The sequence below is a fragment of the Bartonella sp. HY761 genome, assembly GCF_026743145.1.
In the GTDB taxonomy this organism is placed as follows: Bacteria; Pseudomonadota; Alphaproteobacteria; order Rhizobiales; family Rhizobiaceae; genus HY038.
Genome location: NZ_CP104887.1, coordinates 1,614,801 through 1,672,471, shown reverse-complemented (window position 1 = coordinate 1,672,471; position 57,671 = coordinate 1,614,801). Strand labels below are relative to the sequence as shown.

Here is a 57,671-nt window from a genome sequence, read left to right as displayed (position 1 = left end):
TGCGTGGTAAGCCAGAGCTTGGCGATATAAGATATACCGATGCAAATTCGGGTTGGTTTTGGGAAGTAACAGCTGTTTCTTCTAATTTGCGTGGCAGGTTGCAGTCCTATAGTAGTGGGGCTGGGCGTGTATTGTCACCTTCTGAAAGTGACGTGCCTTTTGATAGCCACTTTATGCGCTCTTATACTGCCAAAGGCTTTCAAGGGCAGGATGTATTGGTTGTAGAAGGCGATGTGCTACTTGATCAGGAAGATCGAGTGGCAAGGTTTCGGATCATTGGCAATCTTTATGAAGTTGAAAAACAATTTATAAAATTCCGCGATACAATGAGTGTTTATCTTGCTGGCCTTTGTATTGCCAGTATTATTATCAATGTTATTGTTATATTGCTTGGTCTTTCACCGCTCTTTAGGGTGCGTAAAACCTTAAAGGCTATTCGTACCGGTAAAGCAGATCGGCTTGATACAAATTTGCCGCTAGAAATTGCACCTCTTGCGCGTGAGATGAATGCGCTCATCGATAATAATCAACGTATTGTAGAGCGTTTTCGCACCCAAGTTGGTAATCTTGCTCATTCACTTAAGACCCCATTAGCTGTTTTAAGTAATGAATCAGAAAAAATTGGCGGTCAACAGGGTAAGATAATTCGGGAGCAAAGCTTGGCAATGCAAACACAGATTAGACATTATCTTGAACGAGCAAGAATTGCTGCTCAACGTGATAGTGTTGTTTATCGCACCGCCATTGTGCCTACATTAGAGCCGATTATTCGAGTTATGCGTAAACTTAATCCCGATAAGAAAATTGAAAGTTATTTTCCAGAAGAGCAAATTATTTTTGCCGGTGAAAAAGAAGATATTGAAGAAATTATTGGTAATCTTTTGGAAAATGCTGCCAAATGGGCGATGAATTTTATAAAAATTGAAGTAGCTCCACTACATCGTGATGATAAATCCCAAAAGAGGTTTTTAATTTGCATTGAAGATGATGGACCAGGGCTAAAGGACGATGACGTCAATGAAGCTTTAAAGCGGGGTAGGCGGTTAGATGAAACTGTTCCGGGTACCGGATTGGGCCTGTCTATTGTCGTTGATACGGTGCGAGAATATGGTGGCGAACTTAAACTTGATCGCTCTCAATTGGGGGGCTTGCGTATTCGCATTTATTTACCCGTGGCCGAAGATTAATCTCTCTTTATTGAAGTATAAATTGCCAAATTTTATAGGGATGCCTTGAAAAGGCTCCAGTCAAATGACAGGGAAAATTACGTCTAGATAGTGAGCACAGTCTTTCTCAATAGAACGTAATATAAATATTGTCCTATTATGCAGCCCTTGTTAACTCATAGTCAGGCAGATTGTATCGTTGCCGCAAAGTTTCGCCTGCAATGGGTGGTGTACGTAATCGGCGTTTTTCAAGGATGGGAATTACGGTTTTGCCAAACAGGTCCAGTTCGTCGGGCAATGTTGGAAAAATAACGTTAAAGCCATCGGCTCCTTCTTCATCAAACCATTTTTGCATGTCGTCAGCAATTTTATCAGGCGTGCCGATTGAAAGAAAATGACCGCGTGAACATAAAAAGCGAGCTTTGAATTCACGTAGGCTATAATTTTTTTGTCGTGCTTCTTTTAGCAAAAGCCTTGCGCGGTGCGAATTTTCTGGTTCATCTGCCTGATCTAGTAGAAATGTTGGTAACGGATCGTCAAGTTTATAGGAGGAGAGATCAATACCCAATATCTTGAATAGTTCATGCCAACCAAAATTTGCAGGGGCAAGGTCATTGAGTTTTGCAATTTTTTGCTCTGCCGCTTCGTAACTATCGCCAATAACCGGTACGATTCCTGGAAATACCAAAATTTTTTCTTTGCTTCGCCCTAATTGCAGTGCGCGTTGCTTTATATCCTTATAAAAGGATTTTGCATCATTGAGATCGGATTGTACTGTGAAGCATATGTCAGCATATTGACTGGCAAAATGTCGACCATGATCGGATATGCCCCCTTGCGTAAGTACAGGATGCCCTTGTGGAGGCGGCGGTACATTAAGTGGTCCAGAACTTCTTATGTAATGACCGCGATAATTGGCTTTTTCAACTGCACCCTCACTAAAGTAAATACCATTTTCTTTGTCCCCTATACGCGCATTTGGTTTCCAACTCGTCCATAGGTGTGATGTGGCCTCAACCACGTCACGTGCTCTTGCGTAGCGCTCTTCATGGGGAGCAAGCACATCTCGTCCAAAATTTTTAGCCTCTAACAAAGTTGATGAAGTAACTATGTTCCAACCTGCTCGACCATTGCTAATATGATCAAGAGACGCAAATCTGCGGGCTATGTGATAAGGGTGATCATAGGTCGTGGACGAAGTACCGATAAGGCCGATTGACTGGGTGATAGAGGCAATAGCCGATAAGATAAGAATAGGATCGAGTGAACCGATAATTTCTGCCGGAGAATTATGATGAAGAGCCAGTACATCACCAAAAAACAAGGCATCAAAACCATAGGTTTCAGCGTTCTTGGCTAGATTTTCCCAATAATTTAGCTTGGTGACCGCGAGTGGGTCACTATTAGGTAGCCGCCATGCCGATATATGGCTGCCTAACCCATAGATCATTGTATTGATATGCAAACGTCTCATGGCTTTATCTATCTCGAATTATTAGTTTAAAAAATAATGAGGCAAATTGTAAAATAATTCTTTTAGCGTTGGGGGCTTAAACGACGTTGCTGCTAAAATACTAATGTTTTACTGTTACAAATTGCATCTATAATTGTTAATAATGGTTAGTGACAAGTTTGTCGGGGCATTCTCAATTCTATCAACATGCTAAAATGGCCGAATTATAAATGATTACCAGTAAAATTATTGGGAGCGGCAAATTAGCATTGCATAAAATGAATGTTAATTGTCAAAACTTTACTTAGTAAAAAATAAAATTTTTAATTAAGTTATAGTTGTTTAGAATTCAAATTATGATGCTTGATAAAGTCAATTGTTAATTTTTTAGATGTAGTTTAAGCGGTTAAGGTATTGATCTGGCGTGAAAATAGGCTTTCTACAATTGATGGAGCGTTGAAACAGCAATATTACCCTTAAATCACTTTATTGAAATGCATTATTTGATTGATTTATCATATTTTTCACTCAAATCGCTTCACAGATTTTCAAAAATGCTCTAGATATTAAGTGTTTATATTTTTATGTAGCTAAATTTTAGTTACAGTGATTCATGGTATTGAAAATGAAAAAATCGGCCGTCCTTATAACAATGTTGTGTATTCCGTCACTTGTTGCGGGTTGTATCAAGCAACCACAGACCACAACTACAGCAACAGAAAACCTTATATATTCTGCAATGGGGACAGGACTTCTTGGTGATTCTATTTCAAGAATTCCTGCGAAACAGCGCAGCCTTGCTTTAGAGGCTGAATATAAGGCACTAGAATATACACGTTCTGGCAATACCATTAATTGGGCGACCAATGATGGAGTTGCATCAGGTACAGTAACGCCGGGTCAGCCTTATCGTGTAGGATCACAAAATTGCCGTCAATATAGCCATAGTTTTGTGATTCGCGGTGTGCCGCAAACTAATCGTGGTAGTGCATGCCGAAATGATGATGGTAGCTGGTCGCCATTGACCTAATTTTTTAAAACAAGTGTTGTGTTGCTATTAAAGTGTTTTAGCGCTTTTTTACAGAAGCTTCATTCATTTGAAATATGCGTCTTTATGTCAAGAATTTTATTCTTGACATTTTATCACCATAAAATAGTAGCAAAATTTCAGCAAATGCGGCAGGCTTAATAATTATTAGCCTGTTTAGGTTATTTTAAGGCTATCCACTTATAAATGTGGTAGCTTTATTACATGGATGTCGAGAAATGAAAAAACAGGTAAATCGCCGGATGGTGTTGGGTTCAGCTTTAGGGTTGGGGCTTTTCGGTTTGGTAGGTAGTGCAACAGCTCAAAGGGCGTCTTCTTGGGGAGACCAATTTGACACGCAAGCAGCTGGTGGGCAGCAGGTTGCCTCTAATATTCCTGTTCTAAGTGGTGCAACTGTAAGTTATACACAAGTTGCCATTTCTCAGTATGAGGCCATCGTTGCGCAAGGTGGTTGGCCTCACGTTCCAGCCGAACAGGGCAAATTACAGCTGGGCATGAATCATCCTGCTGTAGAAATTATGCGTCAACGTTTGTTTATTTCTGGTGATTTAGCGCGTGAAGCTGGTTTATCCGTAGCTTTTGATACTTATGTTGATGCCGCTGTACGTCGTTTTCAAGCGCGTCATGGTTTACCTGCAGACGGTGTTGTCGGAGATATAACCTACCGCGCCATGAATGTTAGTGCTGATGCACGCTTGCAGCAATTACGCGTTAATCTTGATCGCTTGCAAAAAGAAGCAGAAAAAACAGCACGTGAACAGCGCTTTGTTATGGTGAATATCCCTGCAGCGCAAATTGAAGCTGTTGAAGATGGTTCTGTTGCTCAGCGTTACACGGCAGTTGTTGGTAAGATAGATCGCCAAACGCCACTTCTTGATTCTAAAATTCATGAAGTGATTTTAAATCCAACTTGGACAGTTCCTGCATCAATCATTAAAAAGGATATTATTCCTTTGATGCGTAAAAGTCCAAATTATCTAACCGATAATAATATCCATTTATTTAATGGTCAGGGGCAAGAGGTTTCCCCTCAATCGGTTAACTGGAATACCGATGAAGCAACGAGGTTGCGTTTCCGTCAGGATCCTGGCAAAATCAATGCGATGTCATCAACCAAAATTAATTTCCATAATACTCATTCGGTATATATGCATGATACACCGCAGCAAACCCTTTTCAATAATTTGATGCGCTTTGACTCTTCTGGTTGTATTCGTATTCATAATATTAGAGATTTTAACGTCTGGGTTTTGAAAAATACACCAGATTGGGATAGAACGCGCATGGAGCAGGTTATTGGCCAGCGTGTTAATACGCCTATTGCCGTTAAAGATCCAATTCCTTTGCACTTTGTATATATTTCAGCCTGGTCAACAGGTAATGGGGTAGTGCAGTTCCGCGGTGATATTTATCACATGGATGGCGCTAGTGAATTAGCATTTACTGAATCTTGAATCTAAAAACGTTTTATAAGGAGCCGCCATTGTTTGACAAGGGCGGCTTTTTTTTATTATTCAGTTATGTGTGATAAATGATTTTAAGTCTTTATTAGCGTGAATATTGTGCATCACTGACTGGTTCTAACCATTCAACGGTTTTGCCATTTTCAAGCTCTTGCACAGCAAAATGTGACATGGCTGTGTTTGGGGAGGCTCCATGCCAATGTCTTTCTCCAGGTTCAAACCACACAACATCACCGGGGCGCACTTCTTCAATCGGTCCACCGTCTTTTTGTACAAGGCCAAGACCAAATGTAATAATAATCGCTTGACCTTTTGGGTGGGTGTGCCAATTAGTACGGGCAGATGGTTCAAAAGTAACATGACCACATGTGACGTTGGCATCTTGATGCTCATCAATGACTGCATCAAGACGGGCGGTCCCAGTAAAATAATCAGGCGATAATTTAACCGATGATCGGGTGCCAGAGCGAATTATTTCCATGATATTAATCCCTTATAAAAAAGTAAAAAGCATATTTTTTAAATTAAAAAAATGCTCATTTATAGCAATAAATGAGAGTGCATCTAGCAGCCTAGGCTTGCGACATATCAATAACAAAACGATATTTCACGTCGCTTTTTAACATGCGCGCATAAGCGTTTTCTATTTGACTTGGTGCTATGAGTTCGATATCTGCGGTAATGTTATGCTTACCGCAAAAGTCTAACATTTTTTGTGTTTCTGCAATGCCACCAATGGCCGATCCGGCGAAAGAGCGGCGATAGGGAATAAGGTTGAATACCTGTACGGGGAGGGGCTCAACCGGTGCTCCGACTTGTACCAATGTACCATCGACTTTAAGCAGATTAAAATATTGGTTGATATCATGCTGCGCTGCAACGGTATCAATGATCAGATCAAGGCTTTTATCAGCTTTTGCCAAAGCTGTTGCGTCTCTGGTCAATACAATCTTATCAGCGCCAAGACGATGTGCATCATCAACTTTATTGACGGACGTCGTGAGCATGGTGACTTCAGCTCCCATGGCATGTGCGAGTTTAACCGCCATGTGACCAAGGCCACCAAGACCCGCTACCCCTACTTTTGTTCCCTTGGTAACCTTCCAATGATGAAGGGGAGAAAAAGTGGTAATACCTGCGCAAAGAAGTGGTGCTGCCGCAGCAAGATCAAGGTTATCAGGGATCGATAAAACAAAATTTTCATTTACGACAATGCGCTTGGAATAACCACCAAAAGTATGGCGATCAGGACCAGTTTCCGGATCTTGGCTGTTATAGGTTAATGTATTACCATTTTCACAATATTGCTCCAATCCTTGGTTGCAATAATCACAGTTTTGGCAAGAATTGACCATGCAACCAACACCAACACGTTGGCCGACTTTAAATTTGGTTACTTTACTGCCAATGCGGCGAACGGTACCAACGATTTCATGGCCAGGAACACAAGGATATTGGGTGCCAGCCCATTCACCACGCGCGGTATGCAAGTCTGAATGGCAAACACCGCAAAAAGCAATATCAATGTCAACGTCGAAAGCAAGGGGATCGCGACGTTCAAAACTAAAGGGCTGAAACGTGTCGTTAGCTGAGGATACGGCAAAGCCGTCACAAATAAACATTTAAAAGCTCCAATTTAGATATTAAAATTATTGTTTAAGATCATTCCAGTTAGATTGGGTTTACATAAAAAATTGCAAGTCTTTGTATTTAGGTTCATTTTTATATATGGATAATTACATCGGCCTTTTTTAGCTGCTTTGTGCCGCATCACATATGACGTGTTAAAGGTTACGGTAAATTTATGAGGGATGGTTATACTATAAATACAAATATCTTTATGGCTTAATTTTAAGGTATAAAATTCCTTTCGATAATAGTTTATTTTCACTAATAGTTATGAGTGAAATTCATTAATGTGATGGCAAATTAAAAACGATATTAAATGATTTTTGTGTAATTCATGAGGCTACTTTTTTAAATAGATGGAAAGCAAAAAGCCATTTCCGGCGGTTGGAAATGGCTTTAAATTTGGCGTTTTTGCCGGAAAATATATGGTATCGGCTTATCGGCTAATTAAAATTTTGCGCCTATATTAATAACAAAGCTGCGCCCTGATGTTGGAATAGCCCGCGACCCGCCCATATAGGATGTATAATTGGTTCTATCGGTAAGGTTATAAGCATTAGCACTAAAACGCCATTTTTCAGTTTCATAAGATGCCATTGCGTCAAGAGTAAAACTATGGGGAATGCGGCTTAGGCCATTGCTAGAAACTGGAACTGCATCGCGATAGGTCATTCCGCCACCGATCAGCAATTTGCCATTCAAACTATTAAAATGCGGAGCAAGATCATAGGTTGTCCAAAGGGATGCGGCATTTTTTGCAGCACCAGGAACGCTGTTGCCGATCACTGAACTTGTTGCGGAGTCGAGAATTTTACTCTGCAGATAGGTATAAGAAGTATAAATATCCCACTGTTCTGTAATTTTTCCTGTAAGACCTGCTTCAAAACCGCGTACCCGCTGTTTTTCGCCAGATCTTGTAACAGAACCATCAGGATTATTATAAAGCGCGTTATTTTTCTCTACCTGAAATAATGCGCCAGTTAAACCAATGCGGCCATCGAGTAAGTCAATTTTACCGCCAAGTTCGAATAATTCACTTTTTTCCGGATCCCAATCAATGCGTGCAGCCGTAACTGGATTGAAATCAGAAGTGATATATTGTCCAAAAGGTAAGTTATTAGATACAGACCATGAAAAATAGTAAGTTTGTGCTTTTGTTGGTTCCCAAATAACGCTTGCTTTAGGGCTAATATAATCTGCTTTTGCCATGAGCGAATTTATTCCCGCCGCTGTGGTTACATCATAATTAATTTTTTGATAATCCCAGCGTAAGCCTGCCATAATCGAGAATTGATCATTAAGCCACATGCGGTCGCTTAAAAAAAGTGCCACAGAACGTGAGTTTGAGTCCTTGTAATTGTCAGGATTTGGCACAAGGCTATAATAGCTTGAATCCATATTTTCTGTCCAAAGCCTTGGTGCGCCTAAGCTTTTGGGAGATGTGTATCTATAACCTTGGCGTTGATCATCTTGATACATCATATCAAGACCAAGTACGGCTTGGTGGCGGAATGCGCCAGTTTCAAATTTTGCAACGGCAGTTGAAATATTTTGCAAGCCCCAGCTTTTTTGATCATAAGTGACACCGCCGCCACCGCCATAGGCCATAAGCGGATTTCCACCACCGCCAAATAGGGCATTGGTACATTGAGCAGCAACGGCACAGCGAATAGGGGTTGCGCTAAAATAGCGTTTGAAATGAGTATAGCGTGTGTCATTTGTAAAGGTCAGCCACTCATTGATCTCATTGCGATAATTTGAAGTGACCATGTGAATCTCGGATTTATCACGATCGCTATTTTTTCCGTAAAAAATGTTTCTTGGCACACCATATTCAGTCACTGGGCGTGAAATGCCATTTGGATCAGCAACAAATGGAATGCCATAATCGGGAAGGCGATCAGTTTTTTGGTAAAAGTAACCTAAATGCCATGTTTGATTTGTACCAAGTCCAAAACCTGCAGATGTCGCTAAGCCCCAACGGTTAGATGTAACATGATTGCGGTCAACAACATCTTGCCAATTGCCCATTACATTAAATCGGACAGCCGTTGTATCATTGATTTGCTGATTGTAATCAATTGTGGGACGATAAAGCGGACCGTTACCTGTTGAAAAATTTACCGCGCCAAAAGTACCTAAACGAGCGCGCTTTGAAGTTGAATTAACAGCTCCGCCTGTAGTTCCAACGCCAAAATTTTCACCATTGGGGCCTTTAAAGACCTGAACTTGTTCCATGTTGAAACTGTCGCGAACGTAAACGCCGATATCGCGTAATCCATCACTATACGTATCGCCCGTTGCGTCAAAGCCTCTGATTCTAAAGCGGTCGCCATTCATACCGCCACCGCCTTCACCAATCGTTGTGGTGATACCGGGCACATTTTGCAACGCTTGTTCTAGTGTCATGACGTTTTGCTCAATCATGACATGCTCTGGTACAACATTAACAACTTGTGGAATGTCACGAATTGTTCCTGGTAAACGCGAGGAGCCAGATTGTGCTGTGTTAATATTAGAAATACTTGTATTGCCACTGATGGTTACTGTTTCCAAAGTGGAATTGTCGCCATCATTACTCGCAACATTTGTTGTATTGCTATTCGTTGAATTCTGAACTTGAGCGCTTACTGCATTTGGAAGGGTTGCTAAAGATGCAACAAGTCCAGCTTTGATTGCCATATTGCTAATGATGCGGCTGTTGTTAATAGCCCTCTTATTATTAGAAAACTCCATAAAAATACCCTCATTTTAAATTTTTATCTCTTATTGTTGACTTTATTATTCATGTTTTATCAAGATCGTTTGTATTCAAATGGTGCTAATTATTAAAAAAAATTTAGATTGTGTTATTTAAGTAACGCATTAAAATTATTATAATTATACTTTAATTTATTTAAAACATATTTTTAATTATTAATATTATAAAGTATTGTTAGAATTGTAATAGATTTACTTTTTTGTATGATTAGTAATCAACTGGGGTTTGTTGATCTAAAAAAGTTGCTTGTTATCAATAGCGAGCAAGTCCTTTTTACGTATTTTTTTAAAGCGTGTTAGAAAATTAGAAATAAAAGGTGAAAAAAGTAAAAATTAAAAGCATTGTGATTGGACATTTGATGACAATTGGTTTTTATAGGCTATGTTCTTTTGGTTTATTCTAATTCTAATTACTATTGGTGTCGTTTTTTTGCTGGTGTATGCACTTGGCCGCGATGCTATTTTATCAAAAAGCAAATCTGAAGATAATGCTCAAAGCGATATAGCTGTTTATAAGAGTCAACTCATCGAAATCGATGAAGAAGAAGCTGATGGGCAAATTTCTCATGAAAATGCTAAAGAGGCGCGGCTAGAGCTTGCACGGCGTATTCTTTCTAGCGAAAAAACGCCGATTATAAATGGGCTAAATACGACCAATGGTTCAAAAGATCATGGTATGAAAACAATAGTTTTTATTGGTATTTTGTTTATTATAGCCGGAAGTTGGGGGATTTATTCGCTTATGGGAAGCCCCGATATGTCTCAGCGACCTTTTGAAATCTTGATGTCTAAGGATGATTCAACCCTTGATCTTGCTGAAAAAATTGTAAAGAGCGAAGCTCTGTTAGCTCGTGATCCAGATCAAGGTGACCTACTTGATAAACTTGGTGATCTTTATTTAGAGACAGGGCGTTTTCGCGATGCTGCGAATATGTTTAATCGATCTCTCGGCGTGAATGGCGAAAGCTCAAAAAGGTTTTTAAGTTATGGCATTGCTCTCATGGGATTGGAAAACGGTGTTGTCAATAAGGATGCAGAAATTGCTTTACAGCAGGCCGCCAAATTAGATCCAGAAAATCCGCAGACTCAAATTTTTTTAGCACGTGGTCTCATTCAAAATGGTGAACAGCAACAAGCTATTGAATTGTTAGAAAAATTTGTAAATGATCATGGTAAGGGGCAGGCTTGGGTGGCTGATATGCAGCTGGTTATCGATCAGCTAAAGGGAATAGAGCCACAAGCTCCTACTAAATTGACAAAAGAGCAGCATGATTTTATTGCCAATAATGTTGGCAAACTCGAAGATAAACTACAAGAAAGCCCGCAGGATTTACAAGGTTGGTTGATGTTGATCAATGCTTATTTTCTTTTGGAGCAACCTGAAAAAGTTCGTTCTACTTATGAAAAAGCTCTACGTCTCTTATCTCCTGAAAATAGAGAAAAATTGATTAATACTCTACAAGATAAAGGCTTTTCTCCCTCGCATGCAAAAGAGGCACACTGACATGTCAATGAGTGCAAAATCCAATAGTTTTCAAATGCATTTAAAAAAAGCGCGCCGAAAACGCTATATGTTATTGTTTTTAGCGCTTTTTGTCATGGCTGCAGCAGTTGGTCTTGTGGTTTTTGCTTTAGGGGACACGGCGAGTTATTTTCGTATGCCATCAGAGATCACTGAAGAGGATATAGCCTCGCAAAGGCCATTACGACTTGGCGGTTTTGTTGAGAAGGGTAGCGTTGTTCGCGGTGAAGGTACGGAGGTATCTTTTAACGTAACTGATTTTGGCAAAGTAGAATATGTTAAGTTCAATGGTATTTTGCCTGATCTTTTTAGGGAAGATCAAGGTGTTATCGTTGAAGGTAACTTTAATGGTGATAAGGTATTTATAGCTAGCCGTGTTTTAGCCAAGCATGACGAAAAATATGTTCCCAAAGATGTAGCTGATCGGTTGAAGGCCCAAGGCCTTTGGGAGGAATATCAAAAACATGATAAATGAAATTGGTTTATTCCTTACAATTCTTGCCTTTTGTCTTAGCTTTTTTCAAACCTTCATTGTACCTATTGCGGTTTATCGCAATAATGTTGGACTTATGCTTGCCAACCGTTCGATTAGTATTATCGTATTCATTTTAATTGGCTTTGCTTTTTTATCACTAACTTATTCTTATGTAATTTCAGATTTTTCTGTTCTCAATGTTGTACAAAATTCTCATTCAGAAAAACCCTTATTATATAAAATTACCGGTGTTTGGGGAAATCATGAAGGATCAATGTTTCTTTGGGTGCTTATTCTTGCCTTTTTTAGTGCTTTGGTTGCAATTTTTGGCAAAAACTTACCGTTAAATCTTTCGACATTGACGTTATGCTGCCAAAGTGCCATTGCGAGTGCATTTTTAGCATTTATTCTGTTTACATCTAATCCATTCGCAAGAATTGATCCTCCTGCATTACAGGGTAATGACCTTAATCCTATTTTGCAGGATATTGGCTTGGCCTTGCATCCTCCAATGCTCTATCTTGGCTATGTTGGTTTTTCAGTCTGTTTTTCATTTGCGATTGCTGCACTTATAACCGGCCGAGTTGATGCGGCTTTTGGCCGTTGGGTGCGCCCTTGGGCACTTATTTCGTGGGTGTTTTTAACTGGTGGTATTACCATGGGGTCTTATTGGGCTTATTATGAGCTTGGTTGGGGCGGTTATTGGTTTTGGGATCCGGTGGAGAACGCATCTTTGATGCCATGGCTTGCGGGAACTGCCTTGCTACATTCGGCTATTGTGCTTGAAAAACGCGCAGCATTAAAAGTTTGGACTATTCTTCTGGCAATTATTGCATTTTCCTTATCTTTGCTTGGCACATTTTTAGTACGTTCAGGCATATTGACTTCTGTACATAGTTTTGCCGTCGATCCGAAACGCGGTATTGCTATTTTAGCCATTTTAGGTTTTTTCATTGGTGTTGCTTTATTATTATTTGCAATACGTGCACCAAATATCAAAAATAGTGGTCTTTTTCAGCCAATATCCCGCGAAGGTGCTTTGGTTTTTAATAATGTTTTTTTAACCACTGCTAGCGCTACGGTGTTGGTTGGCACACTTTATCCTTTAATCGCTGAAATGCTATGGGACCAAAAGATTTCAGTTGGCGCACCATTTTTCAATATGACCTTTGGGCCACTATTCATTCCCTTGTTGGTAGGCGTTCCATTTGGAACATTGCTTGCTTGGAAGCGTGGTGATCTTATGCTCGCAGCTAGCCGCCTTTCTATGTGTTTTATTTTGGCGCTTATTGCGATGATTGTTAGCTTTTACCTAAGTGGTTATAAAGAAATCTTATCATGTGTAGGGATAGGGCTTGGAGTTTTTGTCATCTTTGGTTCATTTGCTGAAGTTGTTCTGAAAAGTGGCAAATGGGGTACATCATTCAAAACGCGCATTGCGCGCCTTAAGGGCTTGCCTCGTGCGGATTGGGGTGCGGCATTCGCCCATATGGGATTAGGCGTAACCCTTTTCGGCATTGTTGCAGTTGCAACTTTTGGCCAAGAGCGTATCTTAACTATGAAGCCGGGTCAAAGTGTAGAAATTGCAGGTAAAACTATTCGTTTTGATGGATATCAGTCTTTAAATGGCGCGAATTATCAAGAAAATCGCATGCATTTTACCATGTTTAATGGCAATGCAGATAAATATATTGGTGAAGTAACCGCATCTAAAAGAACTTTTCCATCACAAACCATGCAAACGACTGAAGCTGGTCTTTTATGGCGAGGATTATCACAATATTATATTGCACCAGGTAATTATGTCGAAGATAATGCCATGATTGTGCATATTTGGTCGAAGCCTAATGTGTTAATGATTTGGGGTGGTGGATTTTTAATGATGTTAGGGGGACTTCTGTCTCTTTCAGATCGACGACTACGCATTGGTGCGCCTAAAGGGGCTAAAACTCGCCAAAAGCTTTCGACCGCTTTGCTTTTGGATGAAAAATAGGCATAGAGATGAAAAATACTATCCGATTGGTGATATTTATCTTGTTTGTTGGCTTTATGAGTGTTGCTCAAGCTGTTCAGCCTGATGAAATATTACCTGATGCTAATCTAGAAGCAAGAGCACGCGAGATTTCTTCGCATTTGCGTTGTCTTGTGTGCCAAAACGAGTCCATTGATGATTCTAATGCGCCACTTGCTCGTGATTTGCGAATGTTGGTGCGAGAACGCCTAAGTGAAGGTGATAGTAATCAAAAAGCAATAGACTATATTGTTGCCCGCTATGGTGAATATGTCTTGTTAAAGCCACGTTTTGAAGGTTCTACTATACTATTATGGCTTTCTCCAATTTTAATTCTTTTAGCAGCTTTTGCTTATATTCTTTATAATTTTAGGCAAAAAAAGCCTTCCCAGCAAGTTGAACTTACAGTCGAAGAAAAACGGCGCTTGCAAAGGATACTGGACGAGTAATCTTGCTATAGAGGGATAGATGATAGATTTAAAGCGGATATCTCAAGCTTGATAATTTTAATAAGTATGCGTTTTTTTTAGATTAAAAAACAAAAAATTTAGAGCACTTAATTGAAAATACTCTAAATTTTACGTTTCTTAGTCAATCAAGATAAGTTGGTTACCTCTAATAGAGGTACTTGAAAGTGTATTAATAAAATTCATACCAAGCAAATTATCTGACAAAGCACCTGATGGTGCAATTAAAGCATTTAATTTTTTACGGGTAATTGAACCGATGCTTATACTATCTAATCTTACACGCGCTGTGTTAAGACTGCCATTTGCTGTTGATACGGGTGTGGTATAATTTAACCCTTGAATGTCTATACCAATATCAATAGCTGTTTCATTGGTAAGGACTATCGATGTTGCGCCAGTATCTATTAGGAATTTTACCCTATGATCATCAACTTTACCGGTTATTTGGTAGTGTCCGTTGCTTCCACGATCAATGGTAACTGTATTCCTACTCGTTAGATCAACTGAAAGCACACTTGCTGGAACTAAGCCGCCACTGATATTATGGGCAATATCTTGCAGATGAAAGCGATTATTATAACCAATAAGTAGAACACCTATAATAGCTACCCAGATAAGTATATTTTTAAGAACATGGCTAAGGGTAATGCCAGACGACAGTAGTCCTGCCGCAAGAATTGTGGCAAATAAACCTCCAGTTGTTATTCTGGCTAGATCACTATTTGTTAGGGAGGATGAACTAATATTGTCATTGCCTAGATAAAAAATTAAAGCAATAACACCAACTGCAGTGAGACAAATCCATAATAACCGCATGTTAAAATCCCTATTATAATATTTTTTCGCAAATATATTGCTATAGATAATGTGCTGTTGGAGCAATCTATATTTTTTTTCAAATTATAAGCAAATAAAATTAAAAAATATTACTATTTATCCCAGTTATCAAAAGCTAAATATTGGTCTATTGGATTGAGTGGGGCAATATGGGTTAGTATTTCACGTGCTTCTTCTTCATCTTTTTTGATTTGCTCGATCATAGGCTCAAGTCCGTCGAACTTTAATTCTCCACGCAAATAGGAAAAGAATGAAACAAAACATGTTTGCCCATAAATATCTTCATTAAAATCAAAAATGAAGGTCTCTAATAATGGTTCCTTTAATTCATTAACTGTCGGCCTTAATCCATAGCTTGCAACACCATTAAAAATTTTGCCATTTTGCGTGCGAAAACGTACCGCATAAACGCCAAATTTTAAACCAGTATCACTATCTAACCGCATATTGGCGGTGGGGAACCCAATTTGTCGCCCTAGAGCTGCACCATGAACGACATTGGATTTAATGGTATAGCGGTAACCAAGAAGACCTGCTGCTTCTTCTACTGCGCCGCAACTTAAAGCTTGCCTAATGCGGCTAGAAGATACGAGTTCACGATTTTCATCAAGAAAGCCATCAACAATAACGACATCAAAACCGCAATTCTTACCTTCATTGATAAGAAATTCGGGGGTTCCAGAGCGCTTTGCTCCAAAGTGAAAATTATCCCCCGTAACAACGACACTTGCCTTTAAGCAGTCACGCAAGATCGTATCCGTAAATTCTTTTGCCTGATGGGATGAGAAATCCTTGGTGAAGCGTTGTTCAATGACTGCGTCAAATCCGAGTTTTTCTAAAATTTCAGCACGTTCATCGGCAGGAGTAAGGCGATATAAGGGCTTAGTTGGATTAAAAAAACTGCGCGGATGCGGTTCAAAGGTAAGAACAATAGCTGGTTTTCCAAGCAGACGCGCCTTTTCAAGCGCAGTTTCTAACACAGCTAGATGACCACGATGAACACCGTCAAAGTTACCAATGGCAATAACGCCGCCCTGTAACTGGCTTGGCAGTACACCAACGTCAGGCAGACGGATAATTTTTTTGGGTTGCACGCCTATTCAAGCTCCATCATATCAAAATTGGGCACTAAAGAATAAGGAGCAAAGAATTCCTCAAGCAGCTTTTGATTGATCTCACCATCAATACAATATTCATTGGCATGAATACCACGCGCAATATAAAGCGTATCAAAGCCATTATTAACACCGCCCTTAATGTCGGTTAAAACGCCATCTCCAATAACTAAGATTTTTTCTTTATTGGCTTCTTGGTTTAAAATAGCGCGCATTTTCTTTAAAGCTAATTCATATATTGGATGATGTGGCTTGCCGGCAATCATTGTGCGCCCACCCAATTGTGCATAGTCGCGAGCCAGTGCACCAGCGCACCAAACAAGTTTGTCGCCACGCTCTACCATAATATCAGGGTTGGCGCATATCATGGGTAAATTGCGCATACGCAAACGCTGTAATAGTTCTGCATAATCATCAGGTGTTTCAGTTTCGTCTTCATAAAGGCCAGTGACCACCACACCACTTGCTTCAAATTCTTCAACTAATTCACAGTCAAGCCCATCAAATAATGCTAGATCACGATCTGGTCCAATAAGAAATAGCTTTTTAGGACCTTCTGCGATTAAATCTCTTGTCACATCACCAGAGGTGACAATGTCATCATAACAATTGGCATCAACGCCCATATCCGCAAGTTGTTGTGCAACGCCATCGCGTGGTCTTGGTGAGTTGGTTATAAGAATAACATGTTTTCCTGCGTCCCGGGCTGCCTTTAGGGCTGCTTGCGGCTTTGGAAAAACATGTATTCCATTATGTAAAACACCCCATACATCACAAAAGAAAATGTCATATTGACCAAATATATTATCAAGGCGGTCGAGGTGTTTCATAAAGTGCTCCTAAAGTTAAAGGAATAATAGTCAATAAATGTTATGCTGCATTTCTATATAAATAACTGCTTTCCATTTGCCAACATGCAAAATCGAATAGCAAGATTGACTGCCATTGAAAACTTTACCCGTGAATGCAGCTGTAATTTTGTCATTTTAACATGACGACTTTATTATAAAGCTTGGTAAAAATTATCAAATATTGCCTTCATGCAATTTAATGGATCCGTAATTTCATTTGCATATCTTCAAATGGCATAAGTTTGCCAATTGGTCCAATTGCAGCCATTGTGGGTTTTGAATCTAAAAATAAACGACGCGCAAGATCGGTTAAGCGATCACTGTTGACTTGCGAAAGTCGCTCTAGCAGTTCAGAATTTGGAATAACGCGATTATAAAGCAATAATTGCCGCGCAATATGGTGTGCTTTACTCATCGAGCTTTCAGACGAAATCATTAGCCCAGCACGATATTGCGCTTTGGCGCGCCTAACCTCGGCTTCGGTAATATTTTCACTTGCCTTATAAAGTTCATCAAGAATAACGGGTACAAGTGGCTCTAAGCCATCATGCCCAGTTGCTGCATGAATACCAAATAAACCGGTATCAGAAAAGCCCCAATGAAATGAGTAAATAGAATAGCATAGGCCGCGATTTTCACGTATTTCTTGAAATAGACGTGAGGACATGCCGCCGCCAAGAACAATTGCTAAAAGTTGCGAAGCATAAAAATCGCGCATATGGTAGGCGCGGCCTTCAAAACCGAGTAGCAATTGCGCGTCTTTTAAATCGCGATATTCACGAAAATCGCCGCCAACATAATTGGCAAGATCAGGAATTGTACCAGATGAATGGCTTCTAAAGTCGCCAAGACGCATTTCAACTTCTTTAACGAAGCTTTCATGCTCAACAGCCCCAGCCGCAACAACAATCATATGGCTCGCACAATAATGATCTTGCATGAATTTGCGTAAATCATCAGCGCTAAAACTTAAAACTGTTTCTGCAGTGCCTAAAATGGGACGGCCTATAGTCTGGTGTCTAAATGCCGTTTCCGAAAAATGGTCGAAAACAACATCATCGGGCGTGTCGTGAGCTGCACCAATTTCTTGTAAAATAACGTTTTTTTCAAGCTCTAGCTCTTCCTCGTCAAAAAGAGGATTGGTAATAATATCGGACAGGATATCAATTGCCAGCGGAACATCATCAGCAAGAACGCGGGCAAAATAACCAGTGGTTTCAACGCTAGTTGCGGCATTTATTTCGCCGCCGACATCTTCAATTTCTGTAGCTATTTGTAAAGATGTGCGTTTTGCAGTACCTTTAAAAGCCATATGTTCTAACAGATGGGCTATGCCATGTTGGTTGCTCTTTTCGTTGCGTGAGCCAGCCTTTATCCAAATGCCAAGCGCAACAGTTTCAACCTGCCGCATGGTATGGGTTGCAATTGTTAATCCATTGCTTAAACGACTTATGTCAACACCCATTACGCTATATGCTCCCGATCTTATCATTTTGTGCTTATGTAAAATAAGCAGCTTAGAATTTTTCAATTATGTTGAAAAGCCTTTTAATAGCTTTTTTATTCACAATTATAGGAGAACCTATTTTGAACCACAATTGTGAACCTTCTAATATAAATTAAGTTTAATTGCGCTATGGGCAATGATCAAGAATCAAATTCCATTTTTGCTAATACATTGGCAACTAAGCTACGGTTTATGCGACTTTTTTCTTCAAGTGCCATGGCATCGGTAAGAGCAACAAACTTCGCCGCTGCAGCTAAAGATCGCTCAATGCGGCTAGCAATAAATGGGATCAAATTAGGGTCAATATTAAGCTGCCTATCGGCAAATAGCTTGGTAATGACCGCACTTAATAGCATTTCATCAGGAGGTGAGAGCTCTATTAATGAAACCGCATTTAATCGTGAGGCAAGATCAGGCAGGGCAACCTGCCAATCAATTGGTCGCAAATGCGATGTCATTAAAAGCGAACTTTGTGCATTTTCAATACGTGTTTGCCTTATCGTATTGATAAGATGAAAAAGCGCCGTTTCATCAAATTTATGTGGCGCCATATCCTCAATCAAGATCGGTGTACCAGATAATGCCGCCCTAATAGCTGCGTCTATCTTTTTATGATTAAATTCGTGCGCATAGCTCTGCGCAGCCCATACTGCTGATAGATGAGTTTTGCCTGAGCCTTTTGGGCCAACGAGTACCGTCACGGGTGAGGGCCAGTTTGGCCAACTTTCCAATAGGTTAAATGCGGTATGATTGGCAGGTGTTACAACAAAATCGTCAATACTATAGCGTGCCTCAGGCTCCAAAGCCAAAGGTAGTTGCCTTGGTGTTACATTCATTCACCACGCTCCGCGCCATCATTACCCTTATAAACGGGTGATTCTAAATATGTATGAAGAGCGAAACGTACAAGAACTCCAACCGCCGCTGCCGCCGGTACAGCAATCAGCATACCGGTAAACCCAAATATTGCACCAAAGGCAAAAAGGGCAAACATTAACCAAACAGGATGAAGTCCTACCGACGAACCAACTAGCTTTGGCTGCAAAATATAGCCTTCAACAAATTGTCCAACAAAGAAAAGGCAGGCAACGACAACAATCCAGCCCCAACTGTCTGGCCAATACTGAAATGCTGCCATACCAACGGCCAATAAAAGCCCAATAGCCGACCCTACATAAGGAATAAAGCTAATAAAACCAACAAAAAGACCGATCAATAGACCAAAGTTCAAGCCGGAAATGGTTAGCCCGATGGCATAATAGCAACCTAGAATCAAACATACTGAACCTTGACCACGGATAAAACCGGCAACAGCGCGATCCATCTGTGCAAAAATACTACGAATAGTTGAAAGGTGATCCCGTGGGATCCATGAATCGACCGTGTCAACCATTCTATCCCAATCGAGTAGCATGTAAAATGCCACGACTGGCGCCATGATCCATAAGATGAAGACGTTAACAATGGCGCGACCTGAATCCCAAAGTGATTGGAAAAGTCCTGTCACAATAGTTGAAAGCTTGTCAAGTAAGCTTTGTAGGCTACCTTGCAGAGTAGAGGTATCAATATTAAATTGATGTAACCAAGACAGATCTTGATTTTTCAAAAATTCGCGTAATGGCTTTATATAGCTTGGAATATTACTAGCAAAGCCGGCCAATTGCTGGGCAAGCAAAGGTACGAGTATGATAATTGCCAGAGCAAATATGACTACGACAAATATGACAATCGCAACAGTGGCCCACATTCGAGAAAAGCCAACTTTCTCCAAAAATTCTACTACAGGATTTAAAAAATAGGCAAGGGCAATACCGGCAACAAAAGGCAATAATACATCGCTGAAAACAATCAGAAACATAATGAAAAATAGTAGTGTTCCAAGCCAAAAAAAAGCTTGTTTACGCACATTACCCTGTAAAGGTACAAGAACAAAATTGGCTTTTGAGCGCAAGGCTCGCGCTTCTTGGCGCTCCTTCCGCTTTAATTGCCGCAATTGGCTGGCGGAAATCGTTACGACCTCATCGCTTTTTTTGTTGCCAGCATCTTGCGTTTCATCTTGCATATTGACCGCCTAATTTATCATAACTCATTTTTGCCTGAGCGTTTTAACATTGCTTCATGACCACATAGTGACCAAATCTTAGACGAATACTAAGGAGCACAAGACTATCAGATATGTGTTGAAGTATCATTGGTCAAGGCTGCTATCCATAAGTCTTTTGCTTAAAAGTGTGTTTTTTTAAAAATTATGCGATTTTTTCTTGCGGCTTTGGGCGTGGCATGGCAAATGCATAATTATTGCGCTATTTTAATGCAAGGAAACCTAAAAATGGTTAAAGATAGTAAAGACCAAACTGTCGGCCTCACTTATGCACAATCAGGTGTGGATATTGATGCGGGGAACCATATGGTTGACCTCATTAAGCCATTGGTGCGCTCAACAAGCCGGGCAGGGGCCGATACAGAAATTGGTGGTTTTGGTGGGCTGTTTGATTTAAAAGCCGCCGGTTTTAAAGATCCGATTCTCGTTGCTGCTAATGATGGTGTTGGTACAAAGCTTAAAATTGCGATTGACGCGGGCTATCATGATGACGTTGGCATTGATCTTGTTGCTATGTGTGTTAATGATCTTGTCGTGCAGGGAGCTGAGCCACTTTTCTTCCTTGATTATTTTGCAACTGGTAAACTTGACCCCAACCAAGGTGCCGCGATCGTATCGGGCATTGCAGAAGGTTGCCGTCAATCGGGGGCTGCATTAATTGGTGGTGAAACGGCTGAAATGCCGGGCATGTATCGCGATGGCGATTATGATCTTGCTGGCTTTGCTGTTGGTGCAGCAGAACGAGGTTCATTATTGCCGCATAAGGATATTGCTGAGGGTGATATTATTTTAGGTCTTTCCTCGTCAGGTATTCATTCCAACGGTTTTTCATTAGTGCGCAAGATTGTTGAACATTCGGGATTGTCATGGAACGATTCCGCACCGTTTAATTCAGCTTTGCCACTTGGCCGCGCATTATTAGCGCCAACCCGTATTTATGTGCGTTCAATATTATCGGCGATCAAAGCGACCCAATCGATTAAAGCTCTTGCCCATATTACAGGTGGTGGCTTTCCTGAAAATATTCCGCGCGTTTTGCCTAAAAATTTGAGTGCGGAAATTAATCTTAATAGCGTAACCGTGCCTTCAGTATTCAAGTGGTTAGCAAATACTGGCAATATTGAAATGCATGAAATGCTACGTACCTTTAATTGTGGTATTGGCATGATTGTTGTTGTTGCACCACAAAATGTTGATGCGGTTAAAAAAGCATTAGAAGATGGTGGCGAAACAGTCAGCGAGATTGGCCAACTTATAGCGCGACAAGATAAGGGTGTTGTCTATAAGGGGCAATTAGCATTATGAGTCGTAAACGGGTTGTCGTTTTTATATCGGGCGGCGGCTCGAATATGGAAAAACTCATTGAAGCAAGCAAAGCTGCAGATTATCCGGCAGAAATTATTGCTGTTTTTTCAGATAAAGCCAATGCAGATGGTTTGGATAAAGCAAAATTACAGGGTGTTGAGACCTTTGTTTTTGAACGCGCGTCTTTTGCCTCTAAACAAGCTCATGAAGATGCAATTTTGCAGCAATTAGATGCGTTGGCTCCTGATATTATTTGTCTTGCGGGCTATATGCGTATTATTTCTGCAAATTTCATCAAGCCTTATGAAGGAAAGATTTTAAATATTCATCCCTCCTTATTGCCACTTTTTCCAGGCCTCCATACCCATCAGCGAGCAATTGATGCGGGGGTAAAAATTGCCGGCTGCACTGTGCATATCGTTACGGAAGGTATGGATGAGGGGCCTATTTTGGCCCAAGCAGTAGTGCCTGTTTTAGCCTCAGATAATGCTGATAGTTTAAGTGCGCGTGTTTTAAAGCAAGAGCATCGACTTTATCCACAAACTTTGCGTAATTTTATAGATAAAAAGTGCAATATTACTAGCGATCAGCAATCATTGATTTCCTTTGGGTAATAAGCTGTTAGTTCTATGATGTTTAATAAAAAGCCGCTTAATATTTAAGATATTAAGCGGCTTTTAAAATGTCTTACATCGCAAAAAGAATTAAATTGGTTTTACCAATATGTGTTTTTTCTTACCAAATGATAGCTTAATCACATTCTCAGTGCCTAAATCGCTGTTATTGATTATGCGGCTTTCATCACTTACTGCAATGTCATTAACACGGATCGCGCCGCCTTGAATATTGCGACGAGCGTCACCGTTTGATTTTACAAGACCAGCTTTTACCAATAGAGATAAGATTCCGACACCATCTGAAAGTTCAGAACTTGCAATTTCCATCACTGGCAAATCTTGACCTAGCTTTCCCTCTTCAAAGGTTTGACGAGCCGTTTCAGCTGCAAGCTCGGCAGCTTCGCGGCCATGTAGCATTGCAGTGATTTCTGTTGCCAAGATTTTTTTGACATCATTAATTTCTGCGCCTTGTAATTGGGCTAGGCGCGCAATTTCGTCCATTGGCAGAGTTGTATAAAGCTTCATGAAGCGAATAACGTCTGCATCTTCGGTATTGCGCCAATATTGCCAAAATTCATATGGGCTAACAAGGTCGGCATTCAGCCAAACCGCACCGTTTAAAGACTTACCCATTTTTACGCCGGAAGCGGTGGTTAAAAGCGGGGTGGTTAGCGCATATAATTGGCTTGTTCCCATACGGTGGCCAAGTTCGATACCATTGACAATATTGCCCCATTGGTCCGAGCCGCCCATTTGTAGGGTCACGCCATGACGTTGATTAAGTACAACAAAGTCATAGGCCTGTAAAATCATATAGTTAAACTCAAGGAATGACAGTGAGTGCTCTCTATCAAGGCGCAATTTAACCGAGTCAAAAGACAACATGCGATTAACCGAAAAATGGCGGCCAACATCACGCAAAAATTCAAGATAGTTGAGGTTGCGCAACCAATCCGCATTATTTGCAATGACTGCGTCATTGGGGCCGTCGCCAAAAGTGATGTAATTTGAAAAGACGTGTTTAATGCCCTCAATATTGTCTGCAATCGTTTCAACAGTCATTAGTTTGCGAGCTTCATCCTTAAAGGATGGATCGCCAACCATACCCGTGCCGCCGCCCATAAGTGCAACGGGACGGTGTCCAGTTTTTTGCAGCCAATAAAGCATCATGATTTGCATCATATGGCCAACGTGAAGGCTGTTCGCTGTTGGATCAAAGCCGATATAGGCTGAAACGGTTTCTTTCGCAAAAAGGTCATCTAGACCTTGTTCATCTGAAACTTGATGAATGAAACCACGCTCTTGCATGACGCGAAGAAAATCTGATTTAAAGCCCGACATCGATCTTTCCTGAATTTATAAAATTGAAATTATGCACGCGATGAAACGCGCTATGCCTTGCTAGCATGAATCGGCTATAAATAACAAGGAATCAGTGTTGGGTGCAAAATGAAAAAACAAGATTTAAAAATGGCGATCGGATTAATGAGCGGTACATCAATGGATGGTATTGATGCAGCGCTTATTGAAAGCGATGGTTTAGGCCAATCGCGCGTTATATCGACTTTCAGCCACTCTTATTCAAACGATTTTCGTAACCGCCTTAAAAAAAGCCTTGATCTTGCACAGCAAATTACAGATCGCACTGCGCGCCCTAATGGGCTTGATGCGCTTGAGCGCGACTTAACCCTAGAACATGTAATGGTGGTTAAATCACTTTTAAAAAAGCTTGAACTAAAGTCAGAACTGATTGATGTTATCGGCTTTCATGGACAAACCATTTTGCACCGACCTGATGAGGGGGTCACCTTGCAATTGGGTGATGGCTCTTTACTTGCACGTGAAACTGGCATTGATGTGGTTTACGATATGCGTGCCAATGATATGCTCCATCAAGGGCAGGGTGCGCCGCTTGTGCCGATCTATCATGCGGCTCTTGCCGCTATGCAGCATGATTATTTAAAATTTCCGGTTGCTTTTATTAATATTGGCGGCATATCTAACCTAACATTGGTACAAACAGCAGATCTAGAAAGAGATGATAATATCATTGCTTTTGATTGTGGGCCTGGTAATGTGTTGATTGATCAATGGATGGCTTTTAATAATCAAGGACATTTTGATAAGGATGGTCAGGCGGGACTAGCAGGAAAAGTTAATCAGCAAGTCCTTGATAGTATTATGTTGGATAATATTTATCAACAAAATACCAAAAAATCCCTTGATTGGCGAAATTTCAAACCCCTTACCGATAAAACTATATCGCTAAACGATGGCGCAGCGACCTTGGCATTCTTAACTGCCAAACAGATTTTCTCTTCTTTTAAGTTTTTAAGTGAAAAGCCAAAGCAAATGGTTATTAGTGGTGGTGGCGTTAAAAATAAAGCGATCATCAAATATTTGCAACAACTTGCAGAACCTTGCGATATAAATATTATTGCAGCCGATGATATTGGTTTTAATTCAGCATTTATCGAGGCTGAAGCATGGGGTTATCTTGCTATACGTTCGATAAAATCTTTGCCGCTGACTTATCCAAAAACTACAGGGTGTATAACCGCTGTGAGTGGCGGCGTGTTTGTATCAGCCAAGCTATAAAAGCTTTTAAATCTAACATATCACATGAGTTTGTTTAATGGATTAGACATATTGTAAGATTTAGCGCATTGGCGACACAAAATAGATATTTTTTAGATTAGTATCAGTTTTAATAATATAGGTATGTCTATACATAAGTAAAAAACATGTCATAAAACTGAAATTAAAATAGTTTAAAAATAGGGCATAAAAAAAGCAAGGCTCGAAAGCCTTGCTTTGATAATTATACGCGATGGTTTTAATCCTTAAACTTAAGGGGGCAGCGGTATACGCGCCCTAAAACCTGATCCTCCCAAATACTCTCGCGCCATTTAGGTAGTTTAATCTACCTAAGTTTGTTATCACCAGTTTTCTATCATGTTTTATTATGGCTGTCATTAGAAAAAATATAAATGGCGTAATTTTGCCACAATATGACTGGAAGCCGTATTCTCGCCTTTTTTCGATAAAACTGCGCGCTTACGTTCTTATATTTCATTCTTTAATGATTGTCGTTATTGTAGAAAAAATAAAAATCGCGAATCGCGTGTTTACATTACAGGATTGGTATTACCTATGCGTCTTTCACAATATTTTCTCCCTATCCTTAAGGAAAATCCTAAAGAAGCGGAAATCGTTTCTCATCGGTTGATGCTTCGTACAGGCATGATACATCAGCAAACAGCAGGTATTTATTCTTGGCTGCCGATGGGTAAGAAAGTATTGGACAAGGTATGTAAAATCATTCGCGAGGAGCAAAATCGCTCAGGTGCACTGGAAATTTTGATGCCCACCATTCAACCTGCTGATCTTTGGCGTGAAAGTGGTCGTTATGATGATTATGGTAAGGAAATGTTGCGCATTAAGGATCGCCAAGATCGCGATATGCTGTTTGGCCCTACTAACGAAGAAATGGTGACCGAAGTTTTCCGGTCCTATGTGCGTTCTTACAAGGACTTGCCGCTTAATCTTTATCATATTCAGTGGAAGTTCCGCGATGAAATACGTCCACGCTTTGGCGTTATGCGTTCGCGTGAGTTCTTGATGAAAGATGCTTATTCTTTTGATCTTGATTATGATGGCGCCAAGGCTGCTTATAATCGCATGTTTGTTGCTTATCTTCGCACTTTTGCTCGCGCAGGCCTTCATGCTATACCTATGCGCGCCGATACCGGGCCAATTGGCGGCGATTTGAGCCATGAATTTATTATTCTTGCTGATACTGGTGAAAGCGCGGTTTTCTGCGACCAACAATACCTTGATATGCAAGTTCCTGGTGCCGACACTAATTTTAATGATAGCGAATCTCTAGCCAATATTGTTGCACAATGGACAGCGCCCTATGCCGCAACCGAAGAAATGCATGATGAATCCGCTTGGGCATCTGTTGCTGATGATAAGAAAGTTGCTGCTCGCGGTATTGAAGTCGGCCATATTTTCCATTTTGGCACTAAATATTCAGAGCCAATGGGGGCAAAAGTGACCGGTCCTGATGGTAAGGATCATCTGGTTTCGATGGGGTCTTATGGTATTGGGCCTTCGCGTTTGATTGCTGCAGCTATTGAAGCATCTCACGATGATAAGGGTATTATTTGGCCGAAAGCGCTTGCACCATTTGACATTGGCCTCATCAATATGAAGCCTGGCAATGAACAATGTGATGAAATGTCAAATATTCTTTATGAGCGTCTTAATAATGCCGGTTTTGACGTGTTGCTTGATGATACAGATGCAAGTGCTGGTTCAAAATTTGCGACTATGGATCTTATCGGTCTGCCAGAGCAAATTGTTGTTGGGCCACGCGGTGCAGCTAATGGAGAAGTTGAAGTTAAAAATCGCAAAAGCGGTGAAAAAATCACTCTATCTCTTGATGCAGCCTTAAACCGGATTATTGAAGCCCAATGAGTAAAGATACAAAGCCAATTCAACAAGGCAAACCATTCGCTTATTTTGAGTGGATGGTGGCCTTCCGCTATATGATACCACGCAAGAAACAAGCTTTTACTTCAATTATTTCCATCATATCCCTTATAGGTATCATGATTGGTGTCTGTGCATTGATTGTAGTGATGTCGGTTATGAATGGTTTTAGAGCTGATTTGCTTGATCGCATTTTAGGTTTTAATGGCCATCTGATTGTCCAGTCAGACACTGGATCATTTGACAACTATAATAATCTCATTCCGCAGCTTGAAAAGTTACACGGTGTTAAATTTATTCTACCTGTGCTTGAAGGGCAAGCCTTTGCTACATATGGCAAAAATGGTAGCGGAGCCATTGTACGCGGCATGCGCGAAGCTGATCTAAAAAAAATGTCAGCAGTTGCTGATAATATCAAGGTAGGCGGCATCAATAAGTTTGATGATGGTGAAACTATTTTGTTAGGTAGCGGACTTGCACAAAAGCTTGGCGTTAGCGTTGATGACTATGTCACCATTCTTGGTCCTGAAGGGGATGTTACCCCCTTTGGCGTTACCCGCCGCGAAAAAGCATATAAAGTAGGTGGTATTTTTGAAGTTGGTATGTTTGAGTTTGATTCAGCAGTGATATTTATGCCTTTATCGCAAGCTCAGCTATTCTTTAATCAAGAAAATAAAGTTCAGTCACTTGAGGTTTTTATTGAAAACCCTGATGAGGTTGATAATATTCGATTGGCAATTGATCAAGAAGTTCAGCCAATGATCGAAAATGGTACCATTCCAAATGTCTATATGATTGATTGGCGACAGCGCAATCAGACATTTTTTTCAGCATTGCAAGTTGAACGCAATGTTATGTTTATTATCTTATCACTGATTGTTGTTGTCGCCGCTCTTAATATTATTTCTGGACTCGTTATGTTGGTTAAAGATAAGGGGCATGATATCGCTATTTTGCGCACTATGGGTGCAAGGCGCGGTGCTATTATGCGTATTTTCATTATGACTGGCGCGGTCATTGGAGTGATAGGCACATTGTTGGGCAGTTTACTCGGTGTCGTTACTAGCCTTAACATCGAACATATTCAGAAATTCGTTACTTGGGTTTCTGGAGAGGAAGTCTTTAATCCGCAGATTTATATGCTAACGCAATTACCATCGCGTTTGGATGTCGGTCAAATTGGAATGGTCATTATTATGACCTTATCGCTGTCATTATTGGCAACCATCTTGCCTGCATGGCGTGCGTCTCGCCTCGATCCCGTTCAAGCATTAAGGTATGAATAATGGCTGAGCCTGTTTTAAAACTCATTAATGTTGATCGCACTTATAATGATAGCGATCAAGCTTTAACAATATTAGACAAAGCGAATTTTACCTTAAATAGCGGTGAAACAGTTGCCTTGGTTGCGCCTTCAGGTGCGGGTAAATCAACTTTATTGCACATTGCCGGCTTGTTAGAAAAGCCTAATGGTGGTGAAGTAGAATTATGTGGTAAGAGCTGTTCAAAATTATCCGATAATGAACGTACGGCCATTCGCCGTTCCGAAGTTGGGTTTGTCTATCAGTTCCATCATTTGTTGCCAGAATTTACTGCACTTGAAAATGTAATGATGCCGCAATTAATTAGTGGCTTAAAGAAGAAGGAGGCTGCAGCTCGCGCCGAAAAGCTCCTTGAATATATGCGGGTAGGGCATCGCATTAAGCATCGCCCATCGGAATTATCTGGTGGAGAGCAGCAGCGGGTGGCCATTGCACGCGCCGTTGCGAATGTACCGATGGTGTTGCTTGCTGATGAGCCAACAGGTAATCTTGATCCAGTTACATCCAATTATGTATTTCAGGCGTTACAAGCTTTGGTTAAGCAATCTGGGCTTGCCGCATTGATTGCAACTCATAATCATGCACTTGCCAAGCAAATGGATCGCCGAATTACTCTTGAAAATGGAAAAATAGTTGAGCTGCCGTAAAGTTTTTAGGTTCAATATGTTTGAGAATTTGCTAAGAATTATTTTGAACTAGCTTGACGTTCTATCTTATTTTAAAATTTTTTAATCAAGGAGGGCGAAATGCTCTCCTTTTTTGTATGAAATTTGTCCATAATTTAATTAAAAACACTATAAGAATGTTTAGAGAGTTTGGTACTAAACACCTATCTAGTGAAGCCAGTTTAATTCTTATTATTCGTTTACTATAGAAAATTGGATTATTAAGTCATTATTATTAAAGCACCATTCATATTCCTATAAAAATAAATGAAAATGGCGTTGCTAAGACTATGCAAAAAACTTGGCATAATTGAATTATTATTTGCATCTCCTCCGGTAAAATCGCGGCTAAAACTAGATATTTTATTCAATTAATGGACTATGAATGGAAGCTGGTAATGAGGAGTTGGGAAGTATTGAAAAAAAATAAATAAGCCGTTTTTGACAGAGATAAAAATATGTACTGTTTATATTTAGCGAATAATGACGTTAATATACATAATATAAGATAGGTTTTTGTTTAGATACATGTTAAATTTATTAAAGTTAGAGACACGTTAAGTTAGAAAATATTAAAGTGCTATCAGGAGAACTTTATAAGTTTTTCCCTATTTTAAATAGAGTGAATGAGTACGCCTCAAGATGCGTTTGGAGCATATAGTCATACTCCTGTTGAATTAGAATAGTTTGCATGTAGCGCTTTCATGAATAAAGTTGAAATTAAAATAATTTTCTATTTTTTGTTATTTTTTATCACTAATCCTCGTTGCTTCTTCTTTATTTTTGCCATTATACCATATTTGTAAATCTATTTTTTTGGCTTGTTTCAAAGGTGAAAACACGACATAAATGGTTCTTGGGAGTCGTTCTCATTGCCAAGTGTTTTGATGGACGAAGTGTTTTGACGGACGCAGTGTTTTGATATTATGGTTTCAATCGATATGTGCTAGGCACGAAGGAGAGGAATAAATGAAATTACGGACGAAAATAACAATCGCACTTTGTGCAGCCTTTATGTCTTTGACAAGTAATGTAATGGCTAAAGAATTGGTTTTTGCCACGGATACAGCTTTTGTTCCATTTAGCTTTAAAGATGGCGAAAAATATGTTGGATTTGACGTCGAATTGTGGGATGCAATTGCGAAAGAAATGGGCGTTGAATATAAATTACAGCCCATGGATTTTGCTGGTATTGTACCAGGCATTCAAGCCGGCCAAATTGATGTTGCAATGGCAGGTATGACAATTACCGATGTTCGAAAAAAGGTAATTGATTTTTCCGATCCTTATTACAATAGCGGCCTTTTGCTCCTTGTTCGTGAAGATAGCGATATTAAATCTTCGGACGATCTTAAGGGTAAAATTATCGCGCTTAAGACCGGAACTGGATCCGTTCCTTATGCGAGTGAGCATTTTAAAGGTGTCGAGCAACGTCAGTTTCCAAATATTGACAATGCCTATTTAGAATTGCAAACAGGTCGTGTTGATGCGGTTTTACATGATGCGCCGAACATTCTTTATTATACTACTACGGGCGGTAAAGGCAAAGTGAAAACTGTTGGCGAGGTATTGGAGGCTCAGCAATATGGTGCAGCATTTAAAAAAGGCAGTGATGATTTAGTTGCTAAATATAATACCGCTCTTGCTAAGCTGCACGAAAATGGAAAATATGCAGAAATTTATAAGAAATGGTTTGGAACAGAACCCAAATAAATGATGTAAATATTCTGTATTGAAGATAGTTTCAGGAAACTGTTTAAGTGTTTCCTGAAATTTTATTTTATATCCAAAAATAACGTAAACCTGCGTGGTGTTTTTATTATAAATTAGTGTAAGATAATCTCTAAAAATTATTTTTATTAATTATTGAGCCTTCGCTTTATGTATTGAAAATTGGCTCTATTTACCTGCATGTTTTTGGATATTCAGTTTTTATTGTTAGGAAATGAATATGGGTTTTGACTGGTCAGCAGTAGTTAACTCTTTGCCCACGCTTTTAGATGGCGTTAGGCTAACTTTAATTATTTCAATTATCGGTATTCCTGCAGGTTTTTTTCTTGGGCTAGGCCTTGGTATTGCAAGGGCTTATAAAATACCCGTTTTGAATAGCCTTGCGCTTATTTATATTGAGTTAATTCGCGGAACGCCAATGATCTTGCAGGTAATGTTTATCTATTTTGCTTTACCGCAGATTTCTTTTTTTGGGTTTAACATTCGTCTTGAACCATTAACTGCCGGTATCATTACAATCATGATCAATTCCGCCGCCTATATTGCTGAAATTGTTCGTGGTGCGTTATTATCGGTAAGTTCGGGGCTAAAAGAAGCCGGTCTTGCGCTTGGCTTACCTATGTGGAAGGTAGTTTTAAAAGTTATATTGCCAATAGCTTGGCGAAGAATGATACCGCCGCTTGGTAATCAATGTATTATTTCGTTGAAGGATACATCTTTATTGTCTGTTGTAAGTATTGCCGAGTTAATGCGCAGGGCAACGGAAATTGCTTCCACCAATTATACATATTTAGAAATTCTATCAACGGTTGCTGTCCTTTATCTTATAATGACTTTATCATTAACTATCATATTGAGAATTATTGAAAAGCGGATACATATATTATGAGTGAAACAATTGTCGAATTTAAACAAGTATCAAAGCGTTTCGACCAACTCATAGTGCTTGATAAGGTTGATTTAAAGATTAAAAAAGGCGAGGTGGTTGTATTGATTGGGCCATCTGGCTCGGGCAAATCCACACTGCTTAGATGTATAAATGCGCTTGAAAAAATTAATGGTGGTGATCTGGTTGTCGATAATATCAGTGTGCTTGGCGGGCGCCGTAAAGTACGCACCATCCGCCAAGAAGCTGGTATGGTTTTTCAACAATTTAATCTTTTCCCGCAAATGACGGCATTAGAAAATGTTGCATTTGGTCCTCGTGAAGTGCGAAAGCTGCCCAAACGTGAAGCTTATGCAATTGCACGCGAGTTGTTGAATAAGGTTGGCCTGTCACAGCGCGAAAATCATTATCCGTCACAATTATCGGGTGGACAGCAACAGCGCGTGGCTATTGCACGGGCGTTAGCAGTAAAGCCAAAGTTGATGTTGTTTGATGAGCCGACGTCGGCTCTTGATCCCGAGCTTAGACAAGAAGTTTTAAAAGTGATGCAGGGACTAGCATCAGAGGGTATGACAATGATAGTTGTAACCCATGAGGTTGGTTTTGCACGGGATGTGGGAACGCGATTAATTTTTATGGAAAATGGTAAAATCAGTGTTGATGGAAACCCAGTTGAAATGATTAATAATCCCCAAAATCCTCGTCTTCGTGATTTTCTTAAACATGTGAATTAATTTTGTTGAAAATTTTGGAACTGGGTGCCTATCTTACTTCCAGTTCCAAAATACATTTTATATGCTTATAGTTTGTTATTGTATTAGATGATTGCCATAGTTTTATCATAGGAATCATAGTTGAGGCCTGTTAGACCAAAAACGAGCCCAAAAAGGCGAAAATTTACGCAATTTGATTTTTTGTTTTTTGACTAACTTGCCTATCCCAGCTGCAGAACCTATTAATTTTGTGGATTCCTATTTTAGTTGATTAAGGATTATTGGGGGCTACGCAGGTAGCCAAAGATTGCTTTTTGTTTGCCGAGTGGATATCAGATGACGCGGATATCACCTTATTTTCCGCTATCCAATGGGCGCGCGCGTGTTGATGATAAGCGCATTGTTAGCGGGTTAATAAGCAGGGCTTGCGGACGAAAGACGCAGTTATTTGTATGCTTTGAATAAAACGCATTGTACTCTAGCAAGTTTATTGAAAAAGGCGATGTTTACCCCTTTATTGCATGCACAAAAGGTGACTTTAACTCAAAACTGCATATGGTGGTTGACCAAGATAGAAAGCCAATATGTCTATTCTTGTGAAAACAACAAATGAGTGACTATAAAGGCGTAGCCCTTCTGTTACTAATTCTACCTGATGCGCAAGAACTGATTGCTGACAAAGGTATTAACAGTGACTGATTCAGGCAAGTTTTGATTGCTAGAAAATCAAGCCCTGCATCCTTACCCGAAAAGGTAGAATAGCAACGATTTGCTTTGACGAAACAATATACAAATTGCGGCATAAGGTTTAAAACTTGTTTGCAAAATTCGAAAATTTGCAGCGTATTTAAACAAGACACGCCAAAGAAAGTTGCGCTCTCACTTTTTCTCAGCAATAGGCATCGGCTGTAGCCGTCATCTTTTATCTTGATTAATAAGTCCTAAGCTTTGTTTTTTGCTATATAAATAGTTAGTTAAGTGCAGCTCGTATTTTTTTTGCTTGCTCTTCCAGTTGTTCTGGATCAGCCATTTTACCAGTATGTGGTTTTAGAGCAATATTTTCAAAGCGTGGAATGATATGAAAGTGAAGATGAAAAACGCTTTGTCCACCGGCTGGTTCATTGAACTGCATAATTGTTACACCATCACTATTAAAAGCCTTTTTTACTGCATTGGCAATTTTTTGCACAGCAAGAACTGAGGCAATTAATGCTTCTGGTTCTGCATCAAGAATATTGCGCGAAGCTTTGCGTGGGATAACTAAAACATGGCCGTCCCCTTGGGGCATAACATCCATAAGCGCTACAACGTTACTATCTTCAAAAACACGGACAGAAGGAATTTCATCACGTAAAATTTTTGCAAAAATGTTGTTTCCATCGTAATTAGTTGGCATGTTATTCTCTCCAATTTAGAGCGCTACTAATTAAAAAACTATAAAAGCTTATTAATGGTAGGTAGATTACCGCGCAAAGTGCAACACGGTTTTATTTGATCTTAATTTATGTCTTTTCCAAGTTCTTTTTTGAAGGCTTGAAAGGATATTTGAAAGTTAAGGCACTTTCACTGTTGGGTATAGATGTTTCATGATATCCTTCTTGGATACAGCGTCAAGATCTATTTCTCATAGCAGCCATGGTGAGATGCATCCATTGGTATATTCTACGCCGTCTTTCTGCAGGGAGCATAGGCAGTGCAAAACCATGTTTACAGTTTTAGCCTTTGTATCAACTCGTAATGCTTAGAAAAGGTCATATCATTTCAAAGGTAATGGATTAGCGGGTTTGCGGTTTTAATCGTTCCATTATGGATAGCTTTGCCAAGAAAGGTTTTTTTTGCCGTCCTATTTATTATATGTATAATCAACATTATGTAGCTTTTTCATTCATGAATAACAAAAAATAGTAGGCTACGGAAGTAAGAATCTCTATGCCGTTTCATTTATTGCTAAAATGGAACCCTCTTAATAAGTGGCAATAAATTCTTAATTTACTGTTTTTATCATTAGTAGTCTTAAATGGTTTTCAATGATAGATACGTTAATATAGGGTTTATAGACGTCAATAATTCTATTAATCACAAGTTATTAAGTTTAACTATTGTTAATTATCCAACCCGCTATAAATTGCTTTGCATATATGGTTTAGCTTTAAACTAGTTGTTTCATAAAAAAGTGCCGAATAAACCGGCGCCTTAATTTTTAAACTTAAGAACTATTAATTAAACTTGCCAGATCGTGGAAAACCTTTGGGTACCATACGCCCCGCACCGGCTCGGTTACCAATCCATTCAATCAGTTCTTCCTTGCTGCGAACAAAACTTCTATCAGCTGAATCTTTCCAGGTTAGACCATCATCTAAATTAAAGGTGATAATATCGCTCATGCCACCATCGCGATAGCGTTGCAAACGAACACCTTTGCCACGCGACATTTCAGCAATTTGTTCAATCGGGAAAACTAGTAATTTACGATTTTCACCAACAATTGCAACGCTGTCACCATTTACTCTAATGCAACTTGCCGCTTCATCAGGAGCTTTCACATTCATCACTTGCTTGCCTTTGCGGGTTGTTGCAATGACATCATTTTCAGGCACAATAAAGCCGTGGCCCAGATGTGACGTGATGAGCAGTTTGGTATCTGCTTCATGCACAAAAGCAGTCAAAATGTCTTGGTCATTATCCAGGTCAACAAGAATACGGATTGGTTCGCCATGTCCTCGCCCACCAGGCAAGCTATTTGCCGCAATAGTGTAAAACTTACCACCAGTGCTTAATACTAAAATTTTGTCGGTTGTTTGTGCGGGGAAGGCAAGTTTTAGGCTATCACCTTCTTTGAATGATAGACTAGAATAATCCGAAATATGACCTTTTAAAGCGCGTAACCAACCTTTTTCGGAAACAACAATGGTGATTGGTTCTTTTTCAATCATCGCTTGTTGAATGTCATCAATGTCATGGTCTGGCGCTTTTTCAAAGCTAGTGCGACGTTTGCCAAGATCGGTATTTTGTGAGAAAATCCATTTTACTTTTGAAACTTCGGAAGAAATTGCCTTCCATTGTCGGACATTGGAGGCAATAAGTTCCTCAAGTTCTTGTTTTTCAACCGTTAGCTTGTCAAATTCAGTCCGAATTTCTACTTCTTCGAGTTTACGCAGTGAGCGTAAGCGCATATTTAAAATAGCTTCCGCCTGATTGTCGGTTAAATTAAAAGTGGCAATCAGTTGCTTTTTAGGCTCATCTTCTTCGCGGATAATACGAATAATCTCATCAAGATTAAGATAGGCAATGAGATAGCCACTCAAAAGCTCCAAGCGCTTTTCAATTTCTTTTAAGCGATATTGCGTACGGCGAATAAGAACTTCTTTTCGATGTTCAAGCCATTGTTTTAATGTTTGATCTAATGATAAGACATTTGGAATTTTGCCTAAGGTCAAAACATTTAAGTTAAGTGAAATCCGCGTTTCAAAATCCGTTAGTTTAAACAGCGATTCCATTAAAATCTCTGGGTCAACACTGCGGTTTTTAGGCTCTAAAACTATGCGAATATCTTCGGCAGATTCATCCCTAATATCTTCAAGTAATGGCAGTTTACGTTGAATTAAAAGCTCTGCTGTTTTTTCAATAAGACGGGCTTTTTGAACTTGATAGGGGATTTCTGTTACCACAATAACATATGAGCCGCGTGCGCCTTCTTCCTTGTGCCAACGCGAACGTAAGCGGAATGAGCCGCGTCCTGTGCGGTAAGATTCAGCAATGGATTCGCTAGTCTCCACCAAAATACCGCCAGTTGGAAAATCTGGCCCTGGAATAAACTTTATCAAATCATCCGATGTTGCTTCGGGATGGGCAATAATGTGTAAGGCCGCGTCACAAAGTTCGGCAACATTGTGCGGAGGAATGGATGTTGCCATACCAACGGCAATACCTGATGAACCATTAGCAAGGATATTGGGAAAAGCACCCGGCAATACGATTGGTTCTTCATCTTCCTCATTATAGGTTGGACGAAAATCAATCGCGTTTTCGGTGATACCCTCAAGCAATAATGTCGATACTTCAGTCATTCGGGCTTCGGTATAACGCATTGCTGCTGCACCATCACCGTCAATATTGCCAAAGTTACCTTGGCCATCAATTAACGGATAGCGAACGGCAAAATCTTGTGCTAGGCGCACAAGTGCATCATAAATTGATGCATCACCATGGGGGTGAAACTTACCCATGACATCACCAACAATACGAGCGCATTTGGCATAGCCTTGATCGGGAAATAAGCGAAGAAGCCGCATCGCGTGAATAATGCGCCTATGCACGGGTTTTAAACCATCACGTACATCGGGCAGGGCACGATGCATAATGGTTGATAATGCATAAGCAAGATAACGCTCTTCAAGCGCAGATTTCAAGCCGACTTTTTCGATATGCTCATCAAGAGCTGAAGGAATCATATTTTTTGCCATAAGATTGAATATCAATAGGTTTTTGTTGAAGCAAGAGTTTAAGCAATAGATATATTCTATCTATTGTTTTTTTATTAAATTGAAATAATCTGCAACCAATTTCCAAGCTAAAACGTTTAATTTTTAGTCAAATTATAATTTACATGATTTGGGACATAGTAAAATAATAGAGCTTTAACTTTAAGGCTTTTATAAATCGCGAAAAGTGGAAAAGAAAAATATGCGCAAATCATTATATGCAGTTTTGTTTATTGTTGCGATTTTTATTATTGGCGGCGCTATTGGATATAAATTTGCGCCAACTTCTTGGTATCAAGAATTAAACAAACCTTTTTTTACCCCTCCTAATTGGTTATTTGCTCCTGTTTGGTCAATTCTATATATAATCATTGGCTTTGTGGGCTGGCGGATATTTATTGATAGGCCAAATGATCTCTTAAAAACAATGTGGTCTGCGCAATTGGTGATCAACTTTGCATGGACACCGCTGTTTTTTGGTTTGCATCAAACAGTTATCGCGCTACTTGCGTGTTTAATCATGTTACTATTAGTCGTGATGATTATTTTAAAGGCATGGAATAGTGACAAATTGGTTTCCGTTTTATTTATTCCATATGCATTTTGGCTTGCTTTAGCAGCGGCATTGAATATTGGTGTCGTTGTATTAAACTAAATAGTCTTATCTATTATATTACAATAAATTACCCACCATATATCATCTATTTTATTAAGATATATGGTGGGGGTTTTATTTAAGTCGGGCGGCGTTCTAATAATTCTTTGAGGAAGTGCCCCGTATAAGATCTATCTTCCTTTATAATGTCTTCAGGTCTTCCAACTGCAACAATTTCGCCGCCGCCGTCTCCGCCTTCAGGTCCAAGATCAATTACCCAATCGGCGGTTTTGATGACTTCAAGATTATGCTCAATAACCGCAACGGTATTGCCTTGATCAACCAATTCATGCAGAACTTCCAATAATTTTGCAACGTCATGAAAATGCAAACCAGTTGTTGGTTCATCAAGAATATAAAGGGTCTTGCCTGTGGCTTTGCGTGATAATTCTTTGGCTAGTTTAACGCGCTGTGCTTCACCACCTGATAGTGTGGTTGCCTGCTGTCCTACCTTTATATAGCCAAGACCAACTTTCACCAATGTATCAAGCTTGTCACGCACAGCAGGCACGGCTGAGAAAAATGCTGCACCTTCCTCTACGGTCATATCAAGAACATCAGCAATGGATTTTTCTTTAAAGGTTACTTCTAAAGTTTCACGATTATAGCGTTTGCCTTGACATACATCGCAGGTGACGTAAACATCTGGCAGGAAGTGCATTTCAATTTTAATAACGCCATCACCTTGGCAAGCTTCACAGCGACCGCCTTTAACGTTAAAAGAAAAGCGTCCAGCTTGATAGCCGCGTGCTTTTGCTTCAGGTAAGCCAGCAAACCAATCGCGAATTGGTGTAAATGCCCCTGTATAGGTTGCCGGATTGGAACGTGGTGTACGGCCAATCGGTGACTGGTCGATATCAATCACTTTGTCAACAAATTCCAACCCATCAATACGTTGAAATTCTGATGGTATCTCCCTGCTACCCATGATGCGGCGTGATGCAGCTTTATACAAAGTTTCAATAAGGAAGGTAGACTTGCCGCCACCTGAAACACCGGTTACACAGGTAAAGGTGCCAAGCGGAATATCAGCGCTAACATTTTTTAAATTATTGCCGGTTGCACCAATAACTTTAATTGCTTTTTTCTTATCAATTTTTCGTCTTTGTTTTGGTAAAGGCACAAACATTTTGCCTGATAAATATTGCCCGGTTAAGGAGGCCGAATTATCCATGACTTCCTTTGGCGTTCCCTTAGCAATGATGTTGCCACCATGAATACCTGCTGCAGGACCAATATCCACTACATAATCAGCGGTTAAAATCGCATCCTCATCATGCTCAACCACTATTACTGAATTACCTAAATCACGCAAATGACGTAATGTTTCAAGTAAGCGTTCATTGTCGCGTTGATGAAGACCAATCGAGGGCTCATCAAGCACATAAAGTACGCCTGTCAAGCCTGAACCAATTTGCGATGCCAAGCGAATACGCTGGCTTTCACCACCAGAAAGCGTACCGGAATTGCGCGCTAATGTTAAATATTCAAGGCCAACATCATTTAAAAAACGCAACCTTTCGCGAATTTCTTTCAAAATTCGTTCAGCAATGCCGCGTTGCTTGTCAGTAAAACCTTTGTCAATATTGCCAAACCAGCCATCAGCCTTGGCAATTGACATGGCGGTTACTTGCCCAATATGCATTCCACCAATTTTAACCGCCAAAGCTTCTGGCTTCAACCGGTAGCCGTGACAAGCAGGGCAGGGCGTTGCAGTCATATAACGCTCAATCTCATCGCGAGACCAAGCTGAATCTGTTTCTTTCCAACGGCGTTCCATATTCGGGATAACACCTTCAAAAGGTTTTACAGCCTTGTAGGAGCGGGCACCATCATCATAAACAAATTCAATATCTTTTTTGCCCGTGCCATAAAGTACAGCCTGTTGGGCTTCCGGCGTTAGTTTATTCCATATATCGGTTAGTTTAAAATCATAAGCGCGGCCAATAGCTTCCAAAGTTTGATTATAATAAGGTGATGAAGATCGGGCCCAAGGGGCGATAGCTCCAGCTTTAAGGCTTATGCTATCATCAGGTACAATTAATGCCGCATCAATTGCTTGTTTTTGACCAAGGCCATCACAAGTCGGGCAAGCACCTACTGGATTATTGAAGGAAAAGAGCCTTGGCTCAATTTCAGCAATGGTAAAACCGGAGACGGGGCAGGCGAATTTTTCTGAAAATAAAATGCTTTCATGCGTGTCGTTTTTGGATTTATTCGCTGAATTGGACGCTAATTCGTTATCAGGTAAGGGCTTATCGGCAAATTCGGCAATGGCTAAGCCATCAGCCAAGCGCAAACTTGTTTCTATACTATCGGCAAGTCGGGTTTTAAGGTCATCACGCACAGCAACGCGGTCAACAATGACATCAATATCGTGCTTGAATTTTTTATCAAGATTAGGCACATCGCTAATCTCATAAAAAGTGCCATCAACCTTAACCCGTTGAAAGCCTTTCTTTTGTAGTTCGGCAAATTCCTTTTTAAACTCGCCTTTTCGACCGCGTACGAGCGGTGCGATAATATAAAGCCGCGTTCCTTCTTCTAAAGCCATAATGCGATCAACCATTTGGCTAATTGTTTGGCTCTCAATAGGCAAGCCAGTCGCAGGCGAATAGGGGACACCAACACGGGCAAATAGCAGCCGCATATAATCATAAATTTCGGTAACGGTCCCAACTGTCGAACGCGGATTTTTACTCGTTGTTTTTTGTTCAATTGAAATTGCTGGTGAAAGACCATCAATTTGATCAACATCCGGCTTTTGCATCATCTCAAGAAATTGACGCGCATAGGCAGAAAGGCTTTCAACATAGCGCCTTTGCCCTTCTGCGTAAATAGTATCAAACGCCAATGACGATTTACCAGAACCTGATAAGCCTGTCATAACAATGAGTTTATCACGGGGCAGGTCGATATCAATGTTTTTAAGATTGTGCTCACGCGCGCCACGGATAGAAATATATTTCTGCTCAGACATAAAAAATCCAAAATTAAAGAGTAGAACAAAAAAAGAACAATTGCTAAATAATGCAATTTCGCCTATATTACAATATGGCAAAATAAATTGTTTTAATGGTTTAAACTAATATAACATTGAAATGGCATTTTACGAGGGCAAGGCACGAAAATGTTAACATCTGTGGAAAGGATGTTTATTTATCGCTATTTGTTTTAACCTCTCGAATAAAGCGTATAAGGTGACGTTTCAAAACATAAAATATTTATCTCTCTTGTTAAGAATGTGATATGTTTTTACTTAAAAACAATAGGTTGAATATTTTATCCCGATAAGGGAAAGAGATAAGGTGAACTGATTCACCTCTTTAATTTGCATAATATATGGAGATAGTAATGGCCGGTAGCGTAAACAAGGTAATCTTGGTTGGTAATCTTGGAGCCGATCCAGAAATTCGCCGTATGGGTTCTGGTGATGCCGTTGCAAGTTTTCGCATCGCTACCTCAGAAAGCTGGCGCGATAAAAATACTGGTGAGCGTAAAGAGCGCACTGAATGGACCAATGTTGTGATTTTCAATGATAATTTGGTTAAGGTCGTTGAGCAATATGTCAAAAAAGGTGCTAAGCTTTATATTGAAGGGCAGTTGCAAACCCGTAAATGGCAAGATCAAAACGGTAATGACCGTTATACAACTGAGGTTGTTTTGCAAAAGTATCGTGGCGAATTGCAAATGTTAGATAGTCGCGGTGATGGCGGAAATGCAGGGCGCGGCGAAGTCGGTAATTATAATAGCGGTGGTTACAATAATAACCGTAATTCTAATTTCAACAATTCAAATAACTCTGGTAATTCTAATGCAGATCGTGGCTTTGGCGGCGGTAATGATTTTAGCAATCAAGGCGGTGGGGGTAACTTCTCGCGTGATCTTGATGATGAAGTACCATTTTGATTGAAATCGAAATTTTATAACGAATTGATTTAACTGTCGTTATATAAAAATAGATGAAATCTCGTTATTTGCTTATTTAAATTATTAGCCTCATTCATTTGTTCTAAATTGATGGGGTTTTTCTTTGCCGGTAGGTGTGTATCATAATGCTTTTACTGCTTACTCAGGCAAGTTGCATGCTTGATAGAGGCTTACCAGTTGGAATAGCCCACCAATATCCGTTTAGAGTAAATTACCAAGTTTGATGATGTCGAATATTTTTGTAGATGATTTATTTTTGCTATCTCATCTTTATAATCAGTCATCATATCAATTATTAGAATAAATCAACGCTTACTTTTAAGCGAAAACGATATTATTCAATCTTACAAAATTGTCATTATTAAAGAATGGGCTTGCAGGTCTAAACTGTTGTTGCTAACACTTAACCTAGCTATCATGGGGGTGCTTTTTCGGGGGCAAAGTTTAAGATTAGATAAAGTTTTCTTTTTTTAACACCGCATCATGACGTATCACTATTTATCTTTAACTAAGAAAGTTATGCTATGAAAATTGTTTCACGAATTAATAAATCAATTAAAATATTGTCTCTTACCGCGGCGCTTGGTGTAAGCTTTGCTTTACCTGCATTGGCTCTTGATGGTGATGCTTTTTTTGCCCGCGTTCAAGCCGAAATGAAAAAAGGTGGTGGAGCTATTGAAGCTGGAAAAATCACCGTTGATGGCACGACAGTAAAAATTATCGACGCAAAAATTATTTCTAAAGACGATCCAAACAGTGAAAAAGGTATAGCTAAAGAAATTATTTTTGAAAATGTTGAGGAAGATAAAGATGGTGGCTATCTTGTCGGTCGTACTTTCGTTGATGAGATGAAACTAGAAGCACGTGAAAATTCTGATATGGTTACAACCTTGCATGGCTTGGAAATGACCAAATTATTATTAAAGTCGGAAAAAAATGATGCGGCCTATGAAGGACAGCTTCCATATGGAACGATCTCACTCAAGAAAATGGTCGCCGAAGAAAAAGGTAAGCCTGTTTTAAATCTTGATGATCTTTCATTTGGATTTTCAGAATATGATCCAGAAAAATTCATTAAGTTTAGCGGTGAAATTGGTAATTTACGCGTAGACGTATCAAGTTTGCCAAATAGTGAACAAAAAGAAACGTTTACGAAAATGGGTTTCAATAATATTGAAATTCAGGGCAACTATAAATTTGATGCTAACCTTGTTGATGGTCATGTTGATGTGGCACTGCAAGGTAATATGAATGAAGCTGGTCAATTGAATATTACGATTGGCCTTGGCGGTCTTACCAAAGATCTTGCTAATGAACTTATTCGTCTTAGCAATCAAGCAAAATCAACTTCAGACAAAGATCAACAAATCGCTGCAATGTCAATCATTGGATTGCTTCAACAGCTTAGCCTTAATAGCATTGATATAAAATTTGTAGATAATTCTATTACCAATAAAATTATTGATCTACAAAAAGAACCAAATGAAAAGCGCGAAGATTTTGTCGCAAAAATTAAAATGATTGTACCATTTGGCTTAGCTCAATTACAGCATCCTGATTTTGCAGAAAAAGTATCGACCGAAATTGGCAAATATTTAGATAATCCTGAAAATATCGAAATTACAGCAAAGCCTGATCATAGCACGCCTTTTGCAGTGATTACTTCTACCGCGGTGACCTCACGCAAGGATCTTATTGATCTGCTTAAACTTGATGTAAAGGCCAATCAGTAATTTGATGTGAGGCGATGCACTGCTAAGTTTTATTAAATATTTCATTTTGGGTGTTTGGATTTAATTATGAGCACCCAAAGGAAATTTAATAAAGCTTATGAAAAGCTAGATAATAAAAAAGGCGCTTTAAGCGCCTTTTTTATTGATTTTTATACAGGATCAAACAATTGCTTGTTGTTTACGCAATAAATCTGGCGGTGTTGCTTCTTGCTTAAGTCTAGCAATTGCATCAACTAAACTTAGTTCTTCTTGGTCGCGCGAGCCAAGTCGGCGCATGTTTACAGTGTTTTCTTCCGCTTCTTTTTTGCCACAAACCAATATGACGGGTACTTTTTGTAGTGAGTGTTCACGTACCTTATAATTGATCTTTTCATTGCGTAAATCGGCTGTTGCCAATAAGCCTGCAGCTTTTAGTTTGGCAGTGACGCTTTGAACATAGTCATTTGCTTCAGATGTAATTGCGGCGACAACAACTTGTTGTGGTGCAAACCAAAGTGGCATATGGCCAGCGTAGTTTTCAATCAAAATGCCAAGAAAACGTTCCATAGAGCCACAAATTGCGCGATGGATCATAACCGGCTCACGTTTTTCTGATTCATTATCGATATAGAATGCGCCAAAGCGTTCCGGCAAGTTAAAGTCAACTTGGGTAGTACCACATTGCCATTCACGGCCAATAGCATCTTTTAACGTATATTCAAATTTAGGGCCATAAAACGCGCCTTCACCCGGTAGGATACCAGTTTTAATGCGGCCGTTGGATTTTTCTTCAATGGTCTTTAATACGTCGCTCATGACTTGCTCAGCACGATCCCATAGCTCATCGGAACCAACGCGCTTTTCAGGTCGGGTTGAAAGCTTGACCATAATTTCATTAAAGCCAAAATCAGCATAGGTAGAAAGAATAAGGTCATTAATGCGGAGGCATTCTTCTGCCAATTGCTCATCGGTACAGAAAATATGCGCATCATCCTGTGTGAAGCCACGAACACGCATCAAGCCATGGAGCGATCCAGAAGGCTCATAGCGATGAACTGCACCAAATTCCGCCATTTTAATCGGTAAATCACGATAAGATTTTAAGCCGTGTTTAAATATCTGAACATGGCCGGGACAGTTCATTGGTTTCAACGCATAAACGCGATTATCATCAGCTTCATCACCTGCGGGTGTTACCTTGAACATATTGTCACGATACCAACCCCAATGGCCTGATATCTCCCAAAGGGATTTATCAAGCACCTGCGGTGCGTTTACTTCCATATAATTGTCATCGTCAAGACGGCGGCGCATATAGCTTACCAAATTCTGGAACATTTTCCAGCCCTTGGCATGCCAAAAGACAACGCCTGGACCTTCTTCTTGAAAATGGAAGAGATCCATCTCACGCCCCAAGCGGCGATGATCGCGCTTTTCAGCTTCTTCAAGCATGGTTAAATATGCTTTTAGATCATTATCGCTAGCAAAGGCCGTACCATAAATGCGGGTTAGCATTGGATTATTGGAATCGCCACGCCAATAGGCGCCAGCAACCTTCATCAATTTGAAAGCATTGCCAATATGGCCAGTTGATGTCATGTGGGGGCCGCGGCAAAGGTCAAACCAATCGCCCTGATAATAGATTTTTAAGTCCTGATCCTCAGGAATCGCATCAACCAATTCAACCTTGTAAAGTTCGCCCTTATCAGCAAATACTTGCTTTGCTTTATTGCGCGCCCAAATCTCTTTGGTGAATGGCTTATTGCGTGCAATAATCTCGCGCATCTTTTTTTCAATGACGGGTAGATCTTCACTGGTAAATGGTTGATTGCGAGCAAAATCGTAATAAAAGCCATTTTCGATAACAGGACCAATAGTAACTTGAGTGCCCGGAAAAAGCTCTTGCACAGCTTCTGCAAGAACGTGGGCGCAATCATGGCGAATGAGTTCCAGTGCCTTTGGGTCTTCTCGCGTAATCAGTTCAATATCGCCAGATTTTTGAATGGGATCGGCAAGGTCGCGCAATTCACCATCAATAGCAAAAGCAACTGCTTTTTTAGCTAATGATTTGGAAATGGATTGGGCAAGCTCGAGTCCTGTTATGGCTGAATCATATTCGCGCACAGAACCATCAGGAAATTTAAGGGAAATTGTTTGTGACATAAAAGCCTCTATATTCCAGTCCCGCGAACGGATGCGGGTGGGTTGTTAATATCTGACATTTAGATAATAATCTAATTGTACATGCTTATTTGCGTTTTAGAATAATTTTTTGAGGCTGTGAAGCCTCTTAGATTAAATTTATTATAAAATAAAATAGTGCAAGCATTCAATTGAATATTTGTCTTTCGGTTTAATCTTGGCAATTAATCAAAAATGAGTGTTTTAATGGGAAAAATCAACTTTTACACTTATCATATTTGGATAAGAAGAGTATAAAAATCAAGTTTGTTCGGCAATGAAGAATTAATCCATTCAAAATGCAATTCAACTTGATAGCTGCTCGTAAGATGGGCTAGATTGACATGATAGATCATGAAGAAACCTAATGCTAATGACAGATCAATTAACACAGACACCACAGTTTTTTTTGACTGCGCCTGGGAAATGTCCCTATTTGCGTGGAAGAACAGAGCGCAAGGTTTTTACCTATCTTGATGGCGATAGTGCAATTGAGAGAAATGATCTTTTGACATTTAATGGTTTTAGGCGTTCGCAAAATATTGCTTATCGTCCCATTTGTGATGGATGTAATGCATGCATTTCAGTGCGTATACCTGTCTGCGATTTTAAAATGTCACAATCCATGAAGCGGATTTTTAATATGAATCGTGATCTGGTTTGTGAAGTAGTGCCTCCTAAAACAACAGATGAGCAATTTTCCTTATTTCGTTCCTATCTTGATGGCCGCCATATGGATGGTGGTATGGCTAATATGAGCCGTCAAGATTTTAAGATTATGGTGGAAGAAAGTCCTATCAATACACGTCTATTTGAATATCGTTTAAAACAAAATGATAAGGAAAATTCTCATTTAATTGCGGTCGCCTTAACCGATGTTTTAGGTGATGGCTTTTCAATGGTTTATTCTTTTTATGACACTAAGCAAACTAAACGCTCATTGGGCACAATGATGATTTTAGACCATATTAAGCGGGCAGAAAAATTGATGCTTCCTTATATTTATCTTGGATATTGGGTTAAGGGTTCCAATAAAATGGATTATAAGCAAAAATTTAAGCCGCTTGAATATCTTTTGCGCGATAAATGGGAAGAAGTTACTGATTAGAGATCATTCTTGGTGTTTTGCGTCATAATATATTTAGCGGTGCAACGAGCAATAATTGGACCGGTGATGGTAACAATGATAAAACGCACAGTTTGGTAAGCCATGACAAAGGGTAAATTGACTGTTGTACTTGCAGCAATGATTGAGACTGAATCCGCACCACCAGGACTGGTTGCTAAATAGCTAGTTAAAAGATCAACATTGGTAAAATAGCTTAAACAAAGTGCAAAACCACCACAAAGCATAATTAATGCTAATATTGATATGAATAATACTGGTATTGCATGTAAAGCATGCAATAGTATTTTACGGGTAAACCTTAGGCCTACAGTCCAACCAATAATGATATAACTTATGGCTAGCAGCCAAGGGGGGAGCTCAAGGGTCACCAATCCAAAATCTTGTAGTATAACAGCTATAAGAAATGGCAGCAGCATCCCCCCAGCAGGAATTTTTAAATATTTTGCACCTATTGCCCCGCCAAACGCAATTATCAAAGTAATTGCAAATGCGTTCCATGAAACTGCAGGAAAAAAAATAATGTCAAAAGTGGTATTGGAACTAGGTGAAAAAAATCTTGCAAGAATAGAGCCTAGTGCTGCGACCATAACAACACGCATATATTGCATAACCGCAACAAGACGTTCATCTGCGCCATAGGCTTCTGCCATAACCACCATGGCCGATGCTCCACCTGGAGCAGAACCCCAAATGGCGGTGGTGCCAGGTAATATTTGTTTTTTTGCTAAAAATATACCAATAAGAGTTGATGCAAAAATTACCGAGAAAACGCCGCCTAGAAATAAAGGCAGGTCATGCCAAACCTCTAAAACTATTTCGGGCTTTATAGCGCGTGCAATCATACAACCGACAACACCTTGTGCCAGAGCAAAGAAAAATTTGGGTATTTTGGTTTCAATGTTGCTGATTGCAAGAATAATGGCGCATATCATTGGTCCTAATAATAAGGCCGCAGGTATCTGAATGAGTTCAAGGGCAATGATGAAAATTGCCGTAACAACCAGCAATAATAGCCACTTTAATGGTTGTGGGAGATTAACAAGATTAGGCAATTTAAGTTTTTTCCATAATGTTGTTATCTTTTTACACTTTTTCTGCGGTTATGTGGCATTAATTAACCTTATTGGCAGATAAAAGCATTATCTTTGCACTGTTAATTGATGTACGAGAGATATTTAATTTAACCCATCCATTTTATTCATGAGTTTAGTGCTATGCGTTGCTAGGCTTATTATTATTCAATATAATTGTCTCGTTTAGTCAATATCACCGCTGCCATGAACATAATTTTGTGGTGATGCAACAATTTCAACTTCACTATCTTTACCAGACTGGACTGAAAATTCCTTTTGAAATATCTGATCTTTATTTTTGGCAATTGCAACATAATCACCTTCAGATAAGACAATATAAACATATGCATTTGCGGCTTCACGCACGATATCGCCTGAGTCATTTTGGATAACCCAGCTAGTGTCGGCTAATGCCTCTCCGCCAGGCTCCCTCACTAATTTGAGCGTTATTTGTGCTGCATAATGCTCAAGGTTTACTTCGGTTAATTTGCCTGCTTCAACTGTCGCATTTGTTCGGGTGACTGCATTGGCATTTCCGTAGCTTGAAACAATGTGGTATTGCCCTGCATTCAAACGAATAATCGAATTTACCTTTACATTGGGAATTATTAGCGATTGCTCATTGTTTTCATTGTCACCCACATAAATGGAAAACTTTATACGGCTTTCATTTAGCTTGCCGTTAGGAATTGTCGCTTTAAGCTCTATGCCGCCCGCATTTAATACTAAATTTTCATGATATGTTTTATTGTCTTCAACGAGAATTTTTTTAGTAATACCGGCGCGTCCAAATGCTGCGTGAATAAGATATTCGCCAGCAGGTAAGTTAAAGGTAACATTGCCACCCTCTTTTGCTGCAATAAGTGGCAGAGTATTATTGCTTCCTGCAATTGGCGAAAAAACGCGCCAAACAATGCCTTTAGTAATTGGTTGTGTTTTTTCAGTAAGTCTTGCTTCAAGGTTAATGGTACTTGAGCCTAATAATGGATTAATAGAATAATCCATCGTGCCAGATGGGCTTGCTTCGCCATTATTGTGATTTGGCGCGCTTATTGCTGGTAAATCGTCAATACCATCGCTACCACCGCTGATTGTTTGGCTATAAGCTAAAGGTGCCCAAAAGGTGATAAGGCTTAAAATGACTAAGAAACGACAAGAAAAATACAAATCTATCACCTTAATATTAAATTTTAATACTTCGCATAATTTATTGATATATTAAGAAATTTTCTTAAATATTGTAGGGTTTTAAAAAGTGGCTACAATTTTTTGCTTATACTGAATTTTTTATAATAAAAATAATGCATTTCATAAATATTCTAATGTCTAAAATCTTCAAAACTTATAGAATGATTATTTCACAACCCAAATTATATGCATTAATTTTAAATTAAATTGAAAAACTTGTACCACAACCGCAAGATGAAACAGCATTGGGATTATTGATTTGGAAGGATTGCCCCATCAAATCATCAACAAAGTCAATTTCAGATCCTTCGATAAAAGGGAGTGAAATGGAATCGATTAAAATCTGTGCACCATTCTTCTCAATAACAAAATCGTCTTCATTTTGAGCGTCGACAAGTTCATATTTATATGAAAAACCAGAACAGCCACCACCTTCAACTGAAATGCGCAGGGCTTTCTTATCGGGTTCCTTGGCAAGAATTATATTTATCCGCTTGGCAGCAGAATCTGATACTGCGACACTCATTTTTTATTCCTCATGCTAAACAACTTAAGCGCATTTACTTTAAATTGAATCGGTAATGTGCCTAATGCTTTGTTTTTTTGCATTTTTGTTAATAAAATACTTCATACTTATCCGAAAATGCACTAGCTTATAACCAAGCAGGTCGAATTCTGTCTTAAATCTAAGGCGAGATTAGGGAAAGTGCAATGGGATTAACGAAAAAAGACGAAATTAACAGCATAGGTTATGGCTATGAGCCTCGCGCCGCTTTTGCCACTTTGCCAGCTTTAAGCCGTGGACGGTTAATCGAAGAAAATGAAAGTCCAACCAGAACACCTTTCCAAAGAGATAGAGATAGGATAATTCATTCCAATGCATTTCGGCGATTAAAGCATAAAACGCAAGTTTTTGTTGCTGCTGAAGATGACCATTACCGAACACGGCTAACTCACAGTATTGAAGTGTCACAAATTGCGCGCGCCCTTGCTCGTGCCTTGCGTCTTGACGAGGAGTTAGCAGAAGCTATTGCACTTGCCCATGATTTTGGCCATACGCCTTTTGGGCATGCTGGAGAAGATGCATTGAATGAAGTTATGGAACCTTATGGCGGTTTTGACCATAATGCACAGGCTTTGCATATTGTAACGGCTCTTGAACACCGCTATGCTGGTTTTAATGGATTAAATCTTACTTGGGAAACGCTTGAGGGATTAGTCAAACATAATGGTCCATTGCTTGGCCAATTTGCAGATAAGAAAAAGATTTCTCCTATTATTCAAAATTTTAATAATATTTTTAATTTGCATTTGGACCAATTTGCCGGCCCAGAAGCGCAATGTGCGGCAATTGCAGACGATATTGCCTACAATGCTCATGATATAGATGATGGCTTGCGCGCGGGCTTAATTACTATTGATCAACTTAGAAGTATTGGTTTGACCGCTCGCTTGATCAATGAAATTGAAACAGTCATTGAGAATGCCGGAGATGGTTTTAAGAAAACTGCGTTTGTCAGTGGTGAGATAGCTTATGAGCGTGTTGCATATGAAATTGTTCGTCGTCAAATAACCGTTATGGTTGAAGATGTAATTGACGAATCTATCAAGCGTTTAAATGCGATTAGACCAACAAGTGTTGAAGACATCTACTGTGCAAGCCATGCGGTCGTCAGTTTTTCCGAAGGAATGAGACGGGAAGAAAAGGAATTGAAAAATTTTTTATTTGATAATCTTTATTATCATGAAAAGGTTTTAGTGCGACGACGTGAAGGTGAAATGATGGTCAAAGCATTGTTTGGTGCTTATATGGACGATTTTAAACTTTTGCCGAATGATTGGCAAATGCAGGCAGAAAGTCATAGGGATTGCGGTCGTGCGATGGTCATTTCTGATTTTTTGTCAGGTATGACTGATCAATATGCGATAAAAGAATATAAACGCCTGTTTGACCAGAGGTAAAATTTCATTTAAACAGTGCGAAAAAGTTGGTTGGCGATGAATCCTATCGAGGCTCGTCTTGTAGACAGTGGAATTTAGTGAATGAATATTTTTACCGTATTTGAGAAGCGCGTTAAAGAAATATTGGAAAAGTCTGGGCTTAAATCGCAAGATGATGGGAGTTTAGATTTTGCGCGTGTCGCTGTGGAGGCCCCGCGTGACCCGTCCCATGGAGATCTTTCTACAAATGCGGCTATGGTTCTCGCCAAAGCGGTTGGCGTAAATCCTCGCGAATTAGCTGCACGTTTGGTGCCATTGATTGAGCAAAGCGATGATGTTGCAAGCGTAAATGTGGCTGGTCCAGGTTTTATTAATATTCGCTTGACAGATGATTTTTGGCGCAACCTATTGGCGCAAATTAATGTTGAGGGTAAATTATTTGGTCATTCTACCATGGGGCTTGGTAAAAAGGTCAATATTGAATATGTGTCAGCTAATCCAACTGGTCCGCTCCATGTTGGGCATTGCCGCGGCGCGGTTGTTGGCGATGCGCTCGCTAATTTGTTGACCTTCGCAGGGTTTGAGGTTGTTAAAGAATATTACATTAATGATGCTGGTGGACAAATTAATGTTCTGGCAGATTCTGTGATTTGGCGCTATAAAGAGGCCTTGGGTCTTGTTTCTCTACCGGTTCCTGAGGGGCTCTATCCAGGTGATTACCTTGTGCCTGTTGCAAAGGCGCTCGTTGCAGAGTTTGGTGATAGTTTGCTCAAGAGTGATGATGAACAACGTTTGGCTTTGGTGAAAGAGCGTGTCATTAATGCTATGATGCAGCTTATACGTGATGATCTTGCCGCAATTAATATTCATCACGATGTATTTTTCTCAGAGCGCACTTTGCACGCTGATGATGAAAAAGCTATTCGTTCGACCATTAATGACCTGACAATGCGTGGTTTTGTTTATAAAGGTAAATTACCACCGCCAAAAGGTATGCCTAGTGAAGATTGGGAAGATCGCGAGCAGATTTTGTTGCGCTCAACCGATGTGGGTGATGATATTGATCGTCCATTAATGAAGTCTGATGGTACATACACCTATTTTGCTGCCGATGTTGCTTATTTTAAAGATAAGTTTGAACGAGGCTTTAACGAAATGGTTTATGTTCTGGGAGCAGATCACGGTGGATACATCAAGCGTTTGGAGGCTGTGGCAAAAGCTGTTGCAGGCGATCAAGCTCATTTAACCGTGCTTATTTGCCAATTGGTAAAGCTTTATCGAAATGGTGTTCCTTTTACTATGGGTAAAAGAACTGGTAACTTTGTAACCTTGCGCGATTTAATCGATGAGGTTGGACCTGATCCTGTACGCTTTATGATGCTTTATCGTAAGCCTGATGCACCGCTCGATTTTGATTTTGATAAGGTGACTGAGCAATCTAAAGATAATCCGGTGTTTTATGTGCAATATGCAAGTGCAAGATGCCATTCTATTTTGAGGCAAGCCTATGATGTTCATGGCTTTGATAAAATAGATAATAGTATTACTGCTTCGCATCTTCATCGCCTTGTTGATGAGAATGAAATGGTACTTATTCGTAAATTGGCAGAATATCCACGTGTTATCGAGCAGGGTGCATTACATCAAGAGCCCCACCGCGTTGCGTTCTATCTTTATGATCTTGCAAGTTCATTTCATGCGCATTGGAATAAGGGAAATGATGCTCATGGACTTAGGTTTGTGCAAGCTGATGACAAGGAAGTCACCCTTGCTCGTCTTGGTTTGGTGTGTGCAGTGCGCGATGTTATCGCTTCTGGTTTGAGCATTATTGGTTCTGAAGCCCTAACACAATTACGATAAGTTAAGAAATTTGTTCGATAATCATATAAAGTGGGGAATTGATAGATGCAAATGCTCCACTTATTTGTTATAAATAATATGTTGTCTAATTTTAGCGACTTGGGGTTGAAATCGGGGAAATTCATTTTCTAGGCTAGTTTGCTTTAAAAAGACACCTTATGTATATTTCATAAAGTCAATAATTAGGTTATTGAAATTTAGAATCTTTTCTTTAGATTGCCTTCAAATATTTTAAAAATTAGGCAATATTGATTTTGCCTGATGAATTAGGATGCAAAATGACCGACTTTGAGCGTAAACCTGGTGATAAAAAGAATAATAACTCCAATGGGTCTGATCCCATGATGGAGTTGACACGTTTGTTCGGTCGGAATAATTCGCCGTCTGCTAATCAGGTTAAATCCCATCCCTCGCCAGTGTCGGGTCAACAAGATCAACAATATGATGCTGGACAAGAAGCAGGTCTTAATCCTTATGGTACGAATGCTTACTCCTCCATGGCGTATAATCAACCTATTGAAGACGGCTATGCAGAAAATGTAGACGCAGTTTATCCAGGTCAAGAAGACGCCTATTGGTCTAATGAAGATACTGTTTATGATGATGGATATCCGCAAAAAAATTATGTTTCTGAGGGTGGCAGCGCTGTAGATAATAACTATTATGCAAATGATCCTAATGCTTATCAGTCGCAATCAGATGAATTATATGAAGAGTTAAATTATCAGGACAATAATGCACCCAATTATCAGTGGTCTGAAGATGATCAAATGGCTTCTTCTAATGCACAAGTTTATGGTTATGATGCGTCTGGTCAATTAAATAATCAACAAGATCAACCCCTTTATGAAGAGGATGTCTATGCATCGCAAAGACAGCCTGTAGTTGGCAATGAACAATATTATGATGCTCCTTTTGCTCAAAGTAGTGATGTAGCTGTGGCGAATGCTATAAATGATGAATTTTCTGCTAATGAGACAGAATATTGGACTGATATTTCGGCAGATGTAACTGCAGAGAGCCAAGGGCAGCCGTGGACACCATCAGTGGATGAATCTGCGAAATTTGATAATGAGTTTGGAGTAGAGGCTAATAGTGGCGTTTATGAAAACAATTCAAATCCACATTTAGCTAGTGATGATGCGGCACTTAGGTCAAACGACTCGTCTTATGATGCCGGTCCTCAGTTTTTTGATAATTTTTCCAATGGTCAAAATAATGTTTCGCGGCCTATTGATCGTGACGTGGAACTTGATTTTCCAGCTAATGAAAATGATGTTTTTGAGAGCGATTACCTTGAGCAAGGTCGGCCATTAGGAGCAGTTATCGCGCCAATGCGCATGGCAACTCAACAGCAGTCATTCCTCGGGTATGGTCAAGCGGTAGCCGTTTTGCCTTCAAAAAATGTTGCGAAGGATTCAACTTTACAAACAAGTAAAGCCAATAAGAAAACGGGTTTCGCTTTAGGTCGGGCTAACCCTGTTGAAGCGAATAAATCTGCAGGTAACGTTAAAGAGCGCAGTAATAGCGCGCCGATTGGTCGGGGTATTAATCCTTTTACATCCGCCAAAGTGCCGCCCAATGTTAATCAAAATGCAACGACTTCAAGTAACGATGGTGATTTTGAAGACGCGCTTAACGATTTTAATCTTACTATTAAAGGTGATGGTAAAAAACGATATAAGCGTGATCCAAATGTGAAAACCGTTCGCCCAGATCAAAACGCTGTTCCTGAAACGCAAAATTTTGATTTGCCCACTGTTAATTATGGTGGCGTTGATCGGTTGGATAAAGTTCAAAATCCATTGGATCATGAATTTTCAGATGTTTTAGCGCCTGGTCTTCACGATGCTAGTCTTTCATCTTATAACGATGTCGATTATGGATCTTCGGAAAATAATGGTTTAAGGGGTACTCAGTTTGCTGATGTTTCTATGACGCAATCGGGGGCTTTACCTCTTGACGATGCTGCAGGTGATGCGAGCAAATATGATTGGGCAGCCTCAGATAGCAGTGTGAGAAATGCCGACCAAAAGGTAGGCAGCGGTAAAAAAATACTATTTTTATTAGCTTTTTTAGCGCTCATTTTTGCAGGTGTTGGCGTCTATTATGTTTTCTTTAGCGGTAACGATGCGCCAACTAAGCCTGTTGTTATACAGCGTGATGAGGGTGCAGTCAGGGCAGCTCCCGAAGTCGATTCGAATGCGTCCGATACCAATCAGGATCAAAATGTCTATAATCGTGTAGAAAACGGAGTTGCAGCTCAAGCACGGCAGTCTGAATTGGTTGATAAAAGTGAGGCTCCTGTTGATCTAGATAAGGTTGACGAGCAGGCTCCTCGTGCTAATGAGACAAGTCTTGAGCCAAATTCAGTTGAGGCGCGTGTATTGCAAGCTGCTGAAAATAGTTTGTCAATTCACGAAGTGCCAACCGTTACTATTCGCGATAGCAATAGCGTCAGTGGGGATGATATAAACGCTATTATTGCCAATGAGCAAGATGATGTGGTGACACCGGGTCAGTCATTTAGAGAGCATTTGCAAACCCAAAATGATGGGCAACAGGCGATGCCGAATGAAGATCTATTGGCCAGCAGCTCCGGTATAGGTAGTGATAATGCGATCCATAGTGGTACGGAGGCTGATAATATGGCGTCGGTATTAGATGGTAATAATGATCAGCAATCTGTTAATCAAGATGATGATACGGCGTCATTGTCAGATGTTCAAACTTCAGGAAATGGCGATGGGCAAGGGGACGTGCACAGTAATGATGCGGGTCTTGCATCATTATCGAATAATAATGGAGTTTCGGCAAATCAATTAGGGGTATCGCCTACTACGGCTGATAGTATTTCAGCGGCAAATGATGCTGCAACACCTTCAGTACAATCTTCCAACGCTGCCACCTCTACTGAGCAGCGCCAATCTACGCAGGGCGGTTCAAATCTTCCCGCAGGTACTTTTTATGTGCAGATCGCTTCACAGCCTAGTCGTGAAGCTGCCCAGCAATCACTTATTGATATAAAAAGGCAAGCGCAGGTTAACTCTGCCATAGGTAATCGTCAGGTCGTTATCGTTGCCGCTGATATACCGGGGCGCGGTACTTATTATCGCGTTCGTATTGCAGCTACCAATCAGGCTGCAGCTAATCAGCTTTGCGAACAATTGAAAGGGCTTCAAGTAACCTGTTTTGTTGGGAAATAATTGAAGCATTAATTTTCTTCAGTTTGATCAATGGCTTCAGGGTAAAGGTTTTTGTTTGTTATTTCTTTCTAAGTGAGTTGGCTTTTAGTGCTTTAGCTTATTAGCTTGGAATTTTCATTGTGGTTAGTCGTATGATCGCTGTGAAAAGTGTTGGTTTATTGCTTGAAGGTGATTTTTGGAACTCCTAGATTTATTTTTTTCATTTGTAACTATTATCATTCGTCTTTTTGGCGTAGTTGCTGTTTTTGTTGTTATTATTTTTATACATGAGATGGGCCATTATCTTGTGGGGCGTTGGTGTGGTATTGGTGCATCAGCATTTTCCATTGGTTTTGGTCCCGAATTATGGGGCTTTAATGATAAGCGTGGTACGCGTTGGCGTATTGCTGCAATTCCATTGGGTGGTTATGTTAAGTTTATAGGAGATGAAGATGCTGCAAGTATGCCTTCTAAAGCATCTGCAATGCAGCGCTCTGATTCTTTTGCCGCCGCCACGGCATGGCGGCGAGCCGCAACAGTTTTTGCCGGTCCGTTATTTAATGGAATCCTAACAGTTGTTTTGCTGGCTATTCTTTTCTTTTTCTATGGACGACCCATTTTGGCTCCTATAGTTACTGATGTTTTACCTGATATGCCCGCATCCGCTGCCGGATTTAAGCCAGGCGACAAAATCGTTACGGTGCAGGGAGAAAAAATCACCAGTTTTGACGAAGTATCGCGTTATGTTATGATGCATGAAGGTGATACTATTGCTTTTGTTGTTGAACGGGGTGGTGAAACATTAAATTTAAATGTTGTACCAAAAGAAGTTCCTATTGATGATGGAACAGGCGCGAAAATCAGAGTTGGTCAAATTGGCGTTTCGAGTAAAGTAACTCCAGAGACTCTTAGTCATATTCGTTATGGATTTTTTCAATCAATTGGTGAAGGCTTCAAAGAGAGCAGCTATATTGTCGTGCAAACAGGAAAATTTTTGGGTCGCTTAATTGAGGGTAGGGCGGATCGCTGCCAATTGAGTGGGCCAGTGAAAAGTATCCAAATTACATGGAAGGTAACAGAATCTGGATTTGTCCAATTAGTAAGATTGATTGCCTTTTTCTCTTTAAGTATCGGTCTTTTTAATCTTTTACCCATTCCTCCCCTCGATGGTGGGCATTTACTTTTTTATATAATTGAAGCAGTAATTGGTAAGCCTGTGAAGCCAGCAGTTCAAGAGGTGGTTTTTAAGGCCGGTTTGATGGTAGTGCTTGCTTTTATCTTCTTTGCTGTGATTAATAATATGATTCCATGTTAAGATGCTGGTAGTTTGCAAAAGTGCTGAAATCGCCGGTTGAGGTGTAGAGTGTATTTTAATATTAGATTTAAAATAGCTGTTTATTGTATTGATAAACCACAATGCTGACATGGTTCTATGATGAAAAAAGATAAAAAATTGGCTATATTCTGCGAAGAATTGACCATTTTTTATAAAAAATAGATTTTTCTTGTTTCAAGATTAATCATTTTAAGTTATGAGGGCTAAAGGATTTTTAATTAATCGCTTTTATCATTAATGTTACATTACGAGTTTAGGTGCTGCATTAGAGATTGGCGATCAGTATCATTTGTTGATTGGGGTTAAATTAATTTGACCTTGGTTATTAAGAAAACAATAATGCTTTTGTTGTATAAAAGAGCAAGAATTTTAAAACGGCGTGTTCAGCATAGTGGCAGGCGTGACTTCTAAGTCACTATCATTGTGAAACTGAAAGAATTTTACAAAACTAGTTGCTTGTAGCAGAAAAAACGCTAATAAATGTAATATCTATTCGGTTGATCCGAAATAATTGAAACAAGGGTATAAAAGCCAATGACGGCCAAAACAAAATTTCTTGGTGCAGCCTCAGCTATTGCCTTAACAGTGGCGATTGCAGTTCCTTCAACGGTTGTGGTTTCTGTCTCTACTGCTAGTGTTGCGCAAGCTGCTGTTGTTAGTAGGGTTGAAGTTCGCGGTAATAAGCGTGTCGATGCGCAGACTATTCGCGATAATATTGGCATCACGTCTGGCCGTAATTTCTCCAATAATGATATTGATGAGGCCTTGAAGCGTCTTTTCAATATGGGGCTTTTTTCTGATGTGACTATTCGTCAGCAGGGTAATGCTCTTGTTGTTAATGTTGTTGAATATGAAG

At 39.8% G+C, this 57,671-nt stretch carries 43 protein-coding genes (2 of these 43 cut by a window edge); 25 read left to right on the top strand and 18 right to left on the bottom strand.

The genetic code is table 11. The features are described from left to right. Positions 1-1,187, top strand: the 3' portion of a protein-coding gene (locus tag N6A79_RS07140) for an ATP-binding protein (RefSeq protein WP_268547562.1). The gene continues 136 nt to the left of window position 1, outside the view; the window shows 1,187 of its 1,323 coding nt (coding positions 137-1,323); the start codon falls outside the window, past its left edge; it ends in the stop codon at positions 1,185-1,187. A 136-nt stretch (positions 1,188-1,323) separates the two neighbouring features. On the opposite strand, the gene N6A79_RS07135 is transcribed toward N6A79_RS07140, so the two are convergent. Next, entirely contained in the window at positions 1,324-2,640 is a 1,317-nt protein-coding gene (locus tag N6A79_RS07135; RefSeq protein WP_268547511.1) for an NtaA/DmoA family FMN-dependent monooxygenase, read from the bottom strand. Between the two features lie 604 nt (positions 2,641-3,244). Between N6A79_RS07135 and N6A79_RS07130 the strand changes: the two genes are divergently transcribed. Beyond that, positions 3,245-3,649, top strand: coding sequence for a hypothetical protein (locus N6A79_RS07130; RefSeq protein ID WP_246708178.1), 405 nt, complete (start codon positions 3,245-3,247; stop codon positions 3,647-3,649). 236 nt (positions 3,650-3,885) lie between these two features. Beyond that, positions 3,886-5,121, top strand: coding sequence for a L,D-transpeptidase family protein (locus N6A79_RS07125; RefSeq protein ID WP_182419499.1), 1,236 nt, complete (start codon positions 3,886-3,888; stop codon positions 5,119-5,121). A gap of 94 nt (positions 5,122-5,215) precedes the next feature. On the opposite strand, the gene N6A79_RS07120 is transcribed toward N6A79_RS07125, so the two are convergent. From N6A79_RS07120 to N6A79_RS07110, 3 genes are all read right to left on the bottom strand, one after another. After that, positions 5,216-5,611, bottom strand: a complete 396-nt coding sequence (locus N6A79_RS07120; protein ID WP_268547510.1) for a (R)-mandelonitrile lyase — start codon at positions 5,609-5,611, stop codon at positions 5,216-5,218. Between the two features lie 91 nt (positions 5,612-5,702). After that, complete coding sequence (locus N6A79_RS07115; protein WP_268547509.1) at positions 5,703-6,752, bottom strand: NAD(P)-dependent alcohol dehydrogenase; 1,050 nt, start codon at positions 6,750-6,752, stop codon at positions 5,703-5,705. 454 nt (positions 6,753-7,206) lie between these two features. Continuing rightward, complete coding sequence (locus tag N6A79_RS07110) at positions 7,207-9,495, bottom strand: TonB-dependent receptor (protein ID WP_268547508.1); 2,289 nt, start codon at positions 9,493-9,495, stop codon at positions 7,207-7,209. Between the two features lie 406 nt (positions 9,496-9,901). Between N6A79_RS07110 and ccmI the strand changes: the two genes are divergently transcribed. The 4 genes from ccmI to N6A79_RS07090 are packed head-to-tail and all read left to right on the top strand — an operon-like array spanning position 9,902 to position 13,976. Further along, the gene (gene ccmI / locus N6A79_RS07105; protein ID WP_268547507.1) at positions 9,902-11,023 is read left to right on the top strand and encodes a c-type cytochrome biogenesis protein CcmI; all 1,122 of its coding nucleotides are present in this window, start codon (positions 9,902-9,904) and stop codon (positions 11,021-11,023) included. Between the two features lies 1 nt (position 11,024). Beyond that, positions 11,025-11,516, top strand: coding sequence for a cytochrome c maturation protein CcmE (ccmE, locus tag N6A79_RS07100; RefSeq protein WP_182419494.1), 492 nt, complete (start codon positions 11,025-11,027; stop codon positions 11,514-11,516). Then, the gene (locus N6A79_RS07095; protein ID WP_268547506.1) at positions 11,506-13,509 is read left to right on the top strand and encodes a heme lyase CcmF/NrfE family subunit; all 2,004 of its coding nucleotides are present in this window, start codon (positions 11,506-11,508) and stop codon (positions 13,507-13,509) included. Before ccmE ends, N6A79_RS07095 begins: the two co-directional genes overlap by 11 nt. Positions 13,510-13,517: 8 nt before the next feature. After that, complete coding sequence (locus N6A79_RS07090) at positions 13,518-13,976, top strand: cytochrome c-type biogenesis protein (protein WP_182419492.1); 459 nt, start codon at positions 13,518-13,520, stop codon at positions 13,974-13,976. A 138-nt stretch (positions 13,977-14,114) separates the two neighbouring features. Here the strand turns inward: N6A79_RS07090 and N6A79_RS07085 are convergent, their stop codons facing one another. The 6 genes from N6A79_RS07085 to N6A79_RS07060 all read right to left on the bottom strand — a co-directional run bounded on the left by N6A79_RS07085 (position 14,115) and on the right by N6A79_RS07060 (position 20,369). After that, positions 14,115-14,813 carry a TIGR02281 family clan AA aspartic protease gene (locus N6A79_RS07085; protein WP_182419491.1) on the bottom strand — a complete coding sequence of 233 codons (699 nt, stop codon included), beginning with the start codon at positions 14,811-14,813 and terminating at the stop codon, positions 14,115-14,117. A gap of 113 nt (positions 14,814-14,926) precedes the next feature. After that, on the bottom strand, positions 14,927-15,928 hold the full coding sequence (locus N6A79_RS07080) for a bifunctional riboflavin kinase/FAD synthetase (RefSeq protein WP_268547505.1): 1,002 nt from the start codon (positions 15,926-15,928) through the stop codon (positions 14,927-14,929). 2 nt (positions 15,929-15,930) lie between these two features. Continuing rightward, positions 15,931-16,779 (bottom strand): TIGR01459 family HAD-type hydrolase, encoded by an 849-nt coding sequence (locus N6A79_RS07075; protein WP_262080505.1) that lies wholly within the window; start codon positions 16,777-16,779, stop codon positions 15,931-15,933. Positions 16,780-16,996: 217 nt separating this feature from the next. Beyond that, positions 16,997-18,265 (bottom strand): M16 family metallopeptidase, encoded by a 1,269-nt coding sequence (locus tag N6A79_RS07070; RefSeq protein WP_182419489.1) that lies wholly within the window; start codon positions 18,263-18,265, stop codon positions 16,997-16,999. Positions 18,266-18,447: 182 nt separating this feature from the next. Next, positions 18,448-19,143 carry a DnaA ATPase domain-containing protein gene (locus N6A79_RS07065; protein ID WP_182419488.1) on the bottom strand — a complete coding sequence of 232 codons (696 nt, stop codon included), beginning with the start codon at positions 19,141-19,143 and terminating at the stop codon, positions 18,448-18,450. Then, positions 19,140-20,369 carry an AI-2E family transporter gene (locus tag N6A79_RS07060; protein ID WP_262080503.1) on the bottom strand — a complete coding sequence of 410 codons (1,230 nt, stop codon included), beginning with the start codon at positions 20,367-20,369 and terminating at the stop codon, positions 19,140-19,142. Before N6A79_RS07060 ends, N6A79_RS07065 begins: the two co-directional genes overlap by 4 nt. 267 nt (positions 20,370-20,636) lie before the next feature. Between N6A79_RS07060 and purM the strand changes: the two genes are divergently transcribed. Next, positions 20,637-21,713, top strand: a complete 1,077-nt coding sequence (purM, locus tag N6A79_RS07055) for a phosphoribosylformylglycinamidine cyclo-ligase (protein WP_268547504.1) — start codon at positions 20,637-20,639, stop codon at positions 21,711-21,713. Further along, entirely contained in the window at positions 21,710-22,327 is a 618-nt protein-coding gene (purN, locus tag N6A79_RS07050; RefSeq protein WP_268547503.1) for a phosphoribosylglycinamide formyltransferase, read from the top strand. Before purM ends, purN begins: the two co-directional genes overlap by 4 nt. Before the next feature lie 90 nt (positions 22,328-22,417). Here the strand turns inward: purN and tyrS are convergent, their stop codons facing one another. Then, positions 22,418-23,671 carry a tyrosine--tRNA ligase gene (gene tyrS, locus N6A79_RS07045; RefSeq protein WP_182419485.1) on the bottom strand — a complete coding sequence of 418 codons (1,254 nt, stop codon included), beginning with the start codon at positions 23,669-23,671 and terminating at the stop codon, positions 22,418-22,420. 108 nt (positions 23,672-23,779) lie between these two features. Between tyrS and N6A79_RS07040 the strand changes: the two genes are divergently transcribed. The 7 genes from N6A79_RS07040 (at position 23,780) to glnQ (ending at position 32,165) form a co-directional block, all read left to right on the top strand. Then, positions 23,780-24,928, top strand: a complete 1,149-nt coding sequence (locus N6A79_RS07040; RefSeq protein WP_268547502.1) for an anhydro-N-acetylmuramic acid kinase — start codon at positions 23,780-23,782, stop codon at positions 24,926-24,928. A gap of 555 nt (positions 24,929-25,483) precedes the next feature. Further along, on the top strand, positions 25,484-26,812 hold the full coding sequence (gene proS, locus N6A79_RS07035; protein WP_182419484.1) for a proline--tRNA ligase: 1,329 nt from the start codon (positions 25,484-25,486) through the stop codon (positions 26,810-26,812). After that, positions 26,809-28,113 carry a lipoprotein-releasing ABC transporter permease subunit gene (locus N6A79_RS07030; protein WP_268547501.1) on the top strand — a complete coding sequence of 435 codons (1,305 nt, stop codon included), beginning with the start codon at positions 26,809-26,811 and terminating at the stop codon, positions 28,111-28,113. The genes proS and N6A79_RS07030 overlap by 4 nt, the downstream gene beginning before the upstream one ends. After that, on the top strand, positions 28,113-28,796 hold the full coding sequence (locus N6A79_RS07025; RefSeq protein ID WP_326848763.1) for an ABC transporter ATP-binding protein: 684 nt from the start codon (positions 28,113-28,115) through the stop codon (positions 28,794-28,796). Before N6A79_RS07030 ends, N6A79_RS07025 begins: the two co-directional genes overlap by 1 nt. 987 nt (positions 28,797-29,783) lie before the next feature. Beyond that, positions 29,784-30,527: a glutamine ABC transporter substrate-binding protein GlnH gene (gene glnH / locus N6A79_RS07020; protein ID WP_268547500.1), complete on the top strand. Its 744-nt coding sequence runs from the start codon at positions 29,784-29,786 to the stop codon at positions 30,525-30,527. A gap of 238 nt (positions 30,528-30,765) precedes the next feature. Then, on the top strand, positions 30,766-31,434 hold the full coding sequence (locus tag N6A79_RS07015; RefSeq protein ID WP_262080495.1) for an ABC transporter permease subunit: 669 nt from the start codon (positions 30,766-30,768) through the stop codon (positions 31,432-31,434). Beyond that, positions 31,431-32,165 carry a glutamine ABC transporter ATP-binding protein GlnQ gene (glnQ, locus tag N6A79_RS07010; protein WP_326848762.1) on the top strand — a complete coding sequence of 245 codons (735 nt, stop codon included), beginning with the start codon at positions 31,431-31,433 and terminating at the stop codon, positions 32,163-32,165. Before N6A79_RS07015 ends, glnQ begins: the two co-directional genes overlap by 4 nt. A 949-nt stretch (positions 32,166-33,114) precedes the next feature. On the opposite strand, the gene N6A79_RS07005 is transcribed toward glnQ, so the two are convergent. Further along, entirely contained in the window at positions 33,115-33,540 is a 426-nt protein-coding gene (locus N6A79_RS07005) for an HIT family protein (protein ID WP_268547499.1), read from the bottom strand. Between the two features lie 820 nt (positions 33,541-34,360). Continuing rightward, a complete protein-coding gene (gene parC / locus N6A79_RS07000; RefSeq protein WP_268547498.1) occupies positions 34,361-36,607 on the bottom strand; it encodes a DNA topoisomerase IV subunit A in 2,247 nt (748 codons plus the stop codon). 220 nt (positions 36,608-36,827) lie between these two features. On the opposite strand from parC, the gene N6A79_RS06995 reads away from it, so the two are divergent. Then, the gene (locus N6A79_RS06995; RefSeq protein ID WP_182419481.1) at positions 36,828-37,280 is read left to right on the top strand and encodes a TspO/MBR family protein; all 453 of its coding nucleotides are present in this window, start codon (positions 36,828-36,830) and stop codon (positions 37,278-37,280) included. A gap of 79 nt (positions 37,281-37,359) precedes the next feature. On the opposite strand, the gene uvrA is transcribed toward N6A79_RS06995, so the two are convergent. Further along, complete coding sequence (gene uvrA / locus N6A79_RS06990) at positions 37,360-40,260, bottom strand: excinuclease ABC subunit UvrA (RefSeq protein WP_262080492.1); 2,901 nt, start codon at positions 40,258-40,260, stop codon at positions 37,360-37,362. A 374-nt stretch (positions 40,261-40,634) separates the two neighbouring features. Between uvrA and ssb the strand changes: the two genes are divergently transcribed. Together ssb and N6A79_RS06980 are read left to right on the top strand one after the other, a co-directional pair. Further along, the gene (gene ssb / locus N6A79_RS06985) at positions 40,635-41,189 is read left to right on the top strand and encodes a single-stranded DNA-binding protein (RefSeq protein WP_268547497.1); all 555 of its coding nucleotides are present in this window, start codon (positions 40,635-40,637) and stop codon (positions 41,187-41,189) included. Positions 41,190-41,734: 545 nt separating this feature from the next. After that, positions 41,735-42,943 (top strand): hypothetical protein, encoded by a 1,209-nt coding sequence (locus N6A79_RS06980; protein WP_268547496.1) that lies wholly within the window; start codon positions 41,735-41,737, stop codon positions 42,941-42,943. Between the two features lie 159 nt (positions 42,944-43,102). On the opposite strand, the gene thrS is transcribed toward N6A79_RS06980, so the two are convergent. Further along, positions 43,103-45,085, bottom strand: a complete 1,983-nt coding sequence (gene thrS, locus N6A79_RS06975) for a threonine--tRNA ligase (protein ID WP_182419477.1) — start codon at positions 45,083-45,085, stop codon at positions 43,103-43,105. A gap of 391 nt (positions 45,086-45,476) precedes the next feature. On the opposite strand from thrS, the gene N6A79_RS06970 reads away from it, so the two are divergent. Further along, entirely contained in the window at positions 45,477-46,211 is a 735-nt protein-coding gene (locus N6A79_RS06970; protein WP_268547495.1) for an arginyltransferase, read from the top strand. Here N6A79_RS06970 and N6A79_RS06965 read toward each other — a convergent pair. From N6A79_RS06965 to erpA, 3 genes are all read right to left on the bottom strand, one after another. Continuing rightward, positions 46,208-47,284 carry an AbrB family transcriptional regulator gene (locus tag N6A79_RS06965; protein ID WP_268547494.1) on the bottom strand — a complete coding sequence of 359 codons (1,077 nt, stop codon included), beginning with the start codon at positions 47,282-47,284 and terminating at the stop codon, positions 46,208-46,210. The two genes, N6A79_RS06970 and N6A79_RS06965, sit on opposite strands and share 4 nt — an antisense overlap. A gap of 204 nt (positions 47,285-47,488) precedes the next feature. After that, complete coding sequence (locus tag N6A79_RS06960; protein WP_268547493.1) at positions 47,489-48,472, bottom strand: hypothetical protein; 984 nt, start codon at positions 48,470-48,472, stop codon at positions 47,489-47,491. Positions 48,473-48,695: 223 nt separating this feature from the next. Further along, positions 48,696-49,019 (bottom strand): iron-sulfur cluster insertion protein ErpA, encoded by a 324-nt coding sequence (gene erpA / locus N6A79_RS06955; RefSeq protein WP_182419474.1) that lies wholly within the window; start codon positions 49,017-49,019, stop codon positions 48,696-48,698. Between the two features lie 185 nt (positions 49,020-49,204). Between erpA and N6A79_RS06950 the strand changes: the two genes are divergently transcribed. The 5 genes from N6A79_RS06950 to bamA form a co-directional block, all read left to right on the top strand. Next, positions 49,205-50,455: a deoxyguanosinetriphosphate triphosphohydrolase gene (locus N6A79_RS06950; RefSeq protein WP_268547492.1), complete on the top strand. Its 1,251-nt coding sequence runs from the start codon at positions 49,205-49,207 to the stop codon at positions 50,453-50,455. Between the two features lie 81 nt (positions 50,456-50,536). Continuing rightward, complete coding sequence (gene argS, locus N6A79_RS06945; RefSeq protein WP_268547491.1) at positions 50,537-52,294, top strand: arginine--tRNA ligase; 1,758 nt, start codon at positions 50,537-50,539, stop codon at positions 52,292-52,294. A gap of 278 nt (positions 52,295-52,572) precedes the next feature. Further along, positions 52,573-55,500, top strand: a complete 2,928-nt coding sequence (locus N6A79_RS06940) for an SPOR domain-containing protein (RefSeq protein WP_268547490.1) — start codon at positions 52,573-52,575, stop codon at positions 55,498-55,500. Between the two features lie 175 nt (positions 55,501-55,675). Next, positions 55,676-56,794 carry an RIP metalloprotease RseP gene (rseP, locus tag N6A79_RS06935; RefSeq protein WP_268547489.1) on the top strand — a complete coding sequence of 373 codons (1,119 nt, stop codon included), beginning with the start codon at positions 55,676-55,678 and terminating at the stop codon, positions 56,792-56,794. A 555-nt stretch (positions 56,795-57,349) separates the two neighbouring features. Next, a protein-coding gene (bamA, locus tag N6A79_RS06930) for an outer membrane protein assembly factor BamA (protein WP_268547488.1) crosses the window boundary here: on the top strand, positions 57,350-57,671 show its 5' portion. The gene runs 2,090 nt beyond the window's last position; only the first 322 of its 2,412 coding nucleotides appear in the window; it begins with the start codon at positions 57,350-57,352; the stop codon falls past the right edge of the window.

Excerpts from the sequence above, each read along its gene's own strand:
- N6A79_RS07135 (WP_268547511.1), bottom strand. The coding sequence starts at position 2,640 with ATGAGACGTTTGCATATCAATACAATGATCTATGGGTTAGGCAGCCAT.
- N6A79_RS07130 (WP_246708178.1), top strand. The coding sequence starts at position 3,245 with ATGAAAAAATCGGCCGTCCTTATAACAATGTTGTGTATTCCGTCACTT.
- N6A79_RS07125 (WP_182419499.1), top strand. The coding sequence starts at position 3,886 with ATGAAAAAACAGGTAAATCGCCGGATGGTGTTGGGTTCAGCTTTAGGG.
- N6A79_RS07120 (WP_268547510.1), bottom strand. The coding sequence starts at position 5,611 with ATGGAAATAATTCGCTCTGGCACCCGATCATCGGTTAAATTATCGCCT.
- N6A79_RS07115 (WP_268547509.1), bottom strand. The coding sequence starts at position 6,752 with ATGTTTATTTGTGACGGCTTTGCCGTATCCTCAGCTAACGACACGTTT.
- N6A79_RS07110 (WP_268547508.1), bottom strand. The coding sequence starts at position 9,495 with ATGGAGTTTTCTAATAATAAGAGGGCTATTAACAACAGCCGCATCATT.
- ccmI (WP_268547507.1), top strand. The coding sequence starts at position 9,902 with ATGTTCTTTTGGTTTATTCTAATTCTAATTACTATTGGTGTCGTTTTT.
- ccmE (WP_182419494.1), top strand. The coding sequence starts at position 11,025 with ATGTCAATGAGTGCAAAATCCAATAGTTTTCAAATGCATTTAAAAAAA.
- N6A79_RS07095 (WP_268547506.1), top strand. The coding sequence starts at position 11,506 with ATGATAAATGAAATTGGTTTATTCCTTACAATTCTTGCCTTTTGTCTT.
- N6A79_RS07090 (WP_182419492.1), top strand. The coding sequence starts at position 13,518 with ATGAAAAATACTATCCGATTGGTGATATTTATCTTGTTTGTTGGCTTT.
- N6A79_RS07085 (WP_182419491.1), bottom strand. The coding sequence starts at position 14,813 with ATGCGGTTATTATGGATTTGTCTCACTGCAGTTGGTGTTATTGCTTTA.
- N6A79_RS07075 (WP_262080505.1), bottom strand. The coding sequence starts at position 16,779 with ATGAAACACCTCGACCGCCTTGATAATATATTTGGTCAATATGACATT.
- N6A79_RS07070 (WP_182419489.1), bottom strand. The coding sequence starts at position 18,265 with ATGGGTGTTGACATAAGTCGTTTAAGCAATGGATTAACAATTGCAACC.
- N6A79_RS07065 (WP_182419488.1), bottom strand. The coding sequence starts at position 19,143 with ATGAATGTAACACCAAGGCAACTACCTTTGGCTTTGGAGCCTGAGGCA.
- N6A79_RS07060 (WP_262080503.1), bottom strand. The coding sequence starts at position 20,369 with ATGCAAGATGAAACGCAAGATGCTGGCAACAAAAAAAGCGATGAGGTC.
- purM (WP_268547504.1), top strand. The coding sequence starts at position 20,637 with ATGGTTAAAGATAGTAAAGACCAAACTGTCGGCCTCACTTATGCACAA.
- purN (WP_268547503.1), top strand. The coding sequence starts at position 21,710 with ATGAGTCGTAAACGGGTTGTCGTTTTTATATCGGGCGGCGGCTCGAAT.
- tyrS (WP_182419485.1), bottom strand. The coding sequence starts at position 23,671 with ATGTCGGGCTTTAAATCAGATTTTCTTCGCGTCATGCAAGAGCGTGGT.
- N6A79_RS07040 (WP_268547502.1), top strand. The coding sequence starts at position 23,780 with ATGAAAAAACAAGATTTAAAAATGGCGATCGGATTAATGAGCGGTACA.
- proS (WP_182419484.1), top strand. The coding sequence starts at position 25,484 with ATGCGTCTTTCACAATATTTTCTCCCTATCCTTAAGGAAAATCCTAAA.
- N6A79_RS07030 (WP_268547501.1), top strand. The coding sequence starts at position 26,809 with ATGAGTAAAGATACAAAGCCAATTCAACAAGGCAAACCATTCGCTTAT.
- N6A79_RS07025 (WP_326848763.1), top strand. The coding sequence starts at position 28,113 with ATGGCTGAGCCTGTTTTAAAACTCATTAATGTTGATCGCACTTATAAT.
- glnH (WP_268547500.1), top strand. The coding sequence starts at position 29,784 with ATGAAATTACGGACGAAAATAACAATCGCACTTTGTGCAGCCTTTATG.
- N6A79_RS07015 (WP_262080495.1), top strand. The coding sequence starts at position 30,766 with ATGGGTTTTGACTGGTCAGCAGTAGTTAACTCTTTGCCCACGCTTTTA.
- glnQ (WP_326848762.1), top strand. The coding sequence starts at position 31,431 with ATGAGTGAAACAATTGTCGAATTTAAACAAGTATCAAAGCGTTTCGAC.
- N6A79_RS07005 (WP_268547499.1), bottom strand. The coding sequence starts at position 33,540 with ATGCCAACTAATTACGATGGAAACAACATTTTTGCAAAAATTTTACGT.
- parC (WP_268547498.1), bottom strand. The coding sequence starts at position 36,607 with ATGGCAAAAAATATGATTCCTTCAGCTCTTGATGAGCATATCGAAAAA.
- N6A79_RS06995 (WP_182419481.1), top strand. The coding sequence starts at position 36,828 with ATGCGCAAATCATTATATGCAGTTTTGTTTATTGTTGCGATTTTTATT.
- uvrA (WP_262080492.1), bottom strand. The coding sequence starts at position 40,260 with ATGTCTGAGCAGAAATATATTTCTATCCGTGGCGCGCGTGAGCACAAT.
- ssb (WP_268547497.1), top strand. The coding sequence starts at position 40,635 with ATGGCCGGTAGCGTAAACAAGGTAATCTTGGTTGGTAATCTTGGAGCC.
- N6A79_RS06980 (WP_268547496.1), top strand. The coding sequence starts at position 41,735 with ATGAAAATTGTTTCACGAATTAATAAATCAATTAAAATATTGTCTCTT.
- thrS (WP_182419477.1), bottom strand. The coding sequence starts at position 45,085 with ATGTCACAAACAATTTCCCTTAAATTTCCTGATGGTTCTGTGCGCGAA.
- N6A79_RS06970 (WP_268547495.1), top strand. The coding sequence starts at position 45,477 with ATGACAGATCAATTAACACAGACACCACAGTTTTTTTTGACTGCGCCT.
- erpA (WP_182419474.1), bottom strand. The coding sequence starts at position 49,019 with ATGAGTGTCGCAGTATCAGATTCTGCTGCCAAGCGGATAAATATAATT.
- N6A79_RS06950 (WP_268547492.1), top strand. The coding sequence starts at position 49,205 with ATGGGATTAACGAAAAAAGACGAAATTAACAGCATAGGTTATGGCTAT.
- argS (WP_268547491.1), top strand. The coding sequence starts at position 50,537 with ATGAATATTTTTACCGTATTTGAGAAGCGCGTTAAAGAAATATTGGAA.
- N6A79_RS06940 (WP_268547490.1), top strand. The coding sequence starts at position 52,573 with ATGACCGACTTTGAGCGTAAACCTGGTGATAAAAAGAATAATAACTCC.